Source organism: Bradyrhizobium sp. in8p8, from assembly GCF_000426845.1.
Lineage (GTDB): Bacteria > Pseudomonadota > Alphaproteobacteria > Rhizobiales > Xanthobacteraceae > Bradyrhizobium > Bradyrhizobium japonicum_C.
The window spans coordinates 1-57671 of record NZ_AUGD01000021.1; the positions used below are offsets into that span (position 1 = coordinate 1).

Consider the following 57671-nt stretch of genomic DNA (forward strand, 5'->3'; position numbering starts at 1 on the left):
TGACGTTGCCCCCAACTTCTATCCAGCGTGACGTAGACTCTGACGGTTGGTTTTGCCCATCTGGGCGGGGTGAGCGACGGGGGCTGGCGTGGAGCTGGCCATTGAGCGCAGCGCCAGATCCCGTCGCGGGTTGAAGGTGTCGGCGTATTCGGCAGGTGTTAGCCAGCCGAGCCGCGAGTGGGGTCGGTTGAGATTGTAGTCGGCTCGCCACGACGCCACCGTCGCCCGCACGTGCGAGAGCGAGGGGAACAGCGTTTCGTTGAGCAGTTCGTCGCGTAGCCGGCCGTTAAAGCTTTCGATGAAGGCGTTCTGGATCGGCTTGCCCGGGGCGATGTAATGCCAATCGATCCGCATGCGGTCGACGAAGCTCAGGATGGCGTTCGAGGTAAACTCGGTGCCGTTGTCGCTGACGATCATTGCCGGCTTCCCGCGCCTGGCGATGAGCACCTCGAGTTCGCGCGCCACCCGCAGTCCAGACAGCGAAGTGTCGGCAACCAGGGCAAGGCATTCCCGCGTGCAATCGTCCACCACCGTCAGCACCCTGAAGCGCCGGCAGTCCGTCATCTGGTCGGAGACGAAGTCAAGCGACCAGCGCTGGTTCGGCGCCATCGGGATCAGCATCGGTGCCCGCGTGCCCATGGCCCGCTTGCGGCCGCCTCGGCGACGCACAGTCAGCTTCTCCTCGCGATAGATCCGGAACAATCGCTTGTGATTGACCACATGTCCCTCGCGTCGGAGCAGAATGTGCAGCCGTCGATAGCCGAACCGTCGCCGCTCATGGGCAATGGCCTTCATCCGCTCGCGCAGCAAACCATCATCGATCCTGGTGGCGTGGTAACGCATTGTCATCCGACAGCACCCCAGCACCTGGCACGCCCGCCGCTCGCTCATCCCATAGACAGTCTGGAGATGGGCGACAGCATCCCGCTTGGCAGCGGGCGCTACCATTTTTTTCCCAGGAGGTCCTTCAACGCCGAGTTGTCCAGCATCGCATCGGCCAGAAGCTTCTTCAGCCGGGCGTTCTCGTCTTCGAGTGCCTTCAGCCGCTTCGCCTCGCTGATGTCCATGCCGCCATACTTGGCCTTCCACTTATAAATGCTGGCGTTGCTCACACCGTGCTTGCGGCACAGATCGGCGACCGGAACCCCGGCCTCCTGCTCCTTCAATATCCCGATGATCTGCTCTTCGGTGAACCTGTTGCGCTTCATCTCTGGTCCTTGTCGTGGGGCCAGAGCCTACTTCAAGCTGGATTAAGCCGAGGGGGCAACGTCACCGGGAGCGGCCGGAGAAGGCACGAAGCTGTCCCCCTCGCATACTTCAGGTTTCGCGCTTGCGACGACTGAGCAGCTTTTCACCATCGGCTCTCAACTCGCCTTCTGGCCCGACAAACCGGTAGAGCGTCTGCCGGGTAATTCCGAGTTCGGCACAGAGATCGCGCACCTTGGTTGCCGGTTGTCCCATGGATGCGGCGGCAAGCCGCAGCTTGGCTGGCGTCATCTTGAAGGGGCGGCCGCCGTTGCGCCCTCGGGCGCGGGCTGACGCCAGGCCTGCCTTAGTCCGTTCGACGATCAACTCACGTTCGAACTCAGCCAGCCCGGCGAAGATGGCGAATACCAGTCGGCCGTTGGTAGTGGTGGTGTCGATCGATGCGCCTTCGCCAGCCAATATCTTCAGACCAATGGCGCGTTTGGTTAGATCGCCGACCAGGTTGACCAGATGACGTAGATCACGGCCGAGCCGATCCAGTTTCCAAACCACGAGTGTGTCGCCAACACGCAGCGCCTTCAGGCATGCCTCAAGACCGGGTCGGTCGTCGCGGCGGCCCGAGGCTGCATCCTCATAGATATGGTCAGGCAGAACGCCGGCCCTGATCAGGGCGTCGCGCTGCAGGTCGTGGGCTTGACTGCCATCAGCTTTCGAGACCCGTGCGTATCCGATCAACAATGTCATTTATACGTCCGTTTGTGTGACATTCTTCATTTGGTCGCGCCAAAGTCTGTAGATTGTCACATAACCCGTCTTGCAATGTAAGCTCCATGAACGGTTATCTCCGATCTTTTTGTGACGAACGGAGTACCCATGCCCCGCCGGATGATTTTGACGGATGCCGAACGGCAGAATTTCCTTGCTCTTCCCATTGATGACGACACTCTGATCCGGCATTGGTGCCTCGATGACGATGATCGCCATCTTATCGAAACTCGACGCCATGATGACACTCGGTTGGGATTAGCGCTTCAGCTCTCTGCTCTTCGTTATCCCGGCCGCCTGATTCAGCGGGGGGAAGTCATCCCTTCTGTGGCGCTGTCGTTTCTGGCCGAACAACTCGGGATCGAGCCAGAGGCACTTTCCACTTTTGCACGGAGAGCACCAACCCGCTATGAGCAGCTCGCCATCCTGCGCCAGCACTATGGCTTCACTGAACTGTCACACCCGTTGCGCGCCGATCTGCTTGCATTTGCACGCGGCATTGCGATCGCTTCGACGAAAGACAAATTTGTCGTTGCAACACTGGCTGACGAGATGCGGCGGAGGCGCATCATTATTCCCGGCATTACCGTGCTCGAACGGTTGGCGGGGCAGGCTTGCACTGAAGCCGAGGAGGCGCTGTATACCGATGTCGCCGGAAGATTGACGCCGGACCTTGTTCTTCGGATGGAAACATTGCTCGGCGCGGGACGACGCGCAAAACAGAGCGGCATATCCTGGTTGCGAGAACCTCCCGGTAAAGCCGGGGCAACGGCCATGCGGGGATTGATAGATCGACTGGAGGCCGTGCGTCATGTCGGTGTCCCCAATGATGTGCTTCAAGCGATCCCGGCTCACCGTGTTCGTCGGATGGCACAGGAAGGTCGTCGTCTGACTGCCCAGAATTTTGAGCAGATGCGGCCAGGCCGCCGTCACGCGACATTGGCCGCGTTTTTTCTGGAAATGGAAATAGCACTCACCGACGCGGCGATCAGCATGTTCGAGACGTTGATTGGCAAGAGTTTTCGGCAGGCAGAGGCAGCCCGTGACAAGCAACTCCTCGAAACCGCATCGTCGGCGACATCCGCACTCGATTTCTTCGTCAATTTTGGCGAAGCCATAACCGCCCAACGCGAAGCTGGGCTTTCTCTTGATGAGGCGGTGACCACTGTCGCGAGCTGGGAAGAGCTCATTCAGGCAACAGCTTCGGCGAAGGCAGTGAGAAGGCCTCGCAGCGAGGATGATTTGATCACCTACCTGCCGGCTCAATATGCTCGCATCCGGCGGTTCGCGGCTGCATTTCTGGCCTCGTTCACCTTTGAAGGAAACCGCCGAAACGTACATATCATTGAAGCTATTGTGCAGATGGAAACTGCCTGGAGGAAAGGGGCCAGATCAAACGATCGGCCCTGGATCCGCAAGGCGTTGCTGCTGGCGAATGCGCGATGGCGCAAGGAAATCGTCGGCGCTGATGACGTGATCGACCGGAAGATGCTGGAACTCTTTCTCATCGTCGAGCTGAAAAACAGGATTGCCGCCGGCGACATATGGATCAGGGGTTCCCGCGCCTACCGCGCACTCGACGAGTACATGATCTCGCACCAGACGTTTGCCGTCATCAAAGCCGAGGCCCGCATTCCGGTCGCGATTCCGATCGATGTCGAGACCTATCTCGCCCAGAAGGCCGACGCTCTGGATCAAAAGCTGCGTGAGGCGACACGTCGCCTGGAAACTAGTCGAGGCGATACCCGCATCGGCGCAAAAGGATTGCGGGTCCCAGCGGTCAGAAGCACGGAAACCGAAGCCGCAATCGCGTTCGCAAGGCGGGTGGCGACAGCCATGCCGCCAATCCGGTTGACGGACCTTGTGGCCGATATCGACCGGATGACCGGCTTCAGTTCGTTATTCGAGCACCTCCAGACCGGTCGGTCACCTTCCGATCTGCGGGTGTTCTATGCGGCGCTGATCGCCGAAGCCACAAATCTCGGCTTCTCGAAGATGGCGCATGCCTGTCCCGGCATCACGCGCCGCCAGCTACAGCAGATGGCAATCTGGCATTTTCGCGAGGAGACATTCGCTCTGGCGCTCGCCAAACTGGTTGAGGCTCAACACTCTGCCCCGTTCTCAACAGTGTTCGGCTCGCACGCTGTTTCCTCGTCGGACGGACAACATATCCATCTTGGCGACGGCGGCGAAGTCGCAGGCGGCGTCAATGGCAGGTATGGAAACAACCCGATTATCAAGCTCTACACCGCAATCTCTGGTCGCTACGCGCCCTTTCATACCAAAATCATCGCCGCAACGGCAAGTGAAGCCGTTCACGTGCTTGACGCATTGCTGGAAACCGACGCTGGCCTTAATATTGTCCGACACCACGTCGATGGCGGCGGCGTCAGCGATCTTGTATTCGCCCTCTGTCATGCGCTCGGCTTCGCATTCGTGCCGCGCATCCCCGATCTCGACGGGCGATGCCTCTACGCCTTCGGACTGGCCAAACAATACGGAATTCTTCAGAATGTCATGGGTGACCGGATTGACGCCGATCTGATCCGGACGCATTGGGATGATATCTTGCGCCTGATGACCTCGCTACGCACGCGCACCGTCAGCGCCTCGCTCATGCTGAAGCGATTGTCGGCGACAACGAGGCAAAGCGGTCTTGCCCAGGCGTTGCGCCAGATGGGACGGATTGAACGAACCCTCTTCACCCTCGACTGGATCAACGACGAGCAATTGCGAAAGACAACTACCGCTGAATTGAACAAGGGCGAAAGCCGGAACAGCCTTGTTCGGGCAGTCAATCTTCATCGTCTCGGCCGTTTCCGCGATCGCAGTCAGGAAAACCTGTCGATCCGGGCATCCGCTCTCAATCTGGTTGTCACCGCCATCATTCACTGGAACACAATCTATATCGGCCGCGTCATCGATGCCCTGCGCAGTGCAGGACAGGCTATCCCGGATCATCTGCTGTCCAGCCTGTCGCCTCTCACATGGGAGCATGTGAACCTGACCGGCGATTACCTCTGGGAAGAAAAGCCGGCTCTCGACAAAAACGGGTTCCGAGCCATCCCGTTCAACCCATGATCCGCCTGCCGTATATCTGTGCCCCTTTAATGTTCAGGGGCCATACCGCAACCATTCGAATCCGGTTCACAGAGACAGGTTTCGTGGAAGGTCGATTATCCCGGCGCCGCTGATCAGAGAACGCGCGATTGTTCCTCGGCAAGGCAGCGCGAGAACCGTGACGCGAACCTGGCATGGTAAAAAACTGAATATTCATGTCTCACCTCCGTGACCGGCCGCTTGGGCCATCACAGGCGAGACTGACAGCTTTCAGACTCGTCCGAACGACCCGAGCGGCGCGCTTTCTCGACTACTGTCGCTTGGCATTGCTCGTTGATCCTCATGCGTCGGTAGCGGACTCTGTCCGCGAGATGACGTTGGCTGCATATCACTGCCATTCTTGGGGTGACAGTGCCTTGCAGGGTCGTCCTGATGTTCGAAATCAAAAGTCCTATATACCATCGTATATTTCTGGGACTTCAGCGGTATCTATCTGCTGATTGTCCCGCTCTTTATGTTTGGGAGAAGGAGCACACAGGTTTACGCGGCCGGGTGTTCGGATTTTCTGTTAATCTGAGGTTGGTCGTGGGTATTTGGACGATCCTCGTCAAGCGGAGCCAACGCCTCCGGCGGCTGCTCTATTTATTGTCTTTGAGACTTTTGAAAGTTACGCTCTGGCTTCGCCGCGCAGGAGCAATTTTTCTTACCCGATTGGCGCTGCATCTATCGCAATACCTATTCCGAACTGCCTCATCGAGGACGCGTAATCTGAATGCTAACCGTCAGCCCGAATCGCGAGGGCTTCCTACTTCGAGACAGATGCCGCCATTGAATGCTCCGAACATGCGCGTGTCAAAGCTGGGCTCCGACTCGCGCTATGTCGCACGTCGTTTTCTTCTTAAGGTGTATATAATTCTGATGTTTGCTGTCGCCCAAAGCCACTTGCCTTGGGGCTTCGGAAACGCGCTTGCGATGATGTTGTTCATGAGTGCAGCTATCAGCTGTGTATTGGCCATCGCGAGCCACGAGCGGTTTAGAATCGGGACCCTGAGCTACTGGGATGAGGCGTTGGTCTTCGGTTTTCTTGGTCAAACCGTACGATGGGTGTTTCTACACTGACGTGCCAGACACAATGAAACGGTAACGATCTGAGCCATCCCTGCGGTCGCGATGGGAGGTTGGTGCGGGTGGCCGCGATCGCACTGGTCAGTGTCAGTCAGCAGCACGACGTCACTCTCTCCCCTTGGGCCCGCGCACCACGGTAGACCGCTTCGCCATTGCGTGGGCAAGATCGCTGCTCGCGCTTGCGCGCTAATTCCGAAGGAAAGGATTGATCTAGACCACCTTGCTCGATCGGGCCATAGAGCGCGCAAGACTCAAAAGCCGACGGCAAGCTGGATTGTCATTCCTTGGCGACCACACGGCGCTGAATGGCAATATTTCCTTTGTAATGGGGCGATAGACGATACCCGGCAGATGGGTGACTGTCGTTGCTTCGCTGGTTAACGTCAGTCTGCGGCCAACCGCTACGAGCGATAAAAGATTGTCGCGCCCAACATGCTGAGGATGAACTTCAGGGTGATAGCCCAGATCAGCGAGACGTTGCACAAGATAGTCGTGAATCTCCGGTCCGGGTGCGGTATCGCTGACGATAAAGGTCTCGCCAGCGAGATCGGACCAGTCCAACTCGACTTTGTCGGCGAGAGGATGGCTGCCAGGGAGTACGGCAAAGACCCGTTCAGACCATAAATGATCGGTCTCGCACTCCGACCAGCCGGATGTCCCCGTAATAAAGGCTACATCGAGACGTAGTTGGCGGATGGCGGAGACGTGTTCTGCGGGATTGCCATCGACGAATTCGATTCGCACGCCTGCATGGTTTTGATCGTAAACTCGAAGCAGATCGGAGAGGAAGCCCGAAGCGAGTGAGGAGAAGATGCCGATCTTGACGCGTCCGTCCTCGCAACGCCCGATGGCGGCAACGTCTCGTGCCCCTTCGCCGATTTGCCTAAGCGCTTTGCGCGCTCGAAGTAGAAAGTGCTGGCCCGCTTGCGTAAGGCTCACACCGCCATTGTGCCGATGAAAAAGTGAGGCGCCGAGTTCGTCCTCAAGATCGCGTATGCGCCTGCTGACGGCCGATTCCCGGATACCGAGCGCGTGAGCTGCCTTTCGGAAGCTGCCATGCTCGGATGCAGCGACGAAATATCGGATATGACGCAACTCGATCATCGACATTTCCAGTCGGCTTGCGACCTTGTTCGGTGTCCCCTCCAGATCAGAATTGCGTATTGTCGACATCTTCAGCGAATGACACTTGTCCAGCGTCCGCCGCCGCGTTGGCGGCGATGACCAACCTCCCGACGAGCAAGGGAGAGGCCCCAACTATCGGACCTTCTGCCTAAAGCATGCGTTGAAGCGTGCCATCCTTTCGAAGAAACTGATGCCAGAGCGCCGCGATCACGTGGCCTGCGATCAATGCCAGCAGCAGGTTCATCACCAAGCCGCCATGCACGAAGTGCGTGATGGTCGAAAGCAGGCTGTTGCGGCCCGTCATGGAGGGAATGACGAGGCCGAAAAACACGACATCTCCTCCTCCCGACATCGCCCGGCCAATACCAGCCAGTGGCAGGCCGAGGGTCGCCAGATAAAGCAACACATGGCCGGCTTCGGCTGCCTTTCTCACCAGAGGCGACCCGCGAACCGCGGGAGCCGGATGGGCGAGCCGCCAGCCGAGCCGGACGATGGATAGAATGAGGACGAGAAGTCCTAGTGATTCATGCGCAGAAAGCCACCAGACTCTGCCCGACGATCCGCGCTCGGCAGCTCCTCGCATCCAATCCGTAAGGAACATACCGGCGATCAGAAGCGCGATGGTCCAATGGAAGAGGCGCGCCGTTGCATTGTACCGATCGCGATACGGTTGAAGCCGGCCGCTCTCGTCCACGATTTTCGAGGGGGAAGATATTTGCGTTGTTTGCGTCGACATAAAGGTCTCCTGCTTGGGGTCGTGGATCGGTGGCGGCCAGCTAAACCGCCTTGCCCACCAAAGCGCCGATGAGCGCGGTCGATGCCATGGCGACTGCACCCCAGAACACGACCCGAAGCGTCGGCTTGAACACCTTCGCGCCGCCGGCCCGCGCACCGACGGCGCCGAGGACCGCGAGCCCGATCAGGCAGGCGATTGATACGCTCCAGACGACAGTGGCCGCCGGCGAAAGCAGCGCGATGATCAAAGGCAGCGCCGCGCCGGAGGCGAAGGTCGCCGCTGAAGTAAGAGCCGCCTGGACGGGCCTCGCCATCACATGACTCGCAAGCCCGAGCTCATCACGCGCATGGGCTGCGAAAGCGTCCTTCGCCATCATCTGCTCGGCGACCTGCCGCGCCAGATCGGGCTTGACGCCGCGCTGTTGATAGATCGCGGTGAGTTCCGCCAGCTCGGCCTCGGGTTGCGTGGCCAGCTCATGGCGTTCGCGCGCCATGTCGGCTTGTTCCGTATCGGCCTGGGAACTGACCGATACATATTCGCCCGCCGCCATCGACATCGCGCCGGCCACGAGCCCGGCGACGCCGGCGACGAGGATTTCATGTTGGGCCGTCGTCGCGGCCGCCACGCCCACGATCAGGCTGGACGTCGATATCAACCCGTCATTGGCGCCGAGCACTGCAGCCCGAAGCCAACCGATACGCTCGATCAGATGCGTTTCCTTGTGGAGAGCGCGCATGAAAAATGCCCCTGGCTCAAGAGTTTGGATTGCGGATTTTCATGCTCGCGGTGCGAGGTAAATCGCGAGAACAAGCGGCAAACATTCGGCGGCCTGATGGACGCGGCGCGAGAAGGTGCTCGCGCCGCGCATCGACTCACTTACCGGCGCGCAGCTTTTCCACGGCCGCCTTATAGGAGGCATAGTGATCGCCTTCGTCTGCGGCGATCTGACGAAACAGGGCGGCCGTCTTCTTGTCGCCGACAGCGTCGGCCTGATTGGCGAAGTCCACATACATCTTCGTGTTCTCGTAGTGTTCGCCGGCCATGCCGTCGAGGAGATTGGCCTCGTCCGACTTCGCCAGTCCGAGCGCATCGGCCTCGCGCGCGAAATGCTCATTGGCTTCGACATTGGCGTTTTCGTCGAACAGCTTGGCCAGCTCGGGGTGGCCGCTCTTGCGGGCATGCTCGGCATAGGCCTGATATTTGAGGTTTGCGAAAGCTTCGCCATGCATGGCCGCTTCCAGGTTTTTCTTGGTCTGCTCATGCAGGCCGTCTTCCGCGAAAGCGGGCGCCGTGGCGAGCGATGCGGCGACGAGCGCGCCAGCAACGAGGAAGCTTCGAACGAATTTCATGGTCTGTCTCCTGACGGGATGTCTGTCTGCTCTCACTGGAGCAACGGCTCATCGATAGGAGGGCGCCCTGACGAAAGCCTGACAATGGGCCGGTCATCGCAAGTATCGTTCGTGTCGTCAGGCTTTCGTCAGGACCAGGTCATAGAAATCCCGGTGTCGCGCTGACCGCAGCGAACCAAAAATGTCTCTAAGGAAAGCAAATGATCCGCAAATCTCTTCTCATTGCCGCCGCTGGACTGTGCCTTGTGTCGTCCGCTGCATTGGCCAGCCCCACCTGCACGAAGGAGCCTGAGAGCAAATGGCTCAGCGAGTCCGCGATGAAGCAGAAGATCGCCGACATGGGATACAAGGATATCAAGATATTCAAGAAGACCACCACCGGCTGCTACGAGATCTACGGCTATACGGCGGACGGCCATAAGGCTGAAGTCTACTTCAACCCCGTCACCGCCGCGATCGTCGAGAAGAATGTGGATTGAGCCAATGACGTCCGAGGTTAGCCGCGCTGTGGCGCCACCACGTGGCCAGGACGCCGTCTGCGTGTGGGACCCGCTGGTCAGGATTTTTCACTGGACGGTGGTCCTCGGCACCGCCCTTAATTACTTCGTGCTGGCCTCGGGAAAGCCGCCCCATCGCTATGTCGGCTATGGGATCGCCGCCGCTCTGGCGGTGCGCGTCGTGTGGGGATTTGTCGGAAGCACCCATGCGCGCTTTTCCGACTTCGTGACCTCGCCGCGAGCCGTCCTTCTGCATCTCGCTGCCGTCAAGGCCCGGCGGGATCGTCGCTATGTCGGTCATAATCCCGCCGGCGGGGCCATGGTCCTGGTGCTCATGACGCTTATCGCCCTAACTTGCCTCACGGGCTGGATGCAGGGGCTCGACGCGTTCTGGGGCGTCGAATGGCTCCAGGAGGTGCATGCGCTCTGCGCTAATCTCATCATCGCGATGGCCGCTATCCATGTATTCGCAGCCATAATGGAGAGTGTGCTACATCGGGAAAATCTCATTCTTGCCATGATCACCGGGCGCAAACGCCGCGCCAGCGGAACGGATATCGACCATGCGGGTACTGCTGGCGGAGGATAATCCCCGCCTCTCGACCTTGATCTCGGAAGGCCTTGCTGAGCAAGGCTTCGTGCTCGACTGCTTTTCTACCCTCACCGAGGCCGAGGAGAGCATTGCTGTCGCACGCTATGATCTGCTGCTCGTCGATCTCGGCATGCCGGATGGCGATGGCGTTGCGTTCATCCGCTCTATCCGGCGAGCGGGAGGCACGACGCCCATTCTCGTCATCACCGCTCGAAACGGGCTCGGCGATCGCGTTGGCGGACTCGATTCCGGGGCTGACGACTATCTGGTGAAGCCGTTCGAGATGCCGGAGCTCGCGGCTCGCTGCCGCGCGCTACTACGCCGGCCCGGCGGTTGCCTCGGCACGATCTTGAGCGTGGGGGACCTTGCCTTCGATAGTGTTGAGCGCGAGGTTCGGATCGGTGAGCGCGTGATCCGCCTGCCGCCGCGTGAATTGGGTCTGCTCGAGCGCCTGATGCGACGGGCCGGTCACGTCGTGAGCAAGGCCAGCCTTGAAGAAGCGCTTTACGCCCTTTCCTCGGAGGTGACTCCCAATGCGGTGGAGGCCGCCGTATCTCGATTGCGTCGTCGGCTCGCGGCCGAGAGCGCGAATGTCGTCCTGCATACGGCCCACGGCATCGGATACATGATCACGCCGGCGGTTGAACAGGATGACCGGGCGTGATGTCTCGCGACGGTCCTCACCAGCCACGCAGTTTGTTCTTTCGGCTTTCCATGCGGCTCGCCCTGGTGGGCTTGGTTTTCATGGTGGTCGAACTGTCCGCCGTGGTGTGGTCGTATGTCAACAGGCCCAATGAGCTAGATCAGCTCCTGATCAGCGCGGAGGCCGATCGGATCGCAAGCGACATACCGCAGATGCGCGCGAGCAGCACTGTCCCAGAAGATCTCCGGCAGCCTATCGCCAAAGGAACGCAGCGAGCATTCCTCATCCACGAGCGGGGCGGCGGCGTCATCGGGCAGTTCGATGACGGCGATATCAAGGTCGCTGACGAGGCCCCGGCGTCATTCCTGGTGATCCGCACCCAGCGGGAGAACTGGGGCAACCGCTTTCTGCTCTCAGGGACGCGCCGCGTCACCGTGGCGGATGAACCCTTCTGGATCACGGTCGCCATAGCTGGGCAGGGTTTTGGCCCCTTCGTTCCAGTTATTTTCAACGAAATCCGCTTCCATGTGCTGTTTCCGCTCCTGCTGCTCTCGCTGCTCTTCCTGCTGTTCAACTTCAGCGTGGTGCGCAGCACCTTGAGGCCTCTCAGGGCCACGATCGCCGCCGTCGATGGAATCGACCCGGCACAGGTTGCGATGAGGATCGAGACGAAAGCCTCGTCGCGGGAGGTGCAGGCGCTGGTAAGCGCCGTCAACAGGATGCTGGAGCGCGTCGAGCGTGCCGTGCGGACGCTGAAGGATTTTGCCGGTGACGCCGCCCATGAGCTGCGAACGCCGCTGGCCATCATGATGCTGAGCATCGGCAAATTGCCTGAGGGTGAGGCGAAATCAAGGCTTGCCGCCGATGCGCAGGGAATGAAGCGCCTGGTGGACCAGATGCTGGACTTGTCTCACGTTACGGCGCTTGAGATCGACGCGAATACGCGCGCTGACCTTCGTGCGATTGCCTCTGACGTCGCCTCAGAACTGACGCCCCTTGCCGTTGCCCGCAGTCGCTCCATCGCGTTCCGGGATGCCGGCGCGACCGAAGTGCACGGGCATGCCGACGCGATTGGCCGAGCACTCAGGAACCTCGTCGAGAACGCCGTGTCCCACACCCCGCCGCGGACCGTGGTTGAGGTGGTTGCGGGACCGGGCGGACAATGCTCAGTGCGCGATCACGGTCCGGGCATTCCGGCTGCTCAACGTAGCGCCGTGCTGGAGCGTTTCCATCGGCTGGACAAAAGTCGCACCGAAGGCGCAGGCCTTGGCCTCGCTATCGCCTCGACCATCATGACCTTGCATGGAGGCGAGATCCGCATCGAGGATGCGCCGGGTGGAGGCGCACTCGTCCGTCTCATTTTTCCCGATTCAAGTTCCTCTTGAGGGATAAATGGCGAGCGCATCTTCTTGTTTGTATCAATTTCGCATCAATCTAAGCGTACCGCCAGCGGGGTAGTAAGAAGCTATCAATAGTACGCGGTATTGCCGGTATGTCGCAGGAAATATATCGATATGGAACCTTATTTGGAGCAATATCTACATCGGCAGATTCCTCTTTCGGCGGCAATGAACGTTTCGGTGCTTTCAGCCTCGCCAGAATCCGTCATGCTTGGCGCGCCGCTAGAGCCAAACATTAATCACAAGAGCACTGTCTTTGGTGGCAGTGCTTCCGCTGTTGCAATCCTCGCCGCGTGGTCGCTTCTACATTTGCGCCTTCTGAATGAGGGCCATCATTGCGAGATTGTGATCCAATCCAATCAAATGGACTACAATTGCCCAATCAGTGGGCCATTTACCGCCATAGCGTCCTTGCCTGAAATTTCAGACTGGCCAGAATTCCTGAAAACGCTCATCCGCAGAAAGCGCGCGCGTCTGGAGATTCAGTCGGTACTGACTTACGGCGACATCATTGCCGGCAGATTGAAGGGCCGGTTCGTGGCGTTTCTTCGAAGCAGCCCCTAGGCGCGACGCAGGATTCAGCGAAATAGTCTTCCCGACCTTGTCGTAAGCACGGAGAGTGGCGGCAATCGGATGCCAGGAAGGAGCATTAACAGGATCGACTACGAATAAGCCGCCCCGCCTCTCGCCGTCATGCCGAAGGAGTGCCCCGACGGTCATGTCGTTCCGCTTTGAGGCACCGTGCAGGCCGCTTTGACCGGGGTCAACAACTCTCGACTGGTGAACACATGGTGTCGGCGCAACAGGAGTCAGCATGAATCGACGCGGTCTCATCATTGGAGCGGGCAGCCTGCTTGTGCTCAGCGGCGCGAGCACCCTGGGCTGGCGTGCATCGACCGGATTGATGGAGGACTATGCCGGATACGCCGCGGCCTTGCGAAAGGAGCTTCCCGCCGGTCCGACGCTTCGGGACCTCATAGGTTACGCAACGCTCGCCCCGAATGGGCACAATACCCAACCCTGGCGCTTCACGATCGAGGGAAACGCCATCGACATTCTGCCCGACCCGTCCCGCGCGACGTCCGCGGTCGACCCCGACGACCACCATCTCTTTGTCAGTCTCGGTTGTGTCGCCGAGACCTTGCGGATTGCTGCCGAGGCGACGGGCCGACCAGGGGCGATTGAGGTCGCAGGAGATGGGGGTGTCCGCTTCACGTTTACGGAAGGCACCGGATGGTCGGACCCGCTGTTTGCCGCCATTCCAAAGCGCCAATCCACGCGCGCCGAGTTCGACGGACGCCCCGTTCCTGCGGCTGATCTTGAGGCGCTGGCTCGGGCGGCTTCCATGCCAGGAGTCGGCTTGGCGCTTGTCACTGAACGGCCGAGGATCAACCAGATTCGAGATCTCATCCTCGTTGGCAACGGTGTGCAGATGGCTGATCCGGCGTTCATGGTGGAGCTGAAGCACTGGCTGCGCTTCAATCCGAAGCAGGCGATGGAAACAGGCGACGGGCTGTTCTCCGCCGCGAGCGGCAATCCCGTTTTGCCCGACCTGTTGGCTGGACCCGCATTTGACCACTTCTTCACGGTCGCTTCCGAGAATGACAAATACGCCCGTCAGATCGACAGTTCCGCCGGGCTTGCCGTCTTCATCGGCGAACGGGAGGACAAGGCACATTGGATCGCGGTGGGCCGTGCCTGCCAGCGCTTTGCCCTTGCCGCGACCAGCTTTGGATTGCGGACGTCGTTCGTCAATCAGCCGGTGGAAGTCGCGCCGCTGCGGCCGCAGCTTGCGGTGCTTGTCGGCGCCTCGGGCAAGCGTCCGGACCTCGTAATGCGTTTCGGCTACGGGCCGACGCTGCCTTTCTCGCCGCGCAGGCCCGTCACCGCGGTGCTCGTCTGATCGCCGTCGGCGGTTGAAGATGTCCGGCCAGCGCCAATGCGCCGGCCGTCAGAACGTCAATCCCAATCCGGCGCCAGGCCCTCGGGCAGACCAGACGGTCATCGCGGCGGGCGAGACTGTCTATGGCGGCCACGACCTCGGGTGACCGCTCGAAATCGAAGATCGCGAGGTTCTCGGCGGCTGGGTCCTCGCCCACCGTCTCGGAGAGTGCAACGACGCCATCCTTCTGGATCAGCAAGCGCAAGACGAGCTGTGCGACGGATTTCCCGGTCTGGCTGGCGATCCCGGTGAGGATCGGAGAACACCTTGCCACCGGCCCTGCCGTAATACCCTCCGGCGTCGGCTCCCAACGACGCCGAGCTTCATGGTCGGTCAAGGCGGCGAACACGCGGGCGGGCGACGCCTTTAGAAGGCGTTCCACCCTGATTGTGTCGCAAATCATTTCGGGGCTGTTCGACATACTAGACTCCTCAATGTTGCCGGTCGTGATCGAGATACGATTCAAGAGCATTCAGGCGCGCTTCCAGGAGCGCGCGGCGGTCGGAAAACCAGTCTTCAATCCGGGCCATGACTTCCGGATTGATCGCGCAAATCCGAACGCGCCCCACTTTCTTGCTTGTAATGAGGCCGGAGCGCTCCAGAACGCCGAGATGTTTCGTAAAGGGCGGCAAGGCCATGTCAAAAGGCTTTGCAAGCTCACCGACCGTTGCTGGGCCGGCCAGAAGACGCTCGACAACGGCCAACCGTGTCGGGTCTGCAAGGGCATGGAACTGGAGATGCAATTGGTTACCCATTTGGGTAAGCTAAATACAGCGGCGTGGCCTTGTCAACGATATTTATCCAAAAAGATAAGTGTCCTTCGAAATTCCAACACACTGAATTCAATGCGCGCTGGAGGAAGGTTTAGGCTGAATCGACATTCAGCGCATCCATAGCATTGCTGCGGCGAGGTGTAGGAAGCTGAGGAAGTTTGCGGCGCGCCGGTCGAAGCGGGTTGCGATGCGTCGGAAGTGTTTGAGCTTGTTGAAGCATCGCTCGATGGTGTTGCGGACCTTGTAGGCCTCGAAATCGTAGGGGATCGGCTGCTTGCGGGTGGGGATGCAGGGAATGACGGCTTCGGCGCCCATGCTGGCGATCAAGCCGCGAAGGGTATTGGCATCATAGGCCTTGTCGGCAAGCACGCGGCGTGGCGAGAGGCCCTGGAGCAGGGCCGGGGCGAGCGGTGCATCGCCGCGCTGTCCGGGCGTGAGGATCAGCTTCAGTGGTCGGCCCAGCGCATCCACGGCCATGTGGATCTTGGTCGTCAGTCCTCCTCTGGAGCGCCCCAGAGCCTGGTCCCCCCTTTTTGCCCGCCGCCCCTTCCGGTGGCTGCCTGCTGATGAGCGCGCACGAGGCTTGAATCGAGGCTCACATAATCGTTGTCGGGATCGTCGATCAGGTGGGCGAAGACACGTTCCCATACGCCGGCCTTCGCCCATCGCGTGAAGCGCTTGTGGACAGTTTTCCACTTGCCATAGCGATCAGGCAGGTCATGCCAATGTGCGCCGGAGCGCAGTACCCAGAGCACGCCATTGACGAAATTGAGATTATCCGCCCCAGAACGGCCCGGATCACCGGGCTTGCCGGGCAACAAACCCCCGACCCGGCGCCATTGCTCAAGGGTCAATTCGTAGCGCTTCGGCTTCGACATCTGCAGGCTCCAGACCAACGGGTCTGGAGCCCCATGAATCACACATCACGACAGAACTGAATCCTGAATGTCGATTGGTCCTAGCTAGGGCGATGCCCCACGATCCATTACCGGTGCTGGCTACCCGATGAGGGTATAAAAAGAGCTTTGGCGTTGCCCTTCGGGCCGCGCTCTCGGCTGCGCCGGAACCACGCCCATGGCGCGTTTCCGCCATTCGGCTTCGATCGCTAACGCAAAACGCAAAGGCAGCGGCGGTCATTTCGCGAGCGCCCCACATAGGCGGGCCTCATTCACCATCGCACTGACACCAGTGTGATGAGGCAGCTCCACTCGGTCGATCACGGCAGGGAGCAGAGCAGCACCGGAAACCCGGATCGAAGTTGCGGGCCAAGGCATTCATGGCTGCTCTCGTGAGCAGTCGTTCCGGCAGCATCAAACCCAGCCTGTGCAGCGAGGGAGCGAAAGCTCGGCCGAGCATCGCTTACACCCATCGGGGGCGGTTGCCGGCCTTGACGATGAAGGTCAGGCGGCAGAACATCGACCAGCGAACCCCGCGCCGTTTCCGTTCTCGAGCGGCGAGGCGCAGGGACGGCCGCCATTGCCGTATTCCCCTGATTTCCTGAAACGGGCGCTCCATCCGCGATCTCGATTGGCATGGGTCTGACCGAGAACCGGCTTCGCCTCGCTCGTCTCCCGCAACGTCCGTCGCCAACTTTTGTCCGCCGCCTTCGGCTTTGCATCGCGATCCAAAAAAGCCGTCGCCGGCCGCCTTCCACTTCATTCCGGCCCTTCGGGTGCGGGGCCGATCGTCCCCGGTCTCACGACCCTTATCGAGGTCGCAATGGTGCGGCCCGACAGGAAAAGGAATACGGCAATGGCAACCATCGGCACCTTCACCAAGAACGAAAACGGCGCGGGCTTCACCGGCGCGGTCAAGACCCTGACCCTCAACGTCAAGGCCAAGTTCGTCCCCACCGAAGGCGAAAGCAAGCGCGGCCCCGACTTCCGCATCTTCGCCGGTGCGACCGAGTTCGGTGCGGCCTGGAAGAAAACCGCCCGCGAGAGCAGCTGGGAATACCTCTCCGTCAAGCTGGACGATCCGAGTTTCCCGGCCCCGATCTACGCCAGCCTGGTCGAAGCCGAGGACGGCAGCGGCCACAACCTCATCTGGTCCCGCCGCAACGGCGATTGAGGCCAGCCTTCCAGAAGCCCCGCCAAGATCGGGGCTTCTTTATGCTCATGCCCGCCGCCTTCAAGAAAATAGAGAGATCGGGATGAGGAGATTTCGACTTTCAGATTTCCGGCATCCCGATCGGATCTTCCCTCCGGCTCCCGCTTCGCTCACGCCGGACAGGTTGCTTGGGGGCGCTGCCCCCTGGCGCGGCGCAAGGGATCGCTGACGCTCGGCCGGGCCGGGTTCCCATCCGTCTCGGCCGCCCTTGCGCCTTGCCCCCCCGGTCTCGCCCCGACTTACGACGTGCTGGTTCTTTTGGTGGTAGCGGCGGCCCTCGTTCGGATCGGCGTGACCACAAACTGGAGCAGAGGAGCGGTCTCAACGACTGGAAGTGGGTGCATATTTTTAGAATGATTCTAAAATATTGACAGACTCGATCGCCAACGGTTACCATGATTAGAATCATTCTAAATCTGGTGATCCATGAAGCGTTTTGACGACCTCTCCGAATCCGAGGTGCTGGCCCTGGCCGTTGCAAATGAGGAGGAGGACGCACGAATCTATCTCAATTTCGCAGCGAAGCTGCGTGGCACCTATCCGGCCTCGGCGCGGGCGTTCGAGGAAATGGCTGCCGAGGAGCAGGGACACCGCCGCCGGCTGCTGAAGGTCTACACTGACAAGTTCGGGGACGAGTTACCCTATATCACCCGGCAGGACGTGAAGGGGTTCCTGAAGCGCAATCCAGTCTGGCTCCTCAAGGACCTGCGCCTCGATGCGATCCGCAAGCAGGCTCAACTCATGGAATATGAGGCCAGCCAGTTTTACGCGAAGGCGGCTGAACGCACGACGGATGTCGGCATGCGCACGTTGCTCACCGATCTGGCTGAAGAGGAGCATCAGCACGTCAACATTGCGGCTAATCTGGAGACGACCCGCACGGTCGATGCCAGCGAGGAGGAAGAGGCTACAGCCAAGCGCCTCTTCCTCTTGCAGGTGGTACAGCCCGGCCTCGCCGGCTTGATCGATGGCTCGGTCTCGACCCTGGCCCCGATCTTTGCGGCCGCCTTTGCCACGCACAATTCGTGGAACACGTTTGTCGTCGGCCTTGCCGCATCGATCGGCGCCGGCATCAGCATGGGGCTGACCGAAGCGTTGTCCGACGACGGCGAGATCACGGATCGCGGCCATCCCTGGCTGCGCGGTGGCATCTGCGGCCTGATGACCGCAATCGGAGGCCTCGGGCACACGCTGCCTTATCTGATCCCCAATTTCTGGACCGCGACCATCGCGGCGATGATCGTGGTGGCGGTGGAGTTGTTCGCCATTGCCTGGATTCGCTGGAAGTACATGGAGACGCCCTTCACCTCGGCCATTATTCAGGTCGTCCTCGGCGGTCTTCTCGTGCTGGTCACGGGCATCTTCATCGGCAGCGCTTGATGTTCAAGCGAAGGAACAACGCCACCTCGTCGCCGGTAGCGATGGCTTCCATACTTTCCGGGGGTAATCGCTTGCCCGATTGCCTGACGCAGCTCCTGCTCACGGCTGGCCCAAGCCGATGCCAGGTCCGTTACGCATGCTCGCTGCCGATCGCGCGGGAAGACCTCCAGGCGCTGCGGCGCGACGCGGCAAGGCCGAGGAGGCGCGATGACTGAAACGGCTGTTCGCGAGAGCCTGTCGGAGCGAACCGACGCGCAAATTCGCGAGGTGCTGGCAGGACGGCGGCGCGGTGCGCGATCAGCCCTGCTCTTTGCCGGGCCGGCGGTGATCGCCTCGATCGCCTACATGGACCCCGGCAACTTCGCCACCAACATCCAGGCGGGCGCCCGCTTCGGTTACTCACTGCTGTGGGTCGTACTGATGGCCAACCTAATTGCCATGCTCTTCCAGGCGCTTTCGGCCAAGCTTGGCATCGTCACCGGTCGGAACCTTGCCGAGATATGCCGCGATCAGGTTTCAACGCCTGTGCGCTATGCCATGTGGGTCGTCAGCGAGATTGCCGCGATGGCGACGGACCTCGCCGAGTTTCTCGGTGGCGCCATTGGTCTGTCGCTGCTCTTCGGCATACCTCTGATCGCAGGAATGGCCGTTACCGCGATCGTGACCTATGGCGTCCTGCTGTTCGAGGGGCGTGGCTATCGCCCGATGGAACTCATCATCGGCGCGCTGGTAGCAGCGATTGGCCTTTGCTACGTGATCGAACTGGTCATCGCGCCGATCGCCTGGGGCGAAGCGATGCTTGGTATCGTGATGCCGTCAATGCCTGACGGGGCTGCCCTGACCATCTCGGTCGGCATCATCGGCGCGACGGTCATGCCGCACGCGCTTTATCTGCACTCTGGTCTGACGCAGAACCGGGCGTCGGCCCGTGACAATGCAGAGCGCCGTGCCCTCGTGCGCTTCTCCAATCTGGAATGCTTCGTCGCGCTCGCGGTCGCCGGCGCGGTCAATATCGCCATGGTGATGATGGCGGCGGCCGCTTTCCATACCGGCCATCCCGATGTCGCGGAAATCAGCACGGCCTACCATACGCTGACGCCCTTGCTGGGGGCCGCCGCCGCTTCCGTGTTCCTGGTTTCGCTGATGGCGTCCGGCATTTCCTCATCAGCCGTCGGCACCATGGCGGGCCAACTGATCATGCAGGGTTTCACCGGATTCCGCCTTCCGATCTGGCTGCGCCGGCTGGCAACGATGCTGCCGGCATTTATCGTCGTTCTGCTCGGGGCCAACGCAACGGACGCGCTGATCTACAGCCAGGTCGTTCTCTCCTTCGCGCTGCCGCTTCCCATGATTGCGCTCGTCATTTTCACGCGCAGCCGCGCGATCATGGGCGAATTCGCCAATGGTCGTCTCACCCATCTCACCGCCGTTGCCGGAACGATCGCCGTCCTCGGTCTCAACGTCATTTTGCTTCTCCAGGTCTTCGGCGTCTCGATTCCGGGATTTGGATAAGGGGGAAACATGCGCACAATTCACAAGGAAGCTCATCTCATCGAGCGTATCGGCTGGCTTCGAGCCGCAGTGCTCGGAGCCAATGACGGGCTGATATGGACGTCGAGCCTGATCGTGGGCGTCGCCGCCGCTACAACAGCCCAGCACGAAATCCTCGTTGCCGGCATCGCCGGGCTCGTTGCCGGGCCGTGGGGGATTCGAACTTCCTCATTGTGGTACGCTATCGTCGGAAACACAGCGCCGGCAGGTAGCTATGCCGCCGCTCGAAAAAGCAATTTGAGATGGTTGCGTGCCCCCGCAACCATCTCAAATTGCGATGCCAAATCGCGTAGATCAGCCGCCCCAACCGGGCGGCTTTTTTGCGTCCGCAAGTTCTGATGGTTGCGCCCTCCCGCAACCACCTCAACTTGGGGATCGCGCAAGTTCTGGCCAATGCCAGTCCCCGCAACCAGCGCTTCCCTAGAACTCTGGGGGTTCAGCCGCTCGCTCGGAAATCCTGAGCAGGGCGGCAAGTTGGCCGTAAATGTCGATCTGCACGGGTTTGTACCGGCCCCGTGGATGAATGACGACTTTCTCGACAATCTCCCGAATGGCCTCATGGGCGGCCACACGGCTGTCCTCATCTGACTCTGCCAGCGCCTGCTTCAGGTTCCGTATCTTGTTGCGGTAGGCGTTCGCAGCGTTGGGGGTGAAATTCCACCCGGCCGCCATCAAGGAGGCCCAAAGGCAGTCCAGTGGACTTAATTGATGCCGAGACTCACTTGTGGCATCAAGAGCGCCGGAAAGCGATCATCAAGGCCTACCGGAAGGCATAACCCGGGATGTACGATGCAGTCGCCGATGACTACTGCTATCCCGGCACCACCGTCCTGAAAAACAAGCTCGATCTTACCGACGCCGATGAGCTCGACGCATTCGAAGCGGAAGTAAGCGACGCCAGGGCCGATGAAGAACTCCCGGCCGGTGATCTGGATTTCGCGCATTTCAAGGCGGTTCACGGGCACCTGTTTCAGGACGTCTACGACTGGGCCGGGAAGATCCGAACCGTTCGCATGTCCAAGGGCGGGAACCCGTTCTGATTTCCGGAAAGCATCGAAAATCAGGCGAACCTGCTGTTCGGGCAGCTGAAGAAAGACAAATTTCTGGCCGGGCTGGAGGTGGAGGAGTTCGCTGAGAAGGCGGCCCACTTCCTCTCCGAACTCAACGTCATTCATGCGTTCCGCGAGGGCAATGGCCGTACCCAGCTGTCGTTCTTCCTCCTGCTGGCGGATCAGGCTGGACACCCGATCGATCTTGAGGACCTCGACCCCGAGGCCTTCCTTAACGCGATGATCGCCAGCTTTCACGGCGACGAAGCGCCTCTTGCCGCGTTGATCCAGGGGCTTATCGAGGACGAGCCGGACTGAACGGCCTATCCAATAATCCGGCTTGCTGACGTTAGGCAACGGAATTCTGCCGAATGCCGCGCCGGCATGGGCATAGCCTGACGGAAATGCAGAAGAGCGCGCTGACCTTCTTTCCTGATTGGCAGAGGTAGATTTGCGGCCAAGGCCGCGCTCGCCTGACCGGAGACGCGTTACGGCGAAACGATGACGCGCAAGCCGGCAGCTGCCGTTTTCTTCAAGTATAACTCCGTTGTTCCGAGGAGCAGCAGCGCATCGTCGTTGAGAGCAGCTGCAGATGCACCAGGCTGCGCGATGATGACTTCAAACTCGACCGTTGCGCGACGGGATTTGTCCCTGAAATAGGCCAACTGCTTGATGTCGCCTTTGAGGAAGCGAGTGTGGCCATCCTTCATCCAAAGTTCGTGGCGGCGCTTGAGATCATTGTAGAGCCGCAACATCCCATGGTGCTTGACCGTCACACTTTTCTGCGCCTGTCCGCAAAGCACATAAAAATTCTGTATGTCCTGCGAAATCGCGCCCTTGTAAGCGTTTTTGCAGTGAATGAGGCAGAGGCGGATGGTCTTCTCGTCAACCTCTTTCAGGCCGACGAGGTCGGCCGCTTCACCCGAACCGTCGTCGTTGAAGACGAGATCAAAATCGGCCTTGAGGCGTTGGAAGGCGTAATGCTGGATGGTATTCGCGGCGCGGGACTTGCCCATGGATTCTCGGTTCAGCGGAATATTCTTCCAGGGCCAGGATTCGAGCCGCGCTGCCGGGAAACGGCCTGCGTTCAGGCTGGTCGGGATGTGATAGCAATTGTAGGAGTAGGTCCCATCAGCGTACCTCACGACAAATGGATCGACCGCGAGATGCTCGTCGAGCGGCACGACTTCCTTGTTTTTCTTTTTGAAGCCGACATCTGACCCCGAGACCTTCGTATGTAGGTAGCCAGCCGGAAAGCCGTTCGAAATGCTCAACCGGTAGGTCGCGCTCAACTTCTCTGACGAGAGCTGGATATCGATCGACCCATCCTGCTGGACCGCGGCGACCTCCAGATCGACCAGGTACAACGGAACGCTCGTCGTGCCGAATAACACAAACTGATCCGAAAAGGCATTCTGCGCGTGCTCTCCCCACTCGATTGCGATCGGATAGGAGTTGTGCGGTGATGTCAGCCGCAAAGGCCTCAGAAAGTCTTCGGTGATGTTGGGCGCGGATGCTTTCTCTGCTGAAACCTTCAGCCATGTCTTGCCGCACCATTCAACCCACTCAGCGAGAGTGCCGGCCCTCTGCTGCCAGACCTTGCCTTTGCGTTTGGCACCGCCCCACAGCACGCGATCTCCGTTCTCATACCCAATACAGGCGATGTTGTTCAGCTCGGACTCCGCCTTCTCGATGCTGGCCAGGCCCTCCGTGACGTTTGGTCCGAAGTAGGATGTGAAACTGATCGCGCCGACGCGCGACGACCCCAGGCTCTTGGCGAGTGGTAGCTCCACGTTGTTGAGAATCTGGAATATCGGCGTGCCGGAGAGCAGGCGGGCGTTGTCGCCCGTCACGATGGAAGCTAGTTGCTCGGTGCGCAAGGCTTCGTAGTCACTCGCGTAGATGAACAGGGCCTGATTTGCCTGGTCCCACCACATCACCAGGAGGTGGTAGTTGGTCTCCTCGAGGGTCTGATAATTACCCCAGTCCACCGGCTCTTCACGGTGGACGACCGCCACCATCAGGTTTTGGGCTTCGTCCAGTGCGTACCAGCTCTCGTCCCTTGATTTCAGCACTTGCGTGTAAAGGGTCGGCGACCAGGCCAGGCAGCGAGTGCGGTAAATCTGAGTAGAGAAGCGGGGCCGCAGGTTCCAGAGCGACAGCTGATTGTGGAGGGTGCCTTTGCTTTTGAGCCCAGCCACGACATCCTGGAGCCGAAGTTCCTGCTCGATCCGCTCTTCGCTGAGCCGCTTGATGATCTTGTCCCAGTCGGCTCCTTCCGCATAAAGATCGCCCAGCTTTCTTTCGGCCTCGGGGTCGGCGATGTTGGTGACAACGGTGGCCTCACCGATCGTCTTGTCGTCGCCTTTGCGGGTGATGCGGCCAATGAACTGCAGCGTGACGGCCAAGGACTTGTGCGTATCGTGCAAGGCCGCAATCTTCAGGTTCGGAAGGTCAACGCCTTCGCCCAGCATGTCGACGCAGACGACGATCCTGGATCCATTGACGCCCCGGTCGTAGAGCTGCGCCATCGATTTTGCGTTCCCCGTCTTGCGGCCAGGGCCCGAATAGACCAGGACGGGCTTCATTTCCGGTGCGAGCTTGCGGTAATGCTTCCACACCTCCTCAGCGCGTTCCTTGGTCCGGGTCCGCGCCATCAGCAGGTGGTCCAGGCCCAGCTCGTTCCGGTCGCGTCTCAGAACGGCGACGGCTTCAGCGACGATCTTCTGATCGCGAGTCGACTGGTCGCCATACTCTTCGACGCTCCTGAGATTGATTGGCCGGTAGTAGCCCGCCTCCTGCGCATCGCCGAGCTTGAAATTGAAAATGATCTTGCCGTCGACCTTCCTTTCATCGCGACGGAATGGTGTCGCGGTGAACTGGATGATCTTTTTCGCTGTGAAGCGGTCCCGCACCTCGCTCCAGGTCGCCGCGGTGATGTGATGGGCTTCATCGACGACCAGGATCGAACAGCCTTCCAGCAGCCGGCGCAGCGCGTCGGGGGCCGATGCCTTCAGGATGTCGGGAGTGGCGATGATGACGTTTGATGCATTCACGATGGCCTCGGCGTGGCCCACCGTGCTGATGCCCTTCGTAATCTTGGCCACGAACGGCCGAGCGAGTTCAACCGGTATGGCGCCAGCGGCAGGTAACACGCCCAGGGTCGAGAACTTGGCGCCGATCTGGTTTCGCAGGATCGAACTTGGCACCAGGACGAGCATTTTGCGCTCGCGTCGATACACGAGGTCGGCAAGCATGGTCTCGGTTTTCCCCGTACCGGTGGGGAGAACAATGGTCGCAGGCTCGAACTCACTGCCCACTGAGAAGTGCGCCGCGATAGCGTGCAGGGCGCCGATCTGCGGCAGACGCAAACCGGGATGGCCGTGGTCGAGATCCTCGACGGCGAAAATGAAGCGGTTTCGCCAGGACTCCAGTACCTTTTCGGGGCTATCGGCCCAGGTCTCCAGGGCGGCAAGCCGGTCCCAAGCCAGTTCAAGGGGTGACGTCGATTCCTTGTAATCGTTGGGATTGACGCAGGTCAGGACGGGCAAGGGGCTCTCGACGCGGTGGACCTTCGGAAAGCGGATCAGAAATGCGTCGAGCGGAGGCGCCAGGCGGGTCGTGATTTGGTCGTGTCCGGGATGCTGGGATGGGAAAAACTGGGCCTGCACCACCTCGCCAGGGAAGGCCTTCTGGCTGACCGTATTCTTTCCGAACACGAGCCGGCGCTCAGGGAGCGCCGGCAGCCGGACCGGTCGCGTCCACTTGCTAAACAAGCTCACGATTAGTGATGCCAGTCAGACGACTGCCCCTCAGCTGGTTCCCGATTCCCCGGGGGAAGCCTACACCAAGAACGCGAAGTTTGGGAACTTGCGCCGCCTAGCTGTGGACATGTAATCCCTTGAGGTCGCCGGAGGCTTCACGGAAGATCAAGGGGTTAGAATGAAAAGAGGCCCGGGAGCTGTGCTCGACCAGGCCTCTCGAAAAGCTTGCCCCGAAGGTATGCAAGTGTAGGGACCAAGCGAGGCGTACCGATCCTGGTGACCGACGTCCACGGACAAACCAGAGTGTCGCCTGGGGTCATTCAGTTTCTGCCCCCCGCCTAATCGAATCAGCGGGACTTCTGTACCTTCCACGCCGGTGGAGGATACTAACCATGCAGCGGGTTACCCGGGCTGCCTTCGTTGTGGCGCTCAAGAAGGAGGTCTCCGGCAGCTTCCCGTTCCAAGCCGATGAGACGTTCGAGGACTGGGTCGCGCGAGCCCGGGAGATTCCGAATCCATCTCGGCGCGCCATGCTGGCGGCAAGGATGGGTGTCGTGAAGCAGAGGTTGGTTGCACAATACTCCGCACGGAAGAGCGCCTGGATCGCTTCCGCGCGATTGACGTTTCAGCCAGGACCTCGCAAGGCCTGCTATGTCTGTGGTGGTTTTGGACCGATCACGCAGGCACACCACGTCATACCTCTGAACGAGCAATTTGACCTTGGTTTCGTTGCGCCCGATCATGAGCACGAATGGCTCTGCCCGAACCACCACGTCATCCTGCACCTCTCGATCGATCGCAGCAGCTCGCATCAGAAATTGGGGCGCCGAGCAGCCCCGAGCCTAGCCCACACGCCTTTGGAGCACTTCGACAGACTGATGGAGCTGGTTGGTCGCGCGGGACGAACCACGCAGTGGCCTGACAGTCGCAGCAGCTCGCCGCTAGCTGGTCGGGGACTCTTCCGAGATCCCGGCGCGAGTGTGACTTTGCAGGGGTGATATGCCGTCCAAAACCTCTGACATGCTTGCCGTCAGCCGAACGGCTGGCCGGCTGGCTCTAGGATACTACGCATTCCTCGTCGCTCAGTATGTCGCCGCAAACCCGCAGTCGATAAACTCGCTCCCGCCGGCGGAGGAATTTGGACGGGACCCCGTCGGGGAGATAAAGCGTAAGGATGGCACATTTCACACTTTGAATTTACGCTTCTATCTTGATCTCTTCCGCGAAGATCACGGCATGCAAAGCGAGATATTGAGGTCGTGGGCCATGGGCGCGCTGCTCACCCTGGGCGACGAGTTGTCGGCGCACAAGTATTTCGACCGAGCACCGATTTTGGAACTGGTGTACCACCTCCGCAACGGTGTTGCTCATGGTAACCGCTTTAACATTACGAGAAATGGTCAGCATCGTTTGGTGCAGTATCCAGCGCACAATCGTGATGCGATAGCGAATAGCCCTGCTGGCGTCACCTACGAAATCACGCCCGGCATAAGCGGGGCTGTCCTCTTCGATTTTATGGGACCCGCCGACGTCATCGATCTGCTGCAGTCGGTTGAACTCTATCTGTCCAAGGCCGCCGGAGCTCGTCCATAGGTCGATGGGACGAGGTAAAAAGAGAAGCGGTTCAGCCCTTCAAAAATCTAGCGTAGGCCCGCACATCGATCATCGGCACTGTCGCGATGGTCTGCAACCTCGCGATCAGCTCCAACAAGAACGCCGTTGCTGCGCGTTTGTCGGCTTCGATCATGTGGCAGCCATCTTGCTTCATAAAGATCCCGTGCGCGGCCACGCACCCCAAATCCAGGGACGCGAGCGCATCAGCTGCCGTCAGCGCCTTTAGCAGCGGATCGCCCAGTGGGGGATTCCACTCGCTGTCGAATGTGAGCAGGCCGCCAAGAATGACTCCGGGTGTCTTGGCCGGTTGCAAGCCGCTGGCCGAGGGTATCGGCAGGCTCGTCCGGTGCAGGGCCCGGACGCTCGCGATCTTGTGCGCGGCGTATTCGACCTGAGCCGCATCGATTGACTGCTTGGCTTCGAAGACGGCGTAGACGCTTTCGGCCGGGATCACCAGCGTGCCGTCTTGCTTGAAAATGAGCGGGGTATACTGGCGATCGTATATGACGATATCGATTTGCTGACTTGTAGTATCGGTGCTGTCGATGACGAAAGCTCTGTCGACGCGATAGCGTTCCGGCAGATAGTTTTTCAGCAACTCAATCCAGATACCCTCGGTGGCATCGCCCTTGGCGACGGGATGGCCAAGCGCGGAACGGCTGCGCTCAAGCCGCAGCGAAATCTCCCCGTGAAGGCCGGCCAGGAGCTTTTCGAGCGACCAGCCGCTCATACGACGATATCCCGCCAGTAGGGCGCCGCGAGCGCCGCCGTAGCCGCCTTCCTGATGGCCTGCTTCTCGGCGACGGTAAGATCGTCCGAGATTATGTTGTTGGTGTTGGAGGGGTCGACAAACCTCGCCGTGGCGATGTTGTCGCGCAGATAGGCGAACACCGTCCGCATGTTGTCGGCGAGCGGCGACAGCCAGGCGGGCTCAAGCGCCTTGATGACCGCGAGCTCAAGGTAGAAAGATGGAAACTCCAAACCCTTCTGGCTTCGCCAAAGCTTGATGAGCCGGATTTCCGCCTGGCGTCCCGAACCCTTTACTTTTGCGATGTGCTGCGAGATGTCGGTCTTGGTCCAGGTATCGCCGCGCCGCTTGTACAGGCTGTGTTCGTTGAACAACCAGTTCTGCCGCTTGCCGGGGACGAGATCCACGGCGTAGCCGTTTACCTTGATGCCGATCGAGACATTCTGCGGGCGCGGCTCATAACCGGTCGCCTTCAGCGTCGCGGCCAGTGTCTTATGGATGTCGGACAGGGTTTCCGCCGTGTCCGGCGAAAGCGAGATGAACAGATCGAGGTCTGTGCCGCTCCGGTTGGCGGTGCCCTTCGCGTAAGAGCCGCTCGGCGCGATGTCGAGAAGGTAACGGCCGGCCCATTGTTCGATGGCCGGTCTGATTACGCCAGGCACGAACAATGCCGGCGATGCCAGGCCGCCGCCGACCTGTTCGCGCATCAAAATGGCGGAGAGGTAGTCTTGCTCGGACATCATCCGCCAGCCTTGAGAGTTGACGAGGCCACGCAATTCGAGCGCATTCATCGATGGACCGTTCTTAAGAGAGCACCCTGACGCCGGCCCGGATCGTGCCTGCCCGGCCGCCCAAGTCGATCGCCACGTGCCAATGGCCCGACTGCGGCACCCGCAGCCTCACCGGCGACTGCCGTGCTTCGCCACCGAAGTAGCGATGCTGCCGGCCCTGCCGGTAACTCTGGAAATTGCCGGCATCCATTAACCGCACGTTGGCGGCGTGGTCGAGGCTGACCTCGACCACCTCTCCGCCGTTCAAGTAGCCCAAGTCGTTATGAATGAAGTTCATGGCTACTTGTCCTTCACGGTCGTGTTGGGGTGGGATTGGCCATGCTTGGTCGTGACGTACCGGCCCGAAATTGCGCTGCGATAGTGCGGCCCGCTCGACCCGTGCTTACCCGGCGCCTCGTGAACCGTGGTGCTCGGGTGGCTGCGTCCATACTTCGGCGCCACGTACTGGCCTGTAGTTGCGCTGCGGTAGGGACCGCCGCCTTTAGTTGATTTCGACATAAATCGCTCCTTTCCAATCGCCGACTGACGTCGACGATTCTGTACAATTATATCTGTACGGTTTGCGGCGCGTCAATGGCTGTGGTACAAAATCGTCAGATATGCGGCGCGGTCCCAAGCCGCGCCGTTACGATTCACGAGAGGTTTCGATGGCGCTGGCTTCAAAAATCAAAGAACTACGGCTCAAAAAAAAGAAGTCGCTTCAAGACGTTGCGGATGAGGTGGGGGCATCCAAGGCGCACATATGGGATCTGGAGACCGGCAAGAGCAGTAATCCATCAATCGAGCTGCTGACCAAGCTGGCGAAGTGCTTCGGCGTCAGCGTGGCCGAGCTGATCGGCGAGAATCCAGCCGGCGAGGATGCCGACCCGCAGGTCGTGGCCATGTACCGCGAATTGAATGAGCTGAGCTCTGCCGACCGCCAAGCCATTCAGGCCATGATGGACCACCTTAAGAACAGGAAGCCCAAGGGGTAGCCATGAAGATCTCGCGGATGGACTTGGCCGATACGGGCTCGCCCATGGGCCTCGTCACCAAGATTCTATCCGTCGAGCGTGATCTGCCGATACCGGTGCCGATTGAAGAGCTGGCCCGGCAACTGGATATCGAGCGGATCGCTCCGCTTGAGACCGAGGGCTTTGAGGGCGGCCTCGTGACTGATGATGTCCGCTCGACCGGCTTCATCCTGGTCAACCGCGCTGCGCCGTCCGGCCGCCGAAGATTCACCATTGGGCATGAGCTGGGACATTTTCTGATCGTGTCTCACCAGCCAGTCGAGGCCGGCAAATTCCTTTGCTCGCGGGCCGACATGGCCAAATGGTCGACGGAGCAGGGCGACCGCTATGCGCGTATGGAAGCCGAAGCGAACGAGTTCTCCGGTCTCATCCTGATCCCGCCGCCGGCCTTGAAGAAGTTCATCCCCAAGGGCGACCCGACTCTCGCGCACGTCCCGCTGGTCGCGAAACATTTCGACGTTAGCAAGGAAGCCGCCGCCCGCGCCTATGCTCGTTATCATCCCGAGCAGCTGGCCATCGTCGTCATCAAGGATGGCATCGTCCGGCGTGCCCACAAGGGGCCGATGTTCCCGTGGATTACCGTGCCCTATGGCAAGCCCGTCCCTCGGGCTTCCAGCTTTTATGGAAAAGATCTGCGCCAGCGGGTCGCCAGCGAGTTATCATCCATCATTGCGGAGCACTGGGTGGAGCTGAAGCACGGGCAGCGGGCGGAGCTGTTTGAGCAGATTTATCCTCAGCAAGATGGGTTCGCGCTGCTGATGCTCTGGCTCGAGGTCGAGGAGCCTGAAGAGGTGGACGACGACCGGACATCGTCGCAACGCTTCAGAGACCAACAGGCGCGCTGGCGTTAGCCGCGTATTCGTATCCCGGCAGCTTTCCGCGGCTACTGCCCTTCGCTCGGAATGCGATCTCTCCGGCGTACTGTCGGCATTCTGATGTGTTCCGCTCCGTCAGCGCAGCCTATGGTTCGGGTCATAGGAGGACGACATGAACACCACCCTGCTTGACCCCAAGACGCTCGGCTTCTGGGCCCGCTGCGTCCGCGAAGCGCAGCATCTGTCGCAGGAGGCACTGGCCGCCAACGCATCCGTTAACATCAGGACGGTCCAGCGCTTTGAGGCCGGCCAGCCCATCAACGTGCCCTCGCGGCGGGTCATCGCCAAGGCGCTTGGCTACACCAACCCGGACATCTTCGATGTTCCCAAGTTCATCGAAACCGTGCTCAAGTTCTTCGACAGCCTCAAGGCCCAGCAGCAGAACCTTGATGACCAGCACCCTGACCATGTGCGGATCGACGCGCAGGCGCTGGTCACCGGCGACGCGGCCGCCCACTTTGCCGAAGTCGTCAACGCCGTGTCGTTCACGATCGACCCGGCTCTGACCGACGAGACCAAGCAGCTCGCCGCCAGCTTCTGCGACTATATCCAGGATCTAATGGACGTGGATGGTCTTCCGGTTTCCAGCCGCCTCGGCTTCGCGAAGGACCTCGATGGAATCCTGCAGGAGCTGTACGGACTGGGGGCCAGCGTCTATTCGGCCACCCGCGATCGCAAGTTTCGGGCGGCCGACTGGGGGGACAAACCCTCTTGGGAGATGACGGTAGGCTATCTCGCCATTGTTCCGGCCGATCGCGAGCTCGCCCAACTCTATATTCCGCGTCGGATGAAGCTCGCCTAGCGCGAACCTCTCAGGCTGTCGTACTCATCCAGGAGGAAGTGCAGGTAGCTGCGGATCAGATTGCAGAACAGGCGGGCCTCATGGGCCGAAAGCTCAGACTCGGCTGACAGCCTTGCTCCGTGCCGGACACCACCGCCCGTGGGCGAGGAAAGATAGCCATGGAGGGTTTTCATCCAGCCGATGGCCTGCTCTGCGACTTGGCCCTTGCGGTGGGTACGCAGCTCATCCGCGATCTTGTTGAAATACTTCCCCTGGATCGTACCATCACCAACGGGAATGCCCTGAAACGCCGTCGACACCGTCTCCAGCAGCCAAAGGATCTCCTGTACGGCCGCGCGGTTCTTCCCAGCCGTTAGATATTCCTCGGCTTGCTTCGTGGACTGCTGGATTTTATCGAGCGCCTGCGCGTCCAGCGATGGCGGCAGAATCTCCATCGCCACCGGCGAGGGGGCATTGCGAGCTATCAGCTGGGGCGGGTTCAGCTCGTAGCCGGCCTCGTGCGTGCCCAACACATAGTTGATCATCGCCGTATCAGGCACTACCAGGTCCGGGTTCTGGTTCTTGATAGCCTGGCCAGCGTCGAAGAACGCTTCGATGAACATCGGCGCGTTGTCCCCGGCCTCACGCATGTAATCGTCGAGATCGCTTTCAGCCCAGCTCAGTGAGGAGCTCTGGTGCGCGGGGCGGCCCGCCGCATCCGCGAAGTAGCGCTTGTAGTGCTCGATAATCGGTTGACGCTGGCCGTATTGGCCCGCAACCCGCTTGATCAGGACGGCGAATTCATCGATCACGCCCCTGGCGATTTTGCCAGGAGATCTAAAGCGCCAGGAGGGGTCGAAATTCAGCACTGTTCTGCTCCGCGCCGCTGGGTAGGATGTCGATTTACCACGCATCGTCGCGAGGCGCGTCGTAAAATCGCATTTGTGCTTTTGCGACGCTACTGAATATTACCGGTACGCGGCATTCAGGAGCTCCAAGAACTGCGTGTCGGGAAAGCAGACGATATTGGCGAACATATCGTCATGGGCCTTCTCGATCTCCCGCAGCTTCGCTGCATAGGCGCAAATGCGCTGGATCTTGTTGATATAAGACGCGGGGCCAATCATCACTCCGATGGAGCCGAGCAAGCCGGCGTTGGTGATGCCACCCAGGATGTGTTTCGACGAGGTCGAGTACTCAAGCTCAATGGCCAGCAGGCAACGGGGGCTCGGGTTGTAGTAGAACCCGCCATGGTTCTGGCGGGTGACCTCGTTTCTCAGTCGAAGCAGCAACGGATGTTGCCCATAGCGGTCGATGCTTTCCAGGTCCGCTTCCTTGCGCTCACGCGTGACATTGAATGGCCCAACGTCAATATCCAGCCGTGGTGCATAGAGCGCTCGGCCGAACACATCGTCGGTCGCATCCGAGCGGACGCTCCATTCAGATTTCACCAGATCCCGAGGAAACATAGCGCCCAAGGCGTTCTTGATCGCCGCCTGGACTTCCTTCGCGCCCACTAGTCTTCTCCCCCATCTGCTGCCAGTCTGTAGCAGCATTTGCCGTGCGTAAAGCCGAATCCTCACCACAACCTGGGCCAGGGCCGCGGAGGCTTCACGGAGGACGAATTTCGGAAAGCCGGCTGCGCCGAGGTGTATCCGGGACCTGCTGGATCGGGGAGAGCGGATCAGACCGATGGCCAGAAAACTGAAAACCTATCAGACTTCGCTGGGCTTCTTCGATCTAGCGATCGCCGCTCCCTCGATGAAAGCGGCGCTGCAAGCGTGGGGCGCCGACAGCAATCTCTTCCATCAGGGCGCGGCGAAGGAAAGTGACGATCCAGCCGTCATCGCTGCGACCTTGAAGGAACCGGGCGTTGTTCTCAGACGGCCAGTCGGCTCCGATGGATCCTTTGGCGAGCGTGCTGAACTGCCCACCGAACCGGTCTCGTTGCTGCACTCGGTCCCGCGTGCCGCCTTCGGCGTCGCTATGCTCACGCTCCTGCGGGTGCCATTTCTCGAAGGCGATGCGCCCCTTGCGCACGCCTGATCAGGGCCTTCGGCCCTGGGCAGATTGCGCAAGAGCTGAGAGTAAGAGTGCAGGCTCGGTTTTTCCGTGACGGGTTACAAGCTGCGAGAGAGGCTCGCGGCGCCCGTCGCGGAGATCCGCGATGTTAAACCCTAATGCTCTCTCGCGCGCCGGCCAGGACCGGGCGAACCTCTACAACGAAATCACCGACAAGATTATCGCCGAACTCGAGGCTGGCCGCGTCCCCTGGGTTCAGCCTTGGGGGACCGCCGCGGCAAAGGCGCGTTTGGCCATGCCGAAAAACGCATCGACCAACCGGCAATATAGCGGCATTAACATCCTCATCCTCTGGGGAGCCGCGATCGAACGCGGATTTTCCGCTCAAAGTTGGCTCACCTTCCGTCAGGCGCTTTCACTTGGCGGCCACGTCCGCAAGGGAGAGCGCGGCACCACCGTCGTCTACGCGGATCGTTTTGTGCCGAATGACGAAAAGGGACGGGCGGACGAGACCGGCGAAGCCGCGCAGGCAATTTCATTCCTCAAGCGATTTACCGTTTTCAACACCGATCAGTGCGAGGAACTGCCGGACGAGATCGCCACCGCTGCGCCGCCACCGCCGCCAGGCCTGATCGAGCCCACGGTCGAAGCCCTGATCGAGGCCAGCGGAATCCCGTTTCGCATCGGCGGAGATCGCGCATTCTATGCACCGGCCGAAGACTATGTGCAGGTCCCGCCTCCGCAGGCCTATTTCGAGCCGATCAACTGGCACCGCACAGCGCTGCATGAACTCGGTCATGCGACCGGGCATCCCTCGCGCCTCAATCGCGACCAGGGAGGATCCTATGGTACCAGGAAATACGCCTTTGAGGAATTGGTGGCTGAGTTGAGCGCCGCGTTCGGCTGTGCATCGCTCGGGATTGTGCCGACCGTCCGTCATGCCGATTACATCGGCTCATGGCTTGAAGTCCTGCGCGAAGACAATCGCGCCATCGTTCGCGCGGCCTCGCAGGCGAGCAAGGCCGCGGACTATTTGCTCAGTTTCGTTCCCCAATCCACTGTGCCGGGTTCGCTGGATTCGGTTGTCGCTGATCACGAGGCGGCTTGATGCTTGGCCTCCCGCGGCGGCCGCGCCGAGAGTGAGAGGAGGGAACGCTGTTCGCGACGGGGTGGAAGCCGAGAGAGAGTCTCACGGCTGCCCGTCGTGGAGAGTCAAAATGACGAAAGCCGTCCAAAAGATCACACTGTCGTCTTCCCGCGATATTCCCTTCAACAAGCTCATGCTCAGCCAATCGAACGTTCGCCGCGTGAAAGCAGGCGTCTCGATCGAGCAGCTCGCCGAAAGTATCGCGCAACGTACCCTCCTGCAAAGTCTCAGCGTGCGAGCGGTCGTGGATGCGGAAGGCAATGAGACCGGCATGTTCGAGGTACCTGCAGGCGGCCGGCGCTACCGCGCGTTGGAACTTCTCGTAAAGCAGAAGCGCATGGCGAAGACGCAGCCTGTTCCTTGTGTCGTGCGCGCGGGAGGCATCGCTGAAGACGACTCGCTTGCAGAGAATGACGAACGGATAGGGCTTCATCCGCTCGATCAGTTTCGAGCCTTCCAGACCTTGAGTGGCGCCGGCTTGTCCGAGGAGGACATCGCTGCTCGGCACTTCGTGTCCCCGGCGGTCGTGAAGCAACGACTGCGGCTGGCGTCCGTGTCCCCAACGCTGCACGACGTCTATGCCGAAGACGGCATGACACTCGAGCAGCTCATGGCCTTCTCTGTAACAGCCGACCACGCCAGACAGGAGCAGGTCTGGGAAAACGTCAGCCGATCTGGCTATGATGAACCGTATCAGATCCGTCGCATGCTGACCGAAAATACCGTGCGCGCATCCGATCGCCGTGTGCAGTTCATTGGGCTGGATGCTTACGAGCAGGCTGGCGGCGGCGTTTTGCGGGACCTTTTCGAGCACGATGACGGCGGCTGGCTTCAAGATGTCGCTTTGCTCGACCGTCTCGTGACGGAAAAGCTCAAGGCCGAGGCCGAGGCGATTGCCGCCGAGGGATGGAAGTGGATTTCTGTCGCGGTCGATTTCCCCTACGGTCACGCTGATGGCCTGCGAGAAATCGAGGGCGAACTTGTCGATCTCTCGCCTGAGGAGCAAGCCACCGTCGACGCCCTCAACGCCGAGCAGGCCAAGCTTGAATCCGACTACCAGGATGCTGATGAGCTGCCCGACGAGGTCGATCGACGTCTCGGGGAAATCGAGGCGGCACTGATAGCGTTCGAAGGTCGGTCGGTAGTCTACGATCCCGCCGAGATCGCGCGAGCTGGTGTTTTTGTCAGCATCGATTCCGAAGGACGCCTCTCAGTGGATCGGGGTTACGTCCAGCCGGAGGATGAAGTGGCGGCACCCGCTCCTGATGTCGGGCAGACGTCATCAACCGATGGAGGGGAGGTCGATCCTTCCGTTCCGCGCACAGTGGTCTCGGTCGCGGGTAGCCCGGTCGAAACCGATGAGGATGATGACGATTCGACAAGGCCATTGCCGGATCGATTGATCACAGAGCTGACAGCGCATCGTACGCTGGCACTGCGGGACGCGCTGGCAGAAAATCCGGCGATCGCGTTCCAGGCGGTGCTGCACAATTTCGTGCTGACGGCCTTTTACCGGTTCGCGTCATCCGGAAGCTGTCTTGAGATCGGACTTCGTACGCCGACCTTTCCCGCTCAAGCCCCGGGCCTGAGGGAGAGCGCGTCCGCGAAGGCCGTCGAGGCACGGCACGAGTCCTGGAAAGCACGATTGCCGAAGGGCGAGAACGGTCTCTGGGATGCGCTTACGGCCCTCGACGGCGACGCGCAAGCGTCCCTGTTCGCTCACTGTGCGTCATTTGCGGTCAACGCCGTCTATGAGCCGGCGAACCGCTACAATCAGGGTCGTGTCTCCGCTCACGGAGTTCGCACGCGTCTCGATCAGGCCGATGTGCTGGCGCGCGCCGTTGACCTCGACATGGTCCGGGCGGGTTGGAGACCGACTGTCGACAACTATCTCGGCCGGGTCACCAAGCCTCGCATTCTGGAGGCGGTGCGGGAAGCAAGAGGCGAATCTTCTGCGCAGTTGATCGATCACCTGAAGAAGGCCGACATGGCCAAGGAGGCCGAACGTCTTCTCGATGGGTCGGGCTGGTTGCCGGACCCGCTGCGCCTCGCCGACGCTAGCGCGTGCCCTGCGGAAGAGGAGGGTGAACCGGACTCGTTGCCCGAATTCCTCGGCGACGACGAGGATCGGGAGAACCCCAACGACGACGATCCGCAACAGCTCGATGCGGCTGAGTGACATCATAGAGTAGGAAGGCTCCGGCCGTCCCGCAGTTGCTTGGGGACCGGTGTGCAGCGCCGGTCCCCATTTTTATGGGCGAGCGCTGAGAGGGAGAGCTGGGCCGGGAAGGGTTTGAATCGCCGTGGTCTTAAGGAGAGCGCCGGGCGGTTCGACCCGTTCCTGCTCTCCTGAGAAATCCTGTCATGACCGAATCTCTCGCCGGCGGCGCTGCCGCCGCGCCGCTCTCGATGCGTGCCGCTGCTACTCTCACCTCTGCCGCCCTCAGGGCCGCCCGACAGCTCATGACTGACCTCGAGCGCGGCCGTCGCATCGATGCCGCTGTCCTGCGTGGCGCCATGGAGGCTGCCTTCGGCGCCTCGGACGCGACCGGCGCCTGGAACTGGAAGACCGCCTATGACGTCTGCGAGGCAGCAACCGTTCTATTCCTTCGCAAGTTCGGCCCGGCCATGCGCGCCAAGGCTGGCTCAACGGCCGCGATGCTGCCGATGCTCGCGAAAATCGTGAGCTGTCTGCCGACCCATACGCGGCGTTCCGAGGACAGTCAGGCACTTCAGCAATTCTCGACGCCAATCCCGCTTGGGCTGGCCGCATGCACTGCAGCCGGTATTACGCCTGCCGACCGCGTTCTGGAGCCCTCCGCGGGGATCGGCTTGCTCGCCATCCTTGCCGAACTCGCCGGCGGCTCTCTGATGTTGAACGAGTTGGCCGAAGGCCGCGCGGCGCTGCTCGATCATCTGTTCGCCAACGTTAAAGTCACGCGGTTCGACGCCGCGCAAATCGATGATCACCTCGACGCGAGTGTCGTACCGAGCGTCGTCCTGATGAACCCGCCGTTTTCCGCGGTGGCGAATGTCGATCGACGGATGGCGGACGCGGCTTTCCGGCACATCGCTTCGGCGCTCGCGCGTCTTTGCGACGGTGGACGCCTCGTCGCCATCGCTGGCGCAGGCCTTGCGCCGGATAACCCGGCATGGACCGAGGCCTTTGTGCGGCTCCAGGAACGCGGACGGGTGGTGTTTTCTGCCGCGATCGACGGCGCCGTCTACGCCAAGCACGGCACTCAGACGGACACGAGGCTGCTCGTCATCGATAAGTTGGCCGCTGCCGATCCGAAGGCGTTTCCTGCCTCGCAAGGCATGGCCGGCGATGTCGCCACCTTGCTCAATTGGGTAGCCCTGCATGTGCCCCCGAGGCTGCCCGTCGCCGCGCCGGTCGTAGCCGGCGTCATTAGGCGCCCCGCAATGCCCCGATCGGCGGGCGCTTCCGCATCTTGTCTGTCGTCCACCTCGGAAAGCGCAGCGCCAAATGGCGTCGTACTCACGTACGAGACGGTCGAATGGTCGCCGCCGGAAGGCGCCCGCCTTACCGATGCGCTCTATGAGGAGTACGGATTGCAGTCGATCCGTATTCCCGGATCGTGCGCACATCCGACCAAGCTCGTGCAGTCGGCGGCGATGGCGTCCGTTGCGCCACCGAAGCCGTCCTACCGTCCGCATCTGCCTGCAACCCTGGTGGCAGATGGAGTTCTGTCCGAGGCCCAACTCGAGAGCGTCATTTATGCCGGCGAGGCGCATTCCGAATTCTTGGCGGGCTCCTGGACGGTCGACGCGACCTTTGACGTTGTGGCCGCCGCGCGCGACGACGCAGCGAATGCCGTCCGCTTTCGCCGCGGCTGGTTCTTGGGCGACGGCACCGGCGCTGGCAAGGGTCGGCAGGTCGCCGGCATCCTGCTCGACAATTGGCTGAAGGGCCGCCGCTGTGCGGTCTGGATCAGCAAATCCGACAAGCTGATCGAAGACGCGCAACGCGATTGGTCCGCGCTCGGCATGGAGCGGCTGCTCGTTACGCCTCTGTCCCGGTTTCGCCAGGGCACACCGATCCGGCTTTCGGAAGGCATCCTTTTTGCCACCTACGCCACGCTACGCACCGACGAGCGTGGCGAGAAGCTTTCGCGCGTCGGGCAGATCGTTGAATGGTTGGGCTCCGATTTCGACGGACTGATCGTTTTCGACGAGAGCCACGCCATGCAGAATGCGGTCGGGGGCAGGGGCGAGCGGGGTGACCAGGCGGCCTCTCAGCAGGGGCGCGCGGGCCTGAGGCTCCAGCACGCCTTGCCGAATGCTCGCGTGGTTTATGTGTCGGCGACAGGCGCAACCACGGTCCACAACCTCGCTTATGCCCAACGCCTTGGCCTTTGGGGCGGCGCCGATTTCCCGTTTGCCACGCGGGCCGAGTTCGTTGAAGCGATCGAGGAGGGTGGGGTTGCGGCGATGGAGGTGCTGGCGCGCGACCTCAAGGCGCTCGGTCTCTACGCGGCCCGTTCATTGTCCTATGAGGGCGTCGAGTACGAACTCGTCGAACACCAGCTTACACCGGAGCAGGTTCGCATCTACGACGCCTATGCCGATGCGTTCAGCATCATCCATAATAATCTCGACGCGGCGATGCGGGCCGCCAACATCACCGGCGAAACCGGAACGCTGAACGGGCAGGCAAAATCCGCGGCCCGATCCGCCTTCGAGAGCGCCAAACAGCGCTTCTTCGGTCATCTGCTGACCTCGATGAAGACGCCGTCGCTCATCCGATCGATCGACCGCGATCTCGACGCCGGCCATGCCGCCGTCATCCAGATCGTGTCGACGGGCGAAGCGCTCTTGGAGCGCCGGCTCGCCGAGATCCCGACCGAGGAGTGGGGCGACATCCAGGTCGACATCACCCCGCGCGAGTATGTGCTCGACTATCTCGCCCATTCCTTCCCGGTCCAGCTCTACGAACCGTTCACCGACCAGGAGGGCAATCTCTGTTCTCGGCCTGTCTATCGCGACGGCCAGCCGGTCGAGAGCAGGGAAGCTGTCGCCCGGCGTGACCGCCTCATCGAAAAACTCGCCTCGCTGCCGCCCGTGCCTGGCGCGCTCGATCAGGTCATTCAGCGCTTCGGCACCGACATGGTCGCCGAGGTGACCGGCCGCTCGCGCCGCGTCGTTCGCAAGGACGACCGGTTGGTGGTCGAAAATCGGGCCGGTTCGGCCAACCTCGCCGAGACCTCAGCCTTCATGGACGACGTCAAGCGCATCCTCGTGTTCTCCGACGCGGGCGGTACGGGGAGGAGCTACCATGCCGAACTGTCGGCGCGGAATCGCCGTTTGCGGGTTCACTACCTGCTCGAGCCCGGCTGGAAGGCGGACGCCGCGATTCAGGGCCTCGGCCGCACGAACCGGACCAATCAGGCGCAGCCGCCGCTGTTCCGTCCCATTGCGACCGATGTGAAGGCCGAGAAGCGCTTTCTCAGCACCATTGCGCGCCGGCTCGACACATTGGGGGCGATTACACGCGGCCAACGCCAGACCGGCGGGCAGGGCCTGTTCCGGCCCGAGGACAATCTCGAAAGCCAGTACGGGCGTGACGCGTTGCGTCAACTCTACACGTTGCTCGTCCGAGGCAAGGTCGACGGATGCTCGCTCGAACGGTTCGAGGATGCCACCGGCCTGAAGCTGACAGATGCCAATGGGCTCAGGGATGACCTGCCGCCGATCACGACCTTCCTGAACAGGTTGTTGGCGCTCACCATCGGCCTGCAGAATGTGCTGTTCACCGCCTTCGAGCAGCTGTTGACTGCTCGCATCGAGGGCGCGGTCGCATCCGGCACCTACGACGTCGGGTTGGAAACGCTCCGCGCCGAGAGCTTTGTCGTCAGCGGCCGGCGGACGATTTATGTCCATCCGCGCACGCGTGCCGAGACACGGTTGCTCAGCATAACCCAGCGCCAGCGCAACCATCCTGTTGGTTTGGATGACGCCCTTGCTCGTCGTTCCAATCATGCTGTCCTGCTGATCAACGAGCACTCCGGACGGGCCGCCGTGCAGGTCCCGGCCCCGAGCGTCATGCTCGACGACGGTGAGATCGAGCGCCGCGTCCGCCTGATCCGGCCTATGGAACAGCACCAGGTCCCCTTGAACATGATGATGGAGAGCCATTGGGTTGAAGCGGATCGCGAACGCTTCGCCGCGGCCTGGCTGGCGGAGCTTGCCGAGGTGCCCGAGTACACGGAAAGCACGATCCATGTCGTGGCCGGCTTGCTGCTCCCCATCTGGAAGCGGTTGCCGAACGAATCGACGCGCGTCTATCGGCTTCAGACCGACACGGGCGAGCGCATCATCGGCCGCAAGGTTTCTGCGATCTGGGTCGCAAACGCCCTTGCCGCGGACGCGCCTTCGCTGACGCCGGAGGTTGCCTTTGGCGGGCTAATGGAAGGACGGACCGTCCTCGACCTCGCGGAGGGGCTCCAGCTTCGGCGCGTCCGGGTCATGGGCGCATACCGCATCGAGCTGTCGGGATTCAACGACACGATGCGCGATCGCCTCCGCGCTTACGGGCTCTTTGGCGAGATCATCTCCTGGAAGCTGCGCATGTTCGTGCCCACGGACGCAAGCGGCGTCGAGATCCTGTCGAAGGTGCTCGAGACCTATCCGGTTGCGCGTATCAGTGAGCGGGAGGCCGCGTGATGTCCCGCGATGCCTCCGAACTGGTCCGCCGCCTCGCGCACGAAGCCGAGGCGGTGTGCCGACACTATCTCTCCAACGGCAAGCGCGCGGGGCGATATTGGGTGGTCGGAGACGTCCATAACACGCCGGGGCGCTCGATGTTCGTGCGGCTCCAGGAATCATCTAAGGGCCCCGCCGGAAAGTGGACTGACGCTGCGACCGGCGAGCATGGCGACCTCCTCGACATCATTCGCGAATGCCGGGGTTTGCGCGACTTTAGCGAGGTCACCGAGGAAGCGAGGCGGTTTCTGAAGCTGCCTCGTCCTGAGCCGCAGCTGGCCTCGAAACCCGTTCGTTCGCTTGCGCCGGTCGGATCGCAGAAAGCCGCCCGTCGGCTCTTTGCGATATCCAGCCCAATTGAGGGGACGATGGTCGAAACGTATTTGCAGCGCCGCGGAATAGCCCGCATCAACCATGGCGGCAGCCTGCGCTTCCACCCTCGTTGCTACTATCGACCGGACGAGCACTTGCCGACCGAAACCTGGCCGGCGATGATTGCCTGCGTCACCGACCTTGAGGGACGGATCACCGGCGTTCACCGCACCTGGCTCGATCCAGACGGTTTTGATCGCGTGCGGCTCGGCAAGGCTCCAATCGACACACCACGACGGGCTATGGGCGATCTGCTTGGCAACGCTGTTCGCTTTGGCGTGGTGGACGACGTGCTCGCCGCCGGCGAGGGTATCGAGACCATGTTGTCGCTGCGTAACGTACTCCCGACCTTGCCGATGACTGCTGCGCTCTCGGCCAATCACCTCTCTGCCATGTTGCTGCCGTCTGGCCTGCGTCGGCTCTATATCGCCCGCGACGCCGATGCCGCCGGAGATGCGGTACAGGCGACTCTCACCCAGCGCGCGGAAGCCGTCGGCGTTGAAGTGATCGCATTGTCGCCCCGGCTGGGCGACTTCAACGAAGATCTGCATATCTTCGGTCTCGGGGCGCTGCGAGCAGCGTTGCGGCTTCAACTCGTGCCAGAGGACGTCGCCCGCTTCCTGCACTCGTCGGCGGTGGCCGTGGAATAGCCCCGGTGCTTCGATCGGCGTCGACAGGTCGGTCATAGCGAGACCATTCCCGGAATCGGGCGCGACCTCGGCCTTCTAGATGGCGATCGGACGGCAAGCGGCCCGGGCCGGCAATGGCTACGCCCGGCTATTTTCCGCCGCGCGCCGGCGATGGGAAGAAGCATTAGCCGACAGCCCGACGCGCTTTGCATCGCGAAGCAAAATAGCCGGCCTCCGCCATCCTCCGCTGCCGCTTCGGCCCTTTCGGGTTCTGGCCCGTTCCGCCCGCCGTCTGAGTGATCGCCACGAAGGCCGCGATGGGCGCGGCCGATCCGGCAAAGGACCTTCTCCATGACCGACCACGATGACATCGAGCCACCGCATGCCTCTTCTCCAACCGATCACGTTCTCACCGAATTGCAGCTCTTCGGTTACCGCCCCTTCGACGACCAGCCTGATCCACGGCCGCTCCCCGAGGGCAAGATCATCGCTGGAGCCGTCGCCGACATCTTCGATGCCCTGGTCGCGACGTTGAGCGACACGCGGCTCGAGCCGGACCTTGGCGATCTCCTCTGGTCGACCGTGAGCTTGTTTCATCGTGCCGTCGACCGCATCGAACGCCATCTCGACGACAACGAACAGGCGCAGCAGAAGAGCCAGCGCGAGCAGAACGGCTCCGAAATACGGTCGGTCGAACTCGAGCGCCTGACGGCCGAAGGCATTACGCTGATCGAGCGGCGCAACTGCCTGGAGCTCTTCCGCGACCAGGCCATTGAGCGCTTTGAGACACACACCGGCTCATCCTGGCGCCCTCGATCGGGATCGCTGGTGAACCACCGCACGTTGACCGCAGCGATGATCGACTCCCGCGACTTCATCGCGGCCAAGCGCCGCGCCGAAACCGAGGTCTTGTTGCCGTCAGGACCGAAGATCGCACTCACCGGCGGGCTCGACTTCAACGACCATCACCTCATCTGGGACCGCCTCGACAAGGTTCACGCCAAGCATCCCGACATGGTGCTGCTCCACGGCGGCTCCCCGAAAGGGGCCGAGCTGATCGCCTCCAAATGGGCGACCATCCGCAAAGTACCTCAGGTCGCCTTCAAGCCCGACTGGACGAAACACGCCAAGGCGGCACCGTTCAAGCGCAATGACACCATGCTCGAACTCCTGCCGATCGGCGTCCTGCACTTCCCGGGCACGGGAATCCAGGACAACCTTGCCGACAAGGCGAAGCGGATCGGCATCCCGGTTTGGAAATTTGGCGGCGCGTGAGCGCCGTCTTCGCGCCTCCGAAACCATCAAAGCGGAGTTGCATGCGCCGTAACTCCGCCTCGTTTCGGCTCTATATCGGAATTTGCGCCGTGGTGGTGGTGGAAGGCGCAACTCGCAAAACCATGCACATGGAGCCACCACCATGCTCGCCATTGGGCTTGTTCTCAACACACTCGGCATTGGTTTGTTCTGCTGGGCGATCTTCGCGCTCGCAGTGTGTGCCCTGCCATTTTTCGTCGCACTGAGTATCGGGATGACTGCGTTTCAGAGCGGTGCCGGCGTTGTTGCGGCGCTGCTTGTCGGAACGGCCAGTGGAGCGCTGACGCTTGTCCTCGGTCAGGTCGCCCTCGCTGTCACTCAGTCCTTGACCTTGCGCATCGCGATCGCGACCGCATTCGCCATTCCCGCCGCGTTTGCCGGCTATCATGTGGTGTTCGCCCTGTCCCAGATCGGCGTGCCTTCGCTGGCTTGGCGTGAAGTCTTGGCTTGCCTGGGCGCGATTTGCGTTGGCGGCACGGCGTGGACGCGCTTGACCATTTTTGCGGAGACCCGCCCGCTCGGGCCGGCTGGGGTGGTGCAGAATCCGTCTCGACCAATGCTTACGGCCGCTAGGGGCGAGGGATGACCGTTCACAACCTTTGTCGTCGGACAGGTTTGCGTAGATCGGCGCGTTGAACGAGGGACAATCGGGCCCTGAGCGGGAGGGGGCAGTCCCCCTCGGAGTGCCCCGACCAAGCCGCGGCCATTCGGCCCGGCTCACTCAGCTACGGCGGAGCAGCGTTATCTCGATCATCCCTTCGGAGACGATGCCGCCCTTTGCAGCCGATCGTTTCTCTTTCCGCGCCGAATCGTTCTGACCTCTTGTTCAGCACTACCGAGATAAGCCAGGTCTTCTCCCGAGCTTGCGGTTCAGCACGCGGACGCACGTGGCCTCGTTGATGGCTTGATCTGGCCGAAGACCGGCTTCGCCTCGATCGTCTGAGCCGCAACGCCGTTGCTGCGACTTTCTTCCCCTGGGCTTACGCCCATTCCTCGCGAGACAAGAAAGTCGCCACAACGGCGTCCTCCGCTGCGCTCCGGCCCTTGGAAAGCGGGTGCGTCGCCGATCGTCCCCGGCCTCCAGATCGCCATCGAGGCGGCGGTGGTCGCGGGCTCGAAACACAACAGGAGAAGTGAAATGGCTAACATCGGTTCTTTCAAGAAGGTCGGCAACGATTTCCAGGGCGAGATCATCACCCTGAGCTTGCAGGCCAAAGGCGTCCGCATCGTCGCCGAACCCAACCGCTCCAACGACAACGCTCCCAGCCACCGCGTCTATGTCGGCCGGGCCGAGATCGGGGCCGCATGGTCGAAGCGCTCCGAAGAGGGCCGCGACTACCTCTCGCTCAAGCTCGACGATCCCTCGTTCACCGCACCGATCTACGCGAACCTGTTCGACGACGAAGGCGGCGAAGGCTACACCCTGCTCTGGTCGCGGCCGCGCAAGAACGGCGAGTGAGACTGAGCTTTGCCAAGCCCCGCCCGATCCGTTCGGGCGGGGCTTTCGCTTGTTCAGGCTTGGTAGACCCGCGAAGCACCGCGTCGACGCCGCGATACACGCTCGTCCAACAATCGCGTCAGCTATCGGGCGGAGTGCGAATTCCTCTCCTTCCGGCTCATGCCGCAGGAGGGCATCAATTGCTTCCCGCTAAAAGACACTTGCATCGCCCAACCTGCTAACCCGAATCAGAGCACGGTCGCGTTCGCCTGCGGGCTCGTCTGGTCGCCGGCCGGCCAGCAAGGGCACGAGAGCTACTTTTCGGCGCAGGAGGAATGTCGCCCCTTTCGGCCCTCAGGCGTGGGACGCTTCAGCAGATCTGATGCTTCGACGCCAAGAACTTTGGCTAGCCTGTCCACGACGTCAATCCCTGCCGAATACACGCTTCGTTCGAGCGAGCTGATATAGGTACGGTCGATTTCCGCGCGATGGGCCAGTTCCTCCTGCGACAAGCGACGCGCTCGTCGAAGCTTTCTCAAGTTCAGCGCCAGTACCTCTCGGATGTTCATGACCGAGAGGGCAGCGCCTTGAAGAGTATTCCTCCACGGAGTATTCTCTACAATCGTTCGGGTGGACCTTGGGGGCGCGCCATTCGAACAATTATTTAATCTCTGAAGCGCACAAATTCTGTAGACCGCTCGGGCTAATGAGTACGAAGATGGCTCAAGTGCAGCTAGCATTCGCCCAATCGAAGCTTCTAGACCAATAGGAGTTTCAGCAGTGCCGCCGCTTGATCCCGTGGTTTCCGATTTGGCGCCCAACGAGCCGGCGCTGACGCCGTATGACGAGCAACACGCCGTCACGTATATGCGCCTTCTCGATGCCGACGCAGATAACGCCGACTGGCGCGAAGTCGCGCGTCTCGTTTTGAACATGGATCCTGATCTTGAGCCGGCTCGCGCTCGCCGCGCTTTCGAGAGTCATCTAGCTCGTGCAAAATGGGTGACGAGCCAAGGCTATCGTCATTTGCTCCGCCGTGGATGGCCGAGAAATGAAAAATGAAGGCCGTTTGAAACAAACATGACGACTTGTTGACATCCGATTGCAAAATCAAATCGCGCTATTGGGCGAGCGAATGAGTGCAACTAGAAATGGTCACAATTGTCGTGTTGCAATCCCTCATCGTTAGAGCGGTGGGGACAACAGCACGATGTCAGGGTTTGATTGGAGATCACGGGAAGCCTACGCAAACATGGAGAAGGCTGAAGCCGTGGACGTGGCCTGGGAGTGGCTCCGACGTAATGGTGACTACGAAAGAGATTATCGCGCCCTAAAGGGGAGCGGAATAAACGACCGCCTCCGGCAGCAATGGGGGCTGTCTTTTCGCAGCTGATCCGAAAAAATCTTTCGACAGACAAGCAATCTTCTGGGCGCCTGAGGCCCTGCCGGCCGTGTTACAGATCCGCGGGGCTGACGCTTCGGTGGTCGCCAGGCCGCATGCTCTTTCGCTCGACAGACTTGCGGCTGGCGAGGTTCGCCGCGCCTCAGACGGATGGCACGCCGTCGTGCCGCTTGGAGGCGCGATTCATCGCCTGTGGCTACCGGAACTGCCGGCCAGCGGCGCATCAATTGCCGTCGAATTGCGGCTCGACGCCGATTTCGACATTCGCTTGCAGGCGGCGCATCGGTTCTGGTCGGCTCTCGAGGAGCGCCCCATCGGGCCTTCTGTTCCCCCGCTATCTTTGCAGCGTCGGCAGCGGCTTACGCTTGCCATACGTGCGCTGGATGGATGGACGCAAGGAAATAGCTATCGCGAGATCGCGGAGGGCTTGTTTGGCAAATATAGGATTCCCAGCCGCGCCTGGAAAACCCATGATCTGCGCAGCCGGACCATCCGCCTGGTTCAAACCGGCCTGGCTCTGATGCGGGGCGGCTATCGCGCATTGCTGCGCGACAGTCGCAAAGAACGCTAAAGGCGCGTCTCGCTCTCCTTCAATCCTCGGGGTATCGAAATCGACCCCTCGCATCTTCGGCATCCCCCTGCGCCCCTCTACTCCGCGATCATGACCGTCGACGCGCGGCCGAACTCGTCCGCGCTCCACACGATCTCGGAGCCTCTCAAATGCCCGACCCGAACGCCGGCTTACCGCCGCGATACCTGCGCACGCCGGAAGCCGCGCGCTTTCTGGGTTTATCCGGCCGCACGCTGGAAAAGCACCGCACCTACGGTACTGGCCCAACCTATCGAAAGCTCGGCGGTCGCGTCGTCTATGCCGTCGATGATCTCAAGGCATGGGTCGACCGCGGCGCCAAGACGTCAACCAGCGATCCCGGCATCGGCACCGTCTCACCGGCCAAACGGCAAAGGCCCATTCCTTATGCGGGCAAGGAGCGGCGCTGACCATGTCGGACAGCAAGTCGTCTGCGCATCAGCGGCGCCATTCGGAGCGCGATCAACTCGATCTGTTTCGCACTCTCCCCGGAGATCTGGCCCCGCGCGACGCGCAGGACCTGATGGCCTATCCGTTCTTTTCGCTCGCTAAATCGAAGCGGATCGCCCCCATCGACTTTCGCGCAGGCACCATCTCGATCCGCGTCGAGGCCGTGCCGGAACACGGCATGGCGACGATCTGGGACGCCGACGTCCTGATTTGGGCCGCCTCGCAGATTGTCGAAGCCCGCGATGCCGGCCTGAAGACGTCCCGGCTGATGGCCGCCACGCCATACGAAATCCTGACCTTTGTCGGCCGCGGTACGAGTGTGCGCGACTACGACCGCCTCAAGGCAGCACTCGACCGGCTGCAATCGACCACGGTAATGACGTCCATTCGTCAACCGACGGAGCGCCGGCGGCATCGCTTCTCCTGGATCAATGAATGGAAAGAGACGGCTGACATGCACGGCCACGCCAGAGGACTCGAACTGATTCTACCGGATTGGTTCTACTCCGGCGTCTTGAACGAAGCGCTCGTGCTGACAATCGACCGCGCCTATTTCGATCTGACCGGCGGACTCGAGCGCTGGCTCTATCGTCTTGTGCGCAAGCATGGCGGTCGTCAGGCAGGCGGTTGGAGCTTCGATTTCGTGCACCTCCACGCCAAATCCGGCAGCTTGTCGCCGCTCAAACATTTTGCGTACGACCTGCGCCAGATCGTCCACCGCCAGACGCTGCCAGGCTACCAGCTTGTCATCACGCATGACCTGAATGGCGCGGAGCGGCTGAACTTCGCGCCAGTCCTGGTCGATTCTTTTGCCGAGCGACTGCGCAAGCGCGGGCTCGTTCCTCGTCCGGGGGACAACCTGTGAATTTTCTCGTGCTATCGGGGACCAACATTCTCGTGCCATCGGGGACCCGATCCTCGTGCCATCGGGGACCGGAATCGCCAATAACGCCCTGCCGCGCAAGGCCTTCCCGCTCTCGTAACCCTACTAACCTGGAATCCTCCGGAGTCTTTCTAACGGACCCTGACAATCGAACGGCGATTGCGAAGGGGACGATAGCGAAGCGCGCCGCCACCTGGCGATCGCCAATGCCACCACTCGCCGATCGTCAGCATGATCTCGCTGCCACGTTCCGGCCGATACCAAAACTTTGTGGCGAACTCTACACCCGCCGCGGTACCCCTCAGCAGCATGGAGCCCCAAGGTGAACGACCTCACGACTGTTGAGCTCTTGTGGCTCCAGAAGCGGATAGAAAACCGGATCCGGTTCGGCCGTCCGGTATCAGAAAAGATCGTTGACCGTCACCGCCGCGTCCTCTCGTTCGCGCCCGGCAGCATTTTCGCGTTCGTGCGCTGGACATCCAATGACTTCGGAACTGTCTTGTCGCGCATCGATATCCTGCGCGCGGTGCGGACCGGGCAGCGTTACTCGACCGTGCCCTGGATCAATCCTGGCGGCGACAGTCTGCTACGATTGTCAGGTTGGCCGAGAGTCGAACGCGCACTGCAATTGATCGATACGGTGGAGGCGCTCGGCATCCATCCCTCCGACGTGGCCCCCGACTATTGGCATCACGTCCACAACCGTCTCTCGGTCAACGAGGCGCCGCGGATCTACACCCGTTCCCGCCACCAGGCATGGCTGCATCGGCGGAGGGTTGCGCCATGAAGAGTCGGCTGAAGCTCCTTCTTGTGACGTCTGCGACGGCAGCTCTTGTGCTGTTCTCGATCCAGGCCAAGTCGCCGCTCTACATCTGGAATGCCTCGCAGAGCGTACCGATTGGTCTCTATCGTGTGCGGCCTGCGGAACGATTGGTCGTCACCGAACTCGTCGTGGTTCGACCCCCCGAGCCGCTGGCGAGCTTCCTGGATCTGAACGGCTATCTGCCCGTTGGTGTTCCCATGCTCAAGCGCGTCCTGGCGCTCCCGGGACAAACCATCTGCCGAACCGGCTTCACAGTGACCGTCGACAGCATCGAGGTGGGCGAGGCCCGCGAGCGCGACGGCCGCGGACGCCCGTTGCCGGTCTGGCGCGGATGCCGCGTGGTCGCCGCCGATGAAATCTTTCTCATGAACTGGCAGTCCCCGGACTCGTTCGATGGCCGCTACTTCGGTCCCGTGCCGGCATCCGCGGTCATTGGACATGCACTTCCCGTGTGGACGAAGGAGGAATGAGTTTGTTCTTAATTGTACATCGGTCAGCCATTCCTCCGCTCGGCCGGTCGCGGCGTCAATCTTCCATCCCGGCCGCTTCTGTGAAAACCATGGGGCTCGGCGGGGGGCGACGACGTTGGCTACATCGCCATAAGGGCACGTTAACCCAGCCAACCCCTAGCACGACCGCTTGCCTACAGACGATCAGCGCCGTTTCATGCGTTATAGCAATATTGCTGACGATCGTACTGCCAATGCAGACAATTGATGCTGCTGAATTGGAGAAGTCAGTCGCACCGTCACACAGCATCTCGAAGGCCGCTACCTATGCGGCATTCGTCACGGAAGCGTTCCATCAGTTTGCGATCCCGGAGCATTGGATCCGCACCGTCATCGAGGTCGAGAGTGGCTGGAACACGCGCGCAGTATCACCCCGAGGCGCACTCGGTCTGATGCAAATCATGCCGGACACCTGGGTCGAACTGAGCGTCCGTTACCAGCTCGGTATCGATCCCTTTGATCCGCGCGACAACATCTTGGCAGGTACCGCGTACCTTCGAGAGATGCTCGACCGCTTCGGATTGGAGGGGTTCCTTGCGGCTTACAATGCAGGGCCGCGCCGCTACTTGGAGCACTTGACCACAGGCAAGCCGCTTCCGGAGGAAACACAGACCTACGTCGCGAAACTCGCACCGCTAATTCGCGATGAACAACGCGAGCGCGGCACCACGGCCGTCAAACGATTTGCTTCTTGGCAGGAGGGACCGCTCTTTGTCGAGCGGTCCCGCGCACCTTCCTTTGACGCCCGATTTGCGCCGCCCGCGAACATCCTGCCTTCCTCCAGGGTCTCGTCCACGACGAATGCATCCATGCTGGTCCCGCGCGAGGCGGGTCTGTTTGTGCAGAGAGCTAGTGAGGCGCGATTCCGATGAGTGCAATCGCATGCGGTCGAAGGCAGTCGCAAGTTTTCGCGCATTGGAGAATGGAAGGGAGAGCGCAGGGGTTAGCCGACCGGAGATGGCAAGGGAAAAGGCCGGCCGTCGGTTCGGCCTATGTGGTTGGTTGGGTTCGAGGATTTGGTCATGCTGCCGATGCATCCTGCCGGCGCTTTTGGCGATTCATCGAACGAAATCAACGCTTCTCGCGCCAGACGTCTACGAAAGAGCAAGGTTTTTGGCCGTGAAGGCGCGCGACGACGATCTCCGCATTCGCCCCGGACGCATCCACCACGGCAACCGCGGCGGCAAACGTCCGCAGACCTTTGTCGGCGAGGTGATGCGGTCCGCAAAGAGAGCGGGGCATGTCGGCAACAGTTTCCGATCAAGCCAGGTGCGCAGCCGCTCCCAGTTCGGGCGGGGCCGACGCGCGGCGGCCGCGATCCGCCTGCGCTCGAATGCCCGGCGCGTGGTGACGAAAGCACGCGTCGTGCGTCACAAGGGCTCGCGCTTTCGATCTGCGCCGCTACCCAAGCACCTCGCGTATCTCAAGCGCGATGGCGTCACGCGCGATGGCGAAGACCCCCGTATGTTTGACGCGGCCTCCGATACGGCGGACGAGCGTGCCTTCGCCGCACGCTGCGAAGATGATCGCCATCATTTCAGGTTCATCGTTTCGCCGGAAGACGGGGCCGCGCTCGGTGACCTCAAGGCGTTCACGCGTGAGCTGATGCGCGACGTCGAGAAGGATCTCGGAACCAGGCTCGACTGGATCGCGGTAGATCACTGGAATACGGACAATCCGCATGTCCATGTTCTCATCCGTGGGCGTGCCGATGATGGTCAGGACCTTGTCATTAGCCGCGAGTACATCAGCCGCGGTTTTCGCGATCGCGCGGCCGACCGCGTCACTCTTGAGCTCGGCCCTCGCAGTGAGATGGAAATTCGCACGAGCCTCGAACGGGAGGTGAATGCGGAGCGCTGGACCGGCCTCGACCGGGCGCTACGCGACGTCTCCGACGCGTCCGGCGGCGTGGCAGACCTTAGGCTGAGCCAAGATGTTGAAGATCCCGAATTGCGCCGGCTATTGATCGGCAGGGCGGGCAAGCTTGAGCGCCTCGGCCTGGCAGAGCCTGCCGGCCCGGCTTGTTGGACCCTGAAACCTGGTCTTGAACAGACACTTCGTCAGCTAGGCATGCGCGGTGACATCATCAAGACGATGCACCAAGCCTTGACTGGTAACGGTCGCGAGCCAGACGTCAGCACCTTTGCCCTGCACGGCAACGAGCCAACAGATCCGATTCTTGGCCGCCTTGTCCAACGCGGGCTCGACGATGAGCTTAAAGGCACCGCTTACGCGATTGTCGCCAGCGTCGACGGACGCACGCACCACCTGCGCTTTGGCGATATCGACATGACCGGCGATGCGCCGGCCGGCGCCATCGTCGAGGCGCGCCTCTATGATGATGCGAACGGACGCCGGCACGTGTCACTCGCGATCCGATCGGATATGTCCATCGAAGAGCAGGTGGCGGCGAGGGGCAGCACTTGGCTCGACCGCCAGCTCCTTACCAAGGATCCGCCGCTCAGCCGCGCCGGTTTTGGTGCCGAGGTGCGGGAGGCAATGGAAGCGCGCATCGATCATCTCGTGGAGGAGGGGCTGGCCCGCCGGCATGGGCAGCGCGTGGTGTTCGCACGCGACTTGCTCGCGACGTTGCGGCGTCGGGAGTTGCAGGAGGCCGGTGCCAAGCTTGGGGCCGAAACGGGGCTTGACCACCGTTTGGCTGCTGAGGGCGATTCTATTTCCGGCATCTACAGGCAACGAGCGAGCCTCGCCTCGGGGCGCTTTGCCATGATCGATGATGGGCTCGGTTTTCAGCTCGTGCCGTGGCGGCCAGCCTTGGAGCAGCATCTCGGAAAGCAGGTGACAGGCGTCATGATGCCAGGCGGCAGGATCGATTGGGATTTCGGTCGTAAGCGCGGACTGGGCCTCTAGCGGCGTCGGCAGGATCAGATCTGTCCGAATTCCGCGAGGCGACCGCACAACGTACCCTCGCGGGCGCCTCGTACTTGATGCCAGGCGACGACTTTGCTGCATCCCGGCCATGTCGACGACAAAAGTGCTTTGGGGCCAGATCACGCTTGTCCTTGCCATCGTGCTCATCTCCACGTGGGCAGCGACGCAATGGGTTGCCTGGAGGTTGGGATTTCAGCCGCGACTTGGGTCCCCCTGGTTTGAGCTCGGCATGCCCATCTACCTTCCGCCCGCCTTCTTCTGGTGGTGGTATGCATACGATGCCTATGCCCCTAAAATCTTCGTCGAGGGCGCCTGCATCGCGGCGTCCGGCGGGGTGATCTCGATCGTCGTCGCCTTTGCAATGTCGATTTGGCGGGCGCAGGAGGCGCAGACCGCAGCTACCTATGGCTCTGCCCGGTGGGCGCTACAGAATGAAATCCGTAGCGCCCAGCTCTTGGGCCCAGACGGTGTCGTCCTCGGTCGCTTTGATCGCAACTACCTGCGACACGACGGCCCCGAGCATGTGCTCTGCTTCGCACCGACGCGGTCGGGCAAGGGCGTCGGCCTCGTGGTACCGACGCTTCTGACATGGCCGGGCAGTTGCATCGTCCATGACATCAAGGGCGAGAATTGGCATCTGACCTCCGGCTTCCGTGCCCGCCATGGAAAGGTAGTGCTGTTTGATCCCATCAACCGCAACTCGGCGGCGTACAATCCCCTCCTGGAGGTCCGTCGCGGCGAATGGGAAGTTCGGGACGTCCAGAACATCGCCGACGTGTTGGTCGATCCGGAAGGCGCCCTGGAACGGCGTAGCCATTGGGAGAAGACCAGCCATTCCCTGCTCGTCGGTGCGATCCTGCACGTCCTTTATGCCGAGCAGGACAAGACCCTGGCTGGCGTCGCAAAATTCCTGTCGGATCCCAAGCGCCCGATCGAGGCAACCTTGCGCGCGATGATGTCGGCGGCTCATATGGGTGATGCCGGCGTTCACCCGGTTATCGCGTCTGCTGCTCGCGAGCTCCTGAACAAGAGCGAAAACGAACGCTCTGGCGTGCTTTCAACCGCGATGTCATTCCTTGGGCTCTACCGCGATCCAGTTGTGGCGCAGGTGACGCGCCACAGCGACTGGCGGATCCGTGACCTGGTGGAGGCAGACCAGCCGACAACGCTCTACCTCGTCGTACCGCCATCCGACATCAGCCGGACCAAGCCGCTCGTGCGGCTGATCCTCAACCAGATCGGCCGCCGCTTGACGGAAGATTTGAATGCCAAGGGACGCCGGCATTGTGTGCTGCTGATGCTCGACGAGTTTCCGGCCCTAGGTAGGTTGGACTTCTTCGAGTCGGCGCTCGCGTTCATGGCCGGCTACGGGCTTAAGAGTTTCTTGATCGCACAGTCACTCAACCAGATCGAGAAGGCCTATGGCCCGAACAATTCGATCCTGGACAACTGCCATGTCCGCGTGTCCTTCGCCACCAATGACGAACGGACCGCGCGACGCGTGTCGGAGGCGCTGGGAACCGCAACCGAATTGCGCGCTATGAAGAACTATGCCGGCCATAGGTTGAGCCCGTGGCTTGGTCACCTCATGGTGTCGCGGCAGGAGACGGCACGTCCGCTTTTGACGCCGGGCGAGGTGATGCAATTGCCGCCGGACGATGAATTGGTTCTGATTTCGGGGTGCCCCCCGATCCGCGCAAAAAAGGCGCGCTATTACGAAGACTTGCGGTTTCGCGAGCGGGTGCTTCCGCCGGCCACGTCAAGCGGGGCAGAGAGCCGTGTTTTGCCTGCGGAGGATGACTGGAGCAAGTTGCCCCTGCCGGTCACCCCGCGCAACATGCAGAAGCCGAAGGTTCAAGGTGGATCCATAGACGATCCCGCCAATGGTGGCATCAGGCGGGAGCCGGAGCTTCCCGTGCATGAAGATGTGGCGCCAGATCCGATTCCCGCGAAGACCGAGTTCGAATTTACCGACGAGGATTCCGATGATGACATCCAGCGTGCAGGCGAACTGCGCAGGGCGGCGGCGGGCGTAGCCCGCCAGGCGGCGCTGGATCCCGACGATGGCCTTGATCTCTAAGGTGACTTGATGCGGACCAAGCATACATTTCGCCTGCCCCCCGATCTCGCCAGCCAGTTGGCGGATTATGCCAACCGGAAGCGGGTGCCACAGGTCCTCGTTGTCGAATCGGCACTGTCATCATTCCTCTCCCCGGATGGCTCCGAGCGCATGGAAGCGGCCCTCGGCCGACGGTTGGACCGGCTGACACGCCAGGTCGAGCGCCTCGAGCGTCACGTGACGATCTCGAATGAAGCGCTGGCGCTGTTCGTCCGCTTCTGGCTGACGGCGACGCCGCCTTTGCCGGATACCGCACAACCTGCTGCACAGGCCAAAGGACGCGAGCGCTATGAAGGCTTCATTGAAGCTTTGGGCCGGCGGCTCGCCAGAGGCCAGAGCCTCGCGCAGGAACTCACCTTGGACGTCGAGCCGCGCGTTGGGTCGGCCGACAAACCTGATCCCGCCTGATTGGTCCGCCGATTCTTTCTTTCGCTACGCCACACTACGACATCGATGCCTGTGCGGTTGAAGCAAAAGCGGGACTGTCCCTTCTGTCATCCTGCCGCCGTTCAAGACGGCTTTTCGATGATCGGATCTCGCCTCGCTGATTGCGAGTGCCGCGGCTCCGATCGATTCAGTTGCATGGGGAGCGAAGATCGTGACGGTCGACGGCGAACGCGATGGACAGGTCAGCTTGAGTTTGGATCAAATTGAGGCGACCGCCTCGCCGATTCCGAGTGAGACTCCTCGAACCAGAAAAGTCAGTGTTCAGCTCTCCGAGACGATTTTCGAGCGCTTGGAAGCGGCAACCGGCCAGCCGGGTGCGGGCAAGAGCATGATCGTGGAGGCCGCTCTCGAACGGTTCCTGAATCCGGCTCCGCCGGTGGAAGGCATGGTTCATGAGGCCCTCCATCGGATCGGCGATCAAATTGAACGCCTGGAGAGCGAAATTGCGATCATCGCCGAGACGGTCGCGCTGCACGTCCGTTATCACCTCACGGTGACACCCCCGATGCCGCCATCGCAGCAGCGCGACGCGTGTGTGCTGGGTTACCGGCGGTTCAAAGCCCTGGCCGAGCAGGTTGACCGACGCGTGCGCGCGAGCCAACCGCTGATGCGGGAGACAATCGCCGGTCTCAGCATGAGTGAGCGCACGGTCTCTCCGCCTGAGAGAGATGGGGGGGCCGTGCCCGATCGTTCAGAAGATCAGAATGACGTCCTTTGCGACGTCGCCCCAGACGCGGAATCCAAGCAAATGGCTGCCGTCCAGGAGGACGGCAGCAACCCCAACTTTCGAAATTTGCCAAACGCCTTCTGCTGACTCGACTGAGGCGGCCAGAAGGAGGGCAGGCCAGGTCCCGCTGGTCCCATCTGCCGCATCTGCAATCGTCGAAGCAAGTGCCGCGAGGCGACTTCCAAAATGGCGGCTGATATTCAGCGTTTTTCTGCCTTTTGCGGCAGGCTACTTCCTTTCCTACCTGTTTCGCACCATCAATACGCTCATTTCTGAACCTCTATCGGCCGACCTGGGTTTGGACGCCGGCAGTCTTGGGCTGCTGACGTCGGTGTATTTCCTGAGCTTCGGGGCAGCCCAGATTCCAATCGGAATCCTGTTGGATCGCTTTGGTCCGCGCCGGGTTCAGAGCGCGCTATTGCTGGTCGCGGCCCTAGGGGCCGCGCTGTTCGGTGCTTCAAGCGGATTCGTGTCGCTCATGCTCGCCCGCGCATTGATTGGACTCGGCGTCGCGGCAGCATTGATGGCTGGGCTGAAAGCAATCGTTCTCTGGTTTCCCAGAGAGCGGGTCGCGCTGATGAACGGCTACATGATCATGCTGGGTGCTTTGGGAGCGGTGACGTCAACCCGACCTGCCGAATGGCTGCTGAGCTCGGCGGGTTGGCGTGGAATATTCGAGGTTTTGGCGATTACAACGCTTGCAGCCGCCCTTTTGATCTTTCTAGCCGTCCCAGAGAGAAAGATCGCACAGCAAGCACCACCGGCAGGGCTCCGACTGGAAGTGATCTTCACAAATCGACGGTTCTGGCAAATTGCACCGCTTTCCGCGAGCTGTGTTGGGTCGGCCTGGTCGTTGCAGGCATTGTGGGCCGCGCCGTGGCTCACGGACGTCGAGGGACTGAACCGCGAAGCTTTGGTCACCCAATTGTTCGCCATGACGGTCGGCATATGCGTCGGCGCGTGGCTCCTAGGCACGATTGCCGACCGGTTGCGAAGACGTGGCATCGGTTCGGAAACGCTGCTGGCGCTGGTGGCGCTATCGTTCGTCTTGGCCGAGCTCGCGCTAATCCTGCGTCTGCCGGTCCCGTCGATGCTGCCATGGTCGGTGGTTTCCGTCGTCGGCGCCGCCACTGTCCTCAGCTACGCGACGATAGCAGAATACTTTCCAACCGAGCTCGCCGCGCGAGCGAATGGCTGCCTGAATCTCTTGCATTTCGGATGGGCCTTCGCGATTCAATCCGGAACTGGATTCATATTGCAGCAATGGCCCGTTCAAGATGGGCACTATCCGCTGATAGCCTATCAGGTTGCCTTTGGGTTGAGCGTTGCGGTTCAGGCCGCGGCCCTGGCTTGGTTTAGCGTTCCCTGGATTCGAGAATTGGGTGGGTGGATCGTCAGAACCCTCTTGCATCACCGCTCAGGACATGAGGACGCGGTTGAAGCAATCATTCCACCTATCGAAATCTCGATCATGGAAGCGCACGAGTGTGCGGAATGGTAGCGCCATCCCGCACGGGCGCTTGTCTTGCATACGGCATAGCTCGTGCGCGCCCTCTCTCGGGCATCTTGCTCAATCTTTCTTTCTCTACGCCAGCCTACGAACGCAGTGAGCCTCTCGTTGAACTGATCGGTCTCCTGCTTTTTCTAATGATCCCCATCTGAGGCGCTTGATTTGTCCTCAGTTGTTGGGGGACGGCGGTGCCAATCCATTCTCTTCAGTCGGAGGCAACCTCGCGTGGGGCGCGAATGCTGCGCACAGCGCTTGGCCCCGCCATTGCACGCTTTCTGGAAGATCCGTCGATCGTTGAGGTGATGCTCAACCCCGATGGCCGGTTGTGGATCGACCGGCTATCAAACGGCCTCATAGATACCGGCGAGAGCCTGTCCGCTTCCGATGGGGAGCGCATCGTCCGGCTGGTTGCGCATCATGTTGGCCATGAGGTCCACGCCGGCGCGCCGCGCGTATCGGCCGAGTTGCCCGAGACGGGTGAACGCTTCGAAGGCTTGCTGCCGCCGGTCGTCGCGGCTCCCGCATTCGCGATCCGCAAACCCGCCGTCGCCGTGTTCTCGCTCGATGACTACGTCGCGGCTGGGATCATGGCCTCGGACCAAGCCGTTGCGCTACGCGCGGCCGTCATTGCTCGGAAGAACATATTGGTCGCCGGCGGCACCTCGACCGGCAAGACGACGCTGACAAACGCGCTGCTTGCGGAAGTCGCCAAGACTGCCGATCGCGTCGTTCTCATCGAAGATACACGAGAGCTTCAGTGCAAGGCGCCGAACCTCGTCGCCTTGCG

General features: G+C 61.2%; 54 protein-coding genes and 3 pseudogenes (1 of these 57 running past the window's edge). 38 read left to right on the plus strand and 19 right to left on the minus strand.

All coding sequences use genetic code 11. The features are described from left to right. Positions 1-18: 18 nt before the first annotated feature. Positions 19-1208, minus strand: a protein-coding gene (locus K408_RS0132010; RefSeq protein ID WP_155248743.1) for an IS3 family transposase whose coding sequence is annotated in 2 segments (ribosomal slippage) — positions 19-950 and positions 950-1208 — 1191 coding nt in all. Because the reading frame shifts where the segments join, the coding sequence is not laid out codon by codon here. A gap of 109 nt (positions 1209-1317) precedes the next feature. Then, a complete protein-coding gene (locus tag K408_RS0132020; protein ID WP_024342673.1) occupies positions 1318-1944 on the minus strand; it encodes a recombinase family protein in 627 nt (208 codons plus the stop codon). A gap of 135 nt (positions 1945-2079) precedes the next feature. Between K408_RS0132020 and K408_RS0132025 the strand changes: the two genes are divergently transcribed. Continuing rightward, a complete protein-coding gene (locus K408_RS0132025) occupies positions 2080-5052 on the plus strand; it encodes a Tn3 family transposase (RefSeq protein WP_006023681.1) in 2973 nt (990 codons plus the stop codon). Between the two features lie 1314 nt (positions 5053-6366). Here the strand turns inward: K408_RS0132025 and K408_RS41465 are convergent. The 4 genes from K408_RS41465 to K408_RS0132055 all read right to left on the minus strand — a co-directional run bounded on the left by K408_RS41465 (position 6367) and on the right by K408_RS0132055 (position 9366). Further along, positions 6367-7260 (minus strand): LysR family transcriptional regulator, encoded by an 894-nt coding sequence (locus tag K408_RS41465; protein ID WP_080654975.1) that lies wholly within the window; start codon positions 7258-7260, stop codon positions 6367-6369. Between the two features lie 169 nt (positions 7261-7429). After that, entirely contained in the window at positions 7430-7975 is a 546-nt protein-coding gene (locus K408_RS0132045) for a cytochrome b (protein ID WP_024342670.1), read from the minus strand. An 82-nt stretch (positions 7976-8057) separates the two neighbouring features. Beyond that, positions 8058-8753 carry a VIT1/CCC1 transporter family protein gene (locus tag K408_RS0132050; protein ID WP_024342669.1) on the minus strand — a complete coding sequence of 232 codons (696 nt, stop codon included), beginning with the start codon at positions 8751-8753 and terminating at the stop codon, positions 8058-8060. 136 nt (positions 8754-8889) lie between these two features. Next, complete coding sequence (locus tag K408_RS0132055) at positions 8890-9366, minus strand: ferritin family protein (protein ID WP_024342668.1); 477 nt, start codon at positions 9364-9366, stop codon at positions 8890-8892. A 200-nt stretch (positions 9367-9566) separates the two neighbouring features. Here K408_RS0132055 and K408_RS0132060 point away from each other — a divergent pair, with 200 nt between their 5' ends. From K408_RS0132060 to K408_RS0132085, 6 genes are all read left to right on the plus strand, one after another. Further along, on the plus strand, positions 9567-9845 hold the full coding sequence (locus K408_RS0132060) for a PepSY domain-containing protein (RefSeq protein WP_024342667.1): 279 nt from the start codon (positions 9567-9569) through the stop codon (positions 9843-9845). 4 nt (positions 9846-9849) lie between these two features. Next, the gene (locus tag K408_RS0132065) at positions 9850-10452 is read left to right on the plus strand and encodes a cytochrome b/b6 domain-containing protein (protein ID WP_024342666.1); all 603 of its coding nucleotides are present in this window, start codon (positions 9850-9852) and stop codon (positions 10450-10452) included. Next, positions 10427-11119 (plus strand): response regulator transcription factor, encoded by a 693-nt coding sequence (locus tag K408_RS0132070; protein ID WP_024342665.1) that lies wholly within the window; start codon positions 10427-10429, stop codon positions 11117-11119. The genes K408_RS0132065 and K408_RS0132070 overlap by 26 nt, the downstream gene beginning before the upstream one ends. After that, the gene (locus K408_RS0132075) at positions 11119-12483 is read left to right on the plus strand and encodes a sensor histidine kinase (RefSeq protein WP_024342664.1); all 1365 of its coding nucleotides are present in this window, start codon (positions 11119-11121) and stop codon (positions 12481-12483) included. The genes K408_RS0132070 and K408_RS0132075 overlap by 1 nt, the downstream gene beginning before the upstream one ends. Positions 12484-12612: 129 nt before the next feature. Continuing rightward, on the plus strand, positions 12613-13062 hold the full coding sequence (locus tag K408_RS0132080) for a YiiD C-terminal domain-containing protein (RefSeq protein ID WP_029674602.1): 450 nt from the start codon (positions 12613-12615) through the stop codon (positions 13060-13062). A 250-nt stretch (positions 13063-13312) separates the two neighbouring features. After that, a complete protein-coding gene (locus tag K408_RS0132085; protein WP_024342662.1) occupies positions 13313-14401 on the plus strand; it encodes an Acg family FMN-binding oxidoreductase in 1089 nt (362 codons plus the stop codon). Here the strand turns inward: K408_RS0132085 and K408_RS44180 are convergent. The 3 genes and pseudogenes from K408_RS44180 to K408_RS41470 all read right to left on the minus strand — a co-directional run bounded on the left by K408_RS44180 (position 14382) and on the right by K408_RS41470 (position 16091). Beyond that, a complete protein-coding gene (locus K408_RS44180) occupies positions 14382-14861 on the minus strand; it encodes a hypothetical protein (protein ID WP_024342661.1) in 480 nt (159 codons plus the stop codon). The genes K408_RS0132085 and K408_RS44180 overlap by 20 nt on opposite strands. 10 nt (positions 14862-14871) lie before the next feature. After that, the gene (locus K408_RS0132095; RefSeq protein WP_024342660.1) at positions 14872-15195 is read right to left on the minus strand and encodes an ArsR/SmtB family transcription factor; all 324 of its coding nucleotides are present in this window, start codon (positions 15193-15195) and stop codon (positions 14872-14874) included. A 126-nt stretch (positions 15196-15321) separates the two neighbouring features. Then, positions 15322-16091 (minus strand): annotated as a pseudogene (locus K408_RS41470) (IS5 family transposase). Between the two features lie 874 nt (positions 16092-16965). On the opposite strand from K408_RS41470, the gene K408_RS0132110 reads away from it, so the two are divergent. The 4 genes and pseudogenes from K408_RS0132110 to K408_RS41475 form a co-directional block, all read left to right on the plus strand. After that, a complete protein-coding gene (locus K408_RS0132110) occupies positions 16966-17283 on the plus strand; it encodes a DUF736 domain-containing protein (protein WP_024342657.1) in 318 nt (105 codons plus the stop codon). 465 nt (positions 17284-17748) lie between these two features. Further along, the gene (mbfA, locus tag K408_RS0132115) at positions 17749-18702 is read left to right on the plus strand and encodes an iron exporter MbfA (protein ID WP_024342656.1); all 954 of its coding nucleotides are present in this window, start codon (positions 17749-17751) and stop codon (positions 18700-18702) included. A gap of 207 nt (positions 18703-18909) precedes the next feature. Next, positions 18910-20214, plus strand: coding sequence for an Nramp family divalent metal transporter (locus K408_RS0132120; RefSeq protein WP_024342655.1), 1305 nt, complete (start codon positions 18910-18912; stop codon positions 20212-20214). 9 nt (positions 20215-20223) lie between these two features. Continuing rightward, positions 20224-20400: pseudogene (locus K408_RS41475) on the plus strand (VIT1/CCC1 transporter family protein); the annotation flags it as partial. 273 nt (positions 20401-20673) lie between these two features. Here K408_RS41475 and K408_RS0132125 read toward each other — a convergent pair. The 3 genes from K408_RS0132125 to K408_RS0132135 form a co-directional block, all read right to left on the minus strand. Then, positions 20674-20925, minus strand: coding sequence for a hypothetical protein (locus tag K408_RS0132125; protein WP_024342654.1), 252 nt, complete (start codon positions 20923-20925; stop codon positions 20674-20676). Positions 20926-20954: 29 nt separating this feature from the next. Continuing rightward, positions 20955-21659 (minus strand): hypothetical protein, encoded by a 705-nt coding sequence (locus tag K408_RS44445; RefSeq protein ID WP_433994158.1) that lies wholly within the window; start codon positions 21657-21659, stop codon positions 20955-20957. Positions 21660-21790: 131 nt separating this feature from the next. Continuing rightward, positions 21791-25021 (minus strand): DEAD/DEAH box helicase, encoded by a 3231-nt coding sequence (locus K408_RS0132135; RefSeq protein WP_245265953.1) that lies wholly within the window; start codon positions 25019-25021, stop codon positions 21791-21793. A gap of 437 nt (positions 25022-25458) precedes the next feature. On the opposite strand from K408_RS0132135, the gene K408_RS0132140 reads away from it, so the two are divergent. Beyond that, complete coding sequence (locus tag K408_RS0132140; protein ID WP_024342652.1) at positions 25459-26064, plus strand: HNH endonuclease; 606 nt, start codon at positions 25459-25461, stop codon at positions 26062-26064. Between the two features lies 1 nt (position 26065). Beyond that, a complete protein-coding gene (locus K408_RS0132145) occupies positions 26066-26659 on the plus strand; it encodes a hypothetical protein (RefSeq protein ID WP_024342651.1) in 594 nt (197 codons plus the stop codon). A gap of 31 nt (positions 26660-26690) precedes the next feature. Here the strand turns inward: K408_RS0132145 and K408_RS0132150 are convergent, their stop codons facing one another. The 4 genes from K408_RS0132150 to K408_RS41480 are packed head-to-tail and all read right to left on the minus strand — an operon-like array spanning position 26691 to position 28717. Beyond that, positions 26691-27410 carry a DUF6602 domain-containing protein gene (locus K408_RS0132150; RefSeq protein ID WP_024342650.1) on the minus strand — a complete coding sequence of 240 codons (720 nt, stop codon included), beginning with the start codon at positions 27408-27410 and terminating at the stop codon, positions 26691-26693. Beyond that, on the minus strand, positions 27407-28219 hold the full coding sequence (locus K408_RS0132155; RefSeq protein WP_245265952.1) for a nucleotidyltransferase domain-containing protein: 813 nt from the start codon (positions 28217-28219) through the stop codon (positions 27407-27409). The genes K408_RS0132150 and K408_RS0132155 overlap by 4 nt, the downstream gene beginning before the upstream one ends. A 13-nt stretch (positions 28220-28232) precedes the next feature. Continuing rightward, positions 28233-28496 (minus strand): DUF1883 domain-containing protein, encoded by a 264-nt coding sequence (locus tag K408_RS0132160; RefSeq protein WP_024342648.1) that lies wholly within the window; start codon positions 28494-28496, stop codon positions 28233-28235. Positions 28497-28498: 2 nt separating this feature from the next. Then, positions 28499-28717, minus strand: a complete 219-nt coding sequence (locus K408_RS41480) for a hypothetical protein (RefSeq protein ID WP_080654973.1) — start codon at positions 28715-28717, stop codon at positions 28499-28501. A 149-nt stretch (positions 28718-28866) separates the two neighbouring features. On the opposite strand from K408_RS41480, the gene K408_RS0132165 reads away from it, so the two are divergent. The 3 genes from K408_RS0132165 (at position 28867) to K408_RS0132175 (ending at position 30909) form a co-directional block, all read left to right on the plus strand. Continuing rightward, positions 28867-29193, plus strand: coding sequence for a helix-turn-helix domain-containing protein (locus tag K408_RS0132165; protein ID WP_024342647.1), 327 nt, complete (start codon positions 28867-28869; stop codon positions 29191-29193). A gap of 2 nt (positions 29194-29195) precedes the next feature. After that, positions 29196-30083, plus strand: coding sequence for an ImmA/IrrE family metallo-endopeptidase (locus tag K408_RS0132170; RefSeq protein ID WP_024342646.1), 888 nt, complete (start codon positions 29196-29198; stop codon positions 30081-30083). Between the two features lie 136 nt (positions 30084-30219). Further along, on the plus strand, positions 30220-30909 hold the full coding sequence (locus tag K408_RS0132175) for a helix-turn-helix domain-containing protein (protein WP_024342645.1): 690 nt from the start codon (positions 30220-30222) through the stop codon (positions 30907-30909). On the opposite strand, the gene K408_RS0132180 is transcribed toward K408_RS0132175, so the two are convergent. Both K408_RS0132180 and K408_RS0132185 read right to left on the minus strand, forming a co-directional pair. Continuing rightward, entirely contained in the window at positions 30906-31757 is an 852-nt protein-coding gene (locus K408_RS0132180) for a hypothetical protein (protein ID WP_024342644.1), read from the minus strand. The genes K408_RS0132175 and K408_RS0132180 overlap by 4 nt on opposite strands. A 99-nt stretch (positions 31758-31856) precedes the next feature. Continuing rightward, positions 31857-32405, minus strand: coding sequence for a hypothetical protein (locus K408_RS0132185; RefSeq protein WP_024342643.1), 549 nt, complete (start codon positions 32403-32405; stop codon positions 31857-31859). Positions 32406-32580: 175 nt separating this feature from the next. Here K408_RS0132185 and K408_RS39380 point away from each other — a divergent pair. The 8 genes and pseudogenes from K408_RS39380 to K408_RS0132225 all read left to right on the plus strand — a co-directional run. Further along, positions 32581-32826: pseudogene (locus K408_RS39380) on the plus strand (cell envelope biogenesis protein TolA); the annotation flags it as partial. A gap of 229 nt (positions 32827-33055) precedes the next feature. Next, positions 33056-34018, plus strand: a complete 963-nt coding sequence (locus K408_RS0132195) for an ArdC family protein (protein ID WP_024342641.1) — start codon at positions 33056-33058, stop codon at positions 34016-34018. Between the two features lie 109 nt (positions 34019-34127). Beyond that, positions 34128-36236, plus strand: coding sequence for a ParB/RepB/Spo0J family partition protein (locus tag K408_RS0132200; RefSeq protein ID WP_024342640.1), 2109 nt, complete (start codon positions 34128-34130; stop codon positions 36234-36236). A 185-nt stretch (positions 36237-36421) separates the two neighbouring features. Next, the gene (locus K408_RS0132205; protein ID WP_024342639.1) at positions 36422-40741 is read left to right on the plus strand and encodes a strawberry notch-like NTP hydrolase domain-containing protein; all 4320 of its coding nucleotides are present in this window, start codon (positions 36422-36424) and stop codon (positions 40739-40741) included. Further along, entirely contained in the window at positions 40741-41802 is a 1062-nt protein-coding gene (locus K408_RS0132210) for a DUF7146 domain-containing protein (protein ID WP_024342638.1), read from the plus strand. Before K408_RS0132205 ends, K408_RS0132210 begins: the two co-directional genes overlap by 1 nt. 330 nt (positions 41803-42132) lie before the next feature. Next, positions 42133-43056, plus strand: coding sequence for a DUF2493 domain-containing protein (locus K408_RS0132215; protein ID WP_024342637.1), 924 nt, complete (start codon positions 42133-42135; stop codon positions 43054-43056). 142 nt (positions 43057-43198) lie between these two features. Beyond that, on the plus strand, positions 43199-43681 hold the full coding sequence (locus tag K408_RS0132220; protein ID WP_024342636.1) for a hypothetical protein: 483 nt from the start codon (positions 43199-43201) through the stop codon (positions 43679-43681). 552 nt (positions 43682-44233) lie between these two features. Then, positions 44234-44554 carry a DUF736 domain-containing protein gene (locus tag K408_RS0132225; RefSeq protein WP_024342635.1) on the plus strand — a complete coding sequence of 107 codons (321 nt, stop codon included), beginning with the start codon at positions 44234-44236 and terminating at the stop codon, positions 44552-44554. 293 nt (positions 44555-44847) lie between these two features. Here the strand turns inward: K408_RS0132225 and K408_RS39385 are convergent, their stop codons facing one another. Beyond that, positions 44848-45102 carry a helix-turn-helix domain-containing protein gene (locus K408_RS39385; protein ID WP_035698740.1) on the minus strand — a complete coding sequence of 85 codons (255 nt, stop codon included), beginning with the start codon at positions 45100-45102 and terminating at the stop codon, positions 44848-44850. Positions 45103-45313: 211 nt separating this feature from the next. On the opposite strand from K408_RS39385, the gene K408_RS41485 reads away from it, so the two are divergent. The 14 genes from K408_RS41485 to trbB all read left to right on the plus strand — a co-directional run. Then, positions 45314-45595, plus strand: coding sequence for a DNA -binding domain-containing protein (locus K408_RS41485; protein ID WP_080654972.1), 282 nt, complete (start codon positions 45314-45316; stop codon positions 45593-45595). A gap of 190 nt (positions 45596-45785) precedes the next feature. Next, a complete protein-coding gene (locus K408_RS43710) occupies positions 45786-45926 on the plus strand; it encodes a transcriptional regulator domain-containing protein (RefSeq protein ID WP_245265951.1) in 141 nt (46 codons plus the stop codon). A 58-nt stretch (positions 45927-45984) separates the two neighbouring features. After that, positions 45985-46506: a DUF2285 domain-containing protein gene (locus K408_RS0132235; RefSeq protein ID WP_024342633.1), complete on the plus strand. Its 522-nt coding sequence runs from the start codon at positions 45985-45987 to the stop codon at positions 46504-46506. A gap of 149 nt (positions 46507-46655) precedes the next feature. Beyond that, the gene (locus tag K408_RS0132240) at positions 46656-46934 is read left to right on the plus strand and encodes a helix-turn-helix transcriptional regulator (protein ID WP_024342632.1); all 279 of its coding nucleotides are present in this window, start codon (positions 46656-46658) and stop codon (positions 46932-46934) included. Between the two features lie 2 nt (positions 46935-46936). Then, positions 46937-47839: a replication initiator protein A gene (locus K408_RS0132245; RefSeq protein WP_024342631.1), complete on the plus strand. Its 903-nt coding sequence runs from the start codon at positions 46937-46939 to the stop codon at positions 47837-47839. Between the two features lie 340 nt (positions 47840-48179). After that, a complete protein-coding gene (locus K408_RS0132250; RefSeq protein WP_024342630.1) occupies positions 48180-48644 on the plus strand; it encodes a DUF2840 domain-containing protein in 465 nt (154 codons plus the stop codon). Next, positions 48641-49150, plus strand: coding sequence for a S26 family signal peptidase (locus K408_RS0132255; RefSeq protein WP_024342629.1), 510 nt, complete (start codon positions 48641-48643; stop codon positions 49148-49150). Before K408_RS0132250 ends, K408_RS0132255 begins: the two co-directional genes overlap by 4 nt. Positions 49151-49383: 233 nt before the next feature. Then, on the plus strand, positions 49384-50061 hold the full coding sequence (locus K408_RS0132260; protein ID WP_024342628.1) for a lytic transglycosylase domain-containing protein: 678 nt from the start codon (positions 49384-49386) through the stop codon (positions 50059-50061). A gap of 247 nt (positions 50062-50308) precedes the next feature. Next, entirely contained in the window at positions 50309-52060 is a 1752-nt protein-coding gene (locus K408_RS0132265; protein ID WP_024342627.1) for a relaxase/mobilization nuclease domain-containing protein, read from the plus strand. Positions 52061-52169: 109 nt separating this feature from the next. Beyond that, on the plus strand, positions 52170-54161 hold the full coding sequence (locus K408_RS0132270) for a conjugal transfer protein TraG (protein ID WP_024342626.1): 1992 nt from the start codon (positions 52170-52172) through the stop codon (positions 54159-54161). A gap of 9 nt (positions 54162-54170) precedes the next feature. Continuing rightward, positions 54171-54608, plus strand: coding sequence for a hypothetical protein (locus K408_RS0132275; RefSeq protein ID WP_024342625.1), 438 nt, complete (start codon positions 54171-54173; stop codon positions 54606-54608). A 190-nt stretch (positions 54609-54798) separates the two neighbouring features. Continuing rightward, the gene (locus tag K408_RS0132280; RefSeq protein WP_024342624.1) at positions 54799-55461 is read left to right on the plus strand and encodes a hypothetical protein; all 663 of its coding nucleotides are present in this window, start codon (positions 54799-54801) and stop codon (positions 55459-55461) included. Beyond that, positions 55352-56875, plus strand: coding sequence for an MFS transporter (locus K408_RS0132285; RefSeq protein WP_024342623.1), 1524 nt, complete (start codon positions 55352-55354; stop codon positions 56873-56875). Before K408_RS0132280 ends, K408_RS0132285 begins: the two co-directional genes overlap by 110 nt. Before the next feature lie 245 nt (positions 56876-57120). After that, a protein-coding gene (gene trbB, locus K408_RS0132290) for a P-type conjugative transfer ATPase TrbB (protein ID WP_080654970.1) crosses the window boundary here: on the plus strand, positions 57121-57671 show its 5' portion. The gene runs 370 nt beyond the window's last position; the window shows 551 of its 921 coding nt (coding positions 1-551); the start codon lies at positions 57121-57123; its stop codon lies off the right edge, out of view.

Bases quoted from the DNA above. Each gene is read 5' to 3' on its own strand.
- K408_RS0132025 (WP_006023681.1), top strand. From the start codon at position 2,080: ATGCCCCGCCGGATGATTTTGACGGATGCCGAACGGCAGAATTTCCTT.
- K408_RS41465 (WP_080654975.1), bottom strand. From the start codon at position 7,260: ATGATCGAGTTGCGTCATATCCGATATTTCGTCGCTGCATCCGAGCAT.
- K408_RS0132050 (WP_024342669.1), bottom strand. From the start codon at position 8,753: ATGCGCGCTCTCCACAAGGAAACGCATCTGATCGAGCGTATCGGTTGG.
- K408_RS0132055 (WP_024342668.1), bottom strand. From the start codon at position 9,366: ATGAAATTCGTTCGAAGCTTCCTCGTTGCTGGCGCGCTCGTCGCCGCA.
- K408_RS0132060 (WP_024342667.1), top strand. From the start codon at position 9,567: ATGATCCGCAAATCTCTTCTCATTGCCGCCGCTGGACTGTGCCTTGTG.
- K408_RS0132065 (WP_024342666.1), top strand. From the start codon at position 9,850: ATGACGTCCGAGGTTAGCCGCGCTGTGGCGCCACCACGTGGCCAGGAC.
- K408_RS0132070 (WP_024342665.1), top strand. From the start codon at position 10,427: ATGCGGGTACTGCTGGCGGAGGATAATCCCCGCCTCTCGACCTTGATC.
- K408_RS0132075 (WP_024342664.1), top strand. From the start codon at position 11,119: ATGTCTCGCGACGGTCCTCACCAGCCACGCAGTTTGTTCTTTCGGCTT.
- K408_RS0132080 (WP_029674602.1), top strand. From the start codon at position 12,613: ATGGAACCTTATTTGGAGCAATATCTACATCGGCAGATTCCTCTTTCG.
- K408_RS0132085 (WP_024342662.1), top strand. From the start codon at position 13,313: ATGAATCGACGCGGTCTCATCATTGGAGCGGGCAGCCTGCTTGTGCTC.
- K408_RS44180 (WP_024342661.1), bottom strand. From the start codon at position 14,861: ATGTCGAACAGCCCCGAAATGATTTGCGACACAATCAGGGTGGAACGC.
- K408_RS0132095 (WP_024342660.1), bottom strand. From the start codon at position 15,195: ATGGGTAACCAATTGCATCTCCAGTTCCATGCCCTTGCAGACCCGACA.
- K408_RS0132110 (WP_024342657.1), top strand. From the start codon at position 16,966: ATGGCAACCATCGGCACCTTCACCAAGAACGAAAACGGCGCGGGCTTC.
- mbfA (WP_024342656.1), top strand. From the start codon at position 17,749: ATGAAGCGTTTTGACGACCTCTCCGAATCCGAGGTGCTGGCCCTGGCC.
- K408_RS0132120 (WP_024342655.1), top strand. From the start codon at position 18,910: ATGACTGAAACGGCTGTTCGCGAGAGCCTGTCGGAGCGAACCGACGCG.
- K408_RS0132125 (WP_024342654.1), bottom strand. From the start codon at position 20,925: ATGGCGGCCGGGTGGAATTTCACCCCCAACGCTGCGAACGCCTACCGC.
- K408_RS0132140 (WP_024342652.1), top strand. From the start codon at position 25,459: ATGCAGCGGGTTACCCGGGCTGCCTTCGTTGTGGCGCTCAAGAAGGAG.
- K408_RS0132145 (WP_024342651.1), top strand. From the start codon at position 26,066: ATGCCGTCCAAAACCTCTGACATGCTTGCCGTCAGCCGAACGGCTGGC.
- K408_RS0132150 (WP_024342650.1), bottom strand. From the start codon at position 27,410: ATGAGCGGCTGGTCGCTCGAAAAGCTCCTGGCCGGCCTTCACGGGGAG.
- K408_RS0132155 (WP_245265952.1), bottom strand. From the start codon at position 28,219: ATGAATGCGCTCGAATTGCGTGGCCTCGTCAACTCTCAAGGCTGGCGG.
- K408_RS0132160 (WP_024342648.1), bottom strand. From the start codon at position 28,496: ATGAACTTCATTCATAACGACTTGGGCTACTTGAACGGCGGAGAGGTG.
- K408_RS41480 (WP_080654973.1), bottom strand. From the start codon at position 28,717: ATGTCGAAATCAACTAAAGGCGGCGGTCCCTACCGCAGCGCAACTACA.
- K408_RS0132165 (WP_024342647.1), top strand. From the start codon at position 28,867: ATGGCGCTGGCTTCAAAAATCAAAGAACTACGGCTCAAAAAAAAGAAG.
- K408_RS0132170 (WP_024342646.1), top strand. From the start codon at position 29,196: ATGAAGATCTCGCGGATGGACTTGGCCGATACGGGCTCGCCCATGGGC.
- K408_RS0132175 (WP_024342645.1), top strand. From the start codon at position 30,220: ATGAACACCACCCTGCTTGACCCCAAGACGCTCGGCTTCTGGGCCCGC.
- K408_RS0132195 (WP_024342641.1), top strand. From the start codon at position 33,056: ATGTTAAACCCTAATGCTCTCTCGCGCGCCGGCCAGGACCGGGCGAAC.
- K408_RS0132200 (WP_024342640.1), top strand. From the start codon at position 34,128: ATGACGAAAGCCGTCCAAAAGATCACACTGTCGTCTTCCCGCGATATT.
- K408_RS0132205 (WP_024342639.1), top strand. From the start codon at position 36,422: ATGACCGAATCTCTCGCCGGCGGCGCTGCCGCCGCGCCGCTCTCGATG.
- K408_RS0132210 (WP_024342638.1), top strand. From the start codon at position 40,741: ATGTCCCGCGATGCCTCCGAACTGGTCCGCCGCCTCGCGCACGAAGCC.
- K408_RS0132215 (WP_024342637.1), top strand. From the start codon at position 42,133: ATGACCGACCACGATGACATCGAGCCACCGCATGCCTCTTCTCCAACC.
- K408_RS0132220 (WP_024342636.1), top strand. From the start codon at position 43,199: ATGCTCGCCATTGGGCTTGTTCTCAACACACTCGGCATTGGTTTGTTC.
- K408_RS0132225 (WP_024342635.1), top strand. From the start codon at position 44,234: ATGGCTAACATCGGTTCTTTCAAGAAGGTCGGCAACGATTTCCAGGGC.
- K408_RS39385 (WP_035698740.1), bottom strand. From the start codon at position 45,102: ATGAACATCCGAGAGGTACTGGCGCTGAACTTGAGAAAGCTTCGACGA.
- K408_RS43710 (WP_245265951.1), top strand. From the start codon at position 45,786: ATGGAGAAGGCTGAAGCCGTGGACGTGGCCTGGGAGTGGCTCCGACGT.
- K408_RS0132240 (WP_024342632.1), top strand. From the start codon at position 46,656: ATGCCCGACCCGAACGCCGGCTTACCGCCGCGATACCTGCGCACGCCG.
- K408_RS0132245 (WP_024342631.1), top strand. From the start codon at position 46,937: ATGTCGGACAGCAAGTCGTCTGCGCATCAGCGGCGCCATTCGGAGCGC.
- K408_RS0132255 (WP_024342629.1), top strand. From the start codon at position 48,641: ATGAAGAGTCGGCTGAAGCTCCTTCTTGTGACGTCTGCGACGGCAGCT.
- K408_RS0132260 (WP_024342628.1), top strand. From the start codon at position 49,384: ATGCAGACAATTGATGCTGCTGAATTGGAGAAGTCAGTCGCACCGTCA.
- K408_RS0132270 (WP_024342626.1), top strand. From the start codon at position 52,170: ATGTCGACGACAAAAGTGCTTTGGGGCCAGATCACGCTTGTCCTTGCC.
- K408_RS0132275 (WP_024342625.1), top strand. From the start codon at position 54,171: ATGCGGACCAAGCATACATTTCGCCTGCCCCCCGATCTCGCCAGCCAG.
- K408_RS0132285 (WP_024342623.1), top strand. From the start codon at position 55,352: ATGACGTCCTTTGCGACGTCGCCCCAGACGCGGAATCCAAGCAAATGG.